This window comes from Empedobacter sp. GD03861 (assembly GCF_029840885.1).
Lineage (GTDB): Bacteria > Bacteroidota > Bacteroidia > Flavobacteriales > Weeksellaceae > Empedobacter > Empedobacter falsenii_B.
Window position 1 is genome coordinate 173,014 of record NZ_JAOCDJ010000001.1, and the last position, 57,671, is coordinate 230,684.

Below are 57,671 nucleotides of genomic sequence, written 5' to 3' on the forward strand. Positions count from 1 at the left end.
GTTAACATCTGCAATTTGAGGAACAACTACACGATCTCCAATCTCGAAAGCTGTCGACCATGGAATAACTGCACCTGTCATACAAGCTACAATCATTGCCAAAGATGGACCTAAGATGAATAAAAATTTATTCGAATCTTTTGGTGTAATTTCCTCTTTCGAGAATAATTTTAAACCATCGGCAAGCGGTTGTAATAAACCAAAAATACCTGCACGGTTTGGTCCGATACGATCTTGTAAGAATGCTGCAACTTTACGCTCAGCCCAAGTAGAGTACATGGCAACAACTAATGCAAAACCAATCATTACGCCTACTAAAGCTAACTTTTCTAATGCATCAGCAATAAATTCTTCTGTCATTTTGTTAATTTTATTTACGAATGATTAATCTTTAAAATCTTTACTTGTTGCTGGTCCATCAATTTTAGATAAATCACGATTTGGTTCATTTACTTCTGAAACCGAGTGAATATCTAATAAAATCTTTGGATCGCGTTTGATTACTTTCGGAAGTGTTTCTTTTGGCTCCACTTTATTCTCAAAGTAATGACCTTGACGAACAACAGAATCTTTAGAAATTTCTGATGGTTTTTCTAACGTCCAATCGTTGATATCTTTTTTATCGAAACGACATGTGTTACAAATCCAATCTTTTACTTCGTTAAATTCATCTTTGCGAGCTGTTACACGGAAAACTTCGTTTCCACGGAACCACACTTGTGCTTTACCAGAACAAGTCGGACAATCGCGATGTGCATCAACTGGTTTCAAGAACCAAACACGATTTTTGAAACGGAACGTTTTATCTGTTAGAGCTCCAACTGGACAAACATCAATAATATTTCCGATGAATTCGTTATCTAAACTTTTGTTGATATGAGTTGAAATTTCTGCGTGATCTCCACGATTCATTACACCATGCTCACGACAACCTGTGATTTGATCCGCAGTTTTTACACAACGATAACATAAAATGCATCGGTTCATGTTCAACTGAATATTTGGACCTAAATCTTCTTTTGGGAATGTACGACGATCAAATTCGTAACGTGTTGCTTCTGCTCCGTGCTCGTAACTTAAATCTTGTAATTTACATTCTCCTGCTTGATCACATACTGGACAATCTAAAGGATGGTTGATTAATAATAATTCAACAATACCTTTACGTGCCTCAACTGTACGCTCAGACGTTTTATTGCCTACAACCATTCCGTCCATAACTGTTGTACGACAAGACGGAACCAATTTTGGCATTGGACGAGGATCTGCTTCACTTCCTTTTGATACTTCTACCAAACATGTTCTACAGTTTCCTCCTGTATTTTCTAATTTACCGTAGTAACACATCGCTGGAGGTGCTACTTCTTTACCAACCATACGAGCGGCTTGAAGGATCGTTGTTCCCGCAGGTACTTCAATCGTTTCGTTATCGATGGTAACTTTAAATAATGGTGTTTCTTCTGCCATCTTCGTATTAATTTGCGGTTTCTTTAATTTCGATTGGATCAGCATAATGTGCTAAACCAAAATTACGCATCAAACATTCTTCCGGATTATTAATATGCCATTCAAACTCATCACGGAAGTGACGAATTGCCGCTGCTACTGGCCAAGCCGCTGCATCTCCTAATGGACAAATTGTATTTCCTTCGATTTTACGTTGAACATCCCATAACAATTCGATGTCAGACATTTTTCCTTTTCCTTCATCGATTCGTTTCAAGATTTTTTCCATCCAACCTGTTCCTTCACGACAAGGTGAACATTGTCCACACGATTCGTGACGATAGAAACGAGCTAATGTATACGTGTGGTAAACAACATCTTGATCTTCATCTAAAACAATAAATCCTCCGGAACCCATCATTGTTCCTGTTTGGAAACCTCCTTCTGATAAACTTTCGTAATTCATGTAACGAGGTTTACCTTCTGCAGTTTTTAACAATAAGTTTGCTGGAACAATTGGCACAGAACTTCCTCCAGGAATACATGCTTTAAGGCGTTTTCCATTTGGAATACCTCCACAATATTCGTCTGAATAAATAAATTCTTCAACCGTAATTGTCATATCAATTTCATAAACGCCTGGTTTATTAATATTACCACAAGCTGAAATTAATTTTGTTCCTGTTGAACGTCCAACTCCAATTTTAGAATATGCTTCTCCTCCAATCTCAATAATTGGAACAATAGCTGCAATTGTTTCTACATTGTTTACAACCGTTGGTCTTCCCCATAAACCTTTAACAGCTGGGAAAGGTGGTTTTAGACGTGGATTTCCACGTTTACCCTCTAACGATTCTAACAATGCCGTTTCCTCTCCACAGATATAAGCTCCACCTCCACGTTGAACATAAATTTCGCAATCGAAACCTGTTCCTTGAATGTTTTTACCTAACCAACCAGCAGCTTTTGCTTCGTCGATTGCTTCTTCTAAAATTTCTGCAACCCACGCATATTCTCCACGGATATAAATAAATGATGTATTAGAACCTAAACAGAATGATGAAATCAGAACTCCTTCAATTAATAAATGAGGAATATATTCCATCAAGAAACGGTCTTTGAACGTTCCTGGTTCAGATTCGTCTGCATTTACCACTAAGTGTCTTGGAACACCTTCTGGCTTTGCCAAAAAGCTCCATTTCATTCCAGTTGGGAAACCTGCACCACCACGACCTCTTAAACCAGAAGTTTTTACTTCTTCTAAGATTTCATCAGTTGTCATTTTAAATGCTTTTTCAGCATTTGCATAACCACCGTTTTCGCGGTAAGCTTGATACTGACGAATTCCTGGAACATCAATATTTTTTAACAGTAATTTTTGTCCCATTATGCTAATTTTTTCAATTCCTCGATTAATTCGTCTACTTTCTCGATCGTTAAATTCTCACGATACGTTTTTCCTAACTGTAGCATTGGCGCGTAACCACATGCTCCTAAACATTCGGCTGGTTTTAATGTAAATAAACCATCTGCCGAAGTTCCACCAGCTTCAATATTTAATTTTGTTTTGATGTGTTCAATAATTTTGTCTGAACCTCTTAACATACAAGGTCCTGTTTGACAAACTTCTAACACAAATTTCCCTACAGGATTTAAGTTAAACATCGAATAAAATGAAGCTACTTCGTAAACTTCTACTGGTAAAATTTCTAATACTTCTGCAACATAATCTAAATGAGGAGTGTCTAACCAACCACCAAACTCAGCTTGTGCGACATGAAGTAAAGGAATCAATGCACTTTGTTTTTTATCCGATGGATAACGTGCAATGATTTTATCTACTTTTTGTTGTGTTTCTTCTGAAAATTGAATTGCCATTTTTAATAATTTTTATTAAGCATCTAATTCTCCAGCAATCAAATTCAAACTACTCATTGTGATAATGGCATCTGAAATCATTGATCCTTCAATCAATTCTGGATAAGCTTGATAATAAATGAAACAAGGTCTACGGAAATGTAAACGGTATGGCGAACGTCCACCATCAGAAACGAAATAATAACCCAACTCACCATTTGCAGCTTCGATTGAATTATAAATTTCTCCTTTTGGCATATCTACCTCTCCCATAATAATTTTGAAGTGATAGATTAACGCTTCCATTTTTGTGTAAACATCTTTCTTTAGTGGTAAATAAAAGTCTGGAGCATCAGCATGATATTGCGTTGCTTCTTCTCCTTCTAATGCATCAATTTTTGCAATTGCTTGTTTAATGATGCTTAAACTTTGCCACATTTCTTGACCACGAACTAAGAATCTATCGTAACAATCTCCCGTTGTACCAACTGGAATATCGAATTCGAATTCTTCGTAACGAGAATATGGTTTCGCTACACGAACATCATAATCTACACCAGCTGCACGTAAATTTGGTCCTGTGAAACCATAATTTAATGCACGCTCAGCCGAAATTCCTCCAACTCCTTGTGTACGATCCATAAAAATACGGTTACGTAAAAATAAGTTTTCAAACTCTGTTAAGACATCTGGAAACTCTCTCACGAAACGATGGATTTTTGTCCAAGCAACTTCAGAAAAATCACGTTCGAAACCACCGATACGACCAATATTTGTTGTTAAACGAGAACCACAAATTTCTTCGTAAATCTCATAAATCAACTCGCGGTATTTCATCATATAAAGGAATCCTGTAAATGCTCCTGTATCAACACCCATAATCGAGTTACATACAATATGATCTGCCATACGAGCCAATTCCATAATGATAACACGCAAATAAGAAACACGTTTTGGAACTTCAATTCCAACGAATTTCTCAACTGTCATGTGCCAACCTAAGTTATTTAACGGCGCCGAACAATAGTTCAATCGGTCTGTTAAAGGTGTAATTTGGTACAAAGGTTTGCGTTCAGCAATTTTCTCAAAAGCACGGTGAATATACCCAACTGTAGGAACCGCAGATTTGATGATTTCACCATCAATCTCTAAAATATTTTGAAATACCCCATGTGTTGCAGGATGCGTAGGTCCTAAGTTTAAGGTAATTGTGCTTTTTTCTAACGAACCATCTGGAAGATCAAGATGCTTTAATTTTTTAGTTTTCTCTTTTCCCATGGTTAATTTGCTTTTACATTAAAACCTCCGTAATTAAAATCTCCACCACGACCAAACATATCGTCGTCTTTGTCTTTACGTGTTTGATCCTCTAATGGGAACTCTTTGCGTAACGGATGATAATCCATTTCTGGAACATTCATGACACGAATTAAATTTGGATGTCCTACAAAATCAACTCCATAGAAATCATACGCCTCGCGCTCTAACCAGTTAGCTGTTTCGAATAATTTAGTTGCGGTAAAAATCGAAGGTTTTTCGATTGGTAAAGCAAATTTTAATCGAACCTCAACTCCTTCATATAGATTATAAACTAAATAGGTTACAACCAATTCTTCTCCAACATTATTAGGATAATGAATAGCAGTTAAATCCTTCAAAAATTTGAAAGATAATTGCTCATCATCATATAAATATTGTAAAATCTTTAGATTGAAATCTTTGTTAGCGTATAAAGTCAATACACCGAAATGCTCTTCGTATCCGTATATATTTTCTTGAAACTTCTGAACCAAACGGTCTTTTATAAATGAATTGTCCATTATTTCAACTTATTTAATTCCATAACTTGCTAAAAGTTGTTGATATTCTTCGCTACTTCTGCGACGAACACTTTCGCTCTCTACCAACTCCTGAATACGCATTACACCATCGATAATTGCTTCTGGACGAGGCGGACAACCTGGCACATATACGTCTACTGGAATTACTTCATCAATTCCTTGTAAGACCGAATATGTATCAAAAATTCCTCCCGAACTTGCACAAGCACCAACAGCAATCACCCAACGAGGTTCTGCCATTTGGATGTAAACTTGCTTCAGAACTGGCGCCATTTTTTTAGAAATTGTACCCATTACCATCAACAAATCGCACTGACGAGGCGTAAAAGCCAAACGCTCAGATCCAAAACGTGCCAAATCGTATGTCGAACCCATAGTCGCCATAAACTCGATTCCGCAACAACTTGTCGCAAATGGTAAAGGCCAAATAGAGTTTTTACGCGCTAATCCAACTACTTTTGATAGTTGCATCGCCATAAAACCTTCACCTTCAAAACCTCCTGGAGACTCTACAATCTTCACATTGGTATTGTGTGTTACTGGTCTTTTATTATGAATCATTATACTATTATTTTAGAATTTTAATCGCTCTATTTTTCCCAATTAAGAGCTCCTTTTTTGCGTACATACAAGTACATCACAAAGAATAATCCAACGAATGTTACAACTGCTGCAAAACCTTCCCAACCTAACTCTTTAAAATTCGCTGCATATGGGTAAAAGAAGATTACCTCTACGTCGAATAACACGAATAAAATGGCTACTAAGAAGTATTTAATTGCAAATGGCTGTCTTGCATTTCCAACTTTCTCAATCCCAGACTCGAAATTCTCTAATTTTTCGTCTGTCTTTCTCGATGGCCCAAGAAAATGTGTCGCAACGATAGTACCCGCTACAAACGCAAAAGCAATCACAAAAAGAATGAGAATAGGAATATAACTTGATGCTGTTTCCATAACTACTTTACTATTTTTCCAACTAATATTTTATCGATAAAAATAATAATAAAATATCATATTATTTATGTAAATTAGTTTTCAGCTAGTTATAGTTCTTTATATGATAAATTATATATTATTTATCTATATCGGAAGTTTAATGATTGAATAAAAAAAGGAGAACTAACAACTTGGTCAATTCTCCCTATGTATTTTATTAGATTACTAATTAAAACTTAAAAAAGTTAATGAATTAATAAATTTTGTAGATTTTGCAGTGCTTCATGCACAGTTTTAATATGTTCAAATCGTACTAACAATGTTGGATACTCTTCTCCTTTTTTGGGTGATTTTTCCTTAAAATTGATGTTTTTAGGGTTATTTTGAACGTAATTTAAAATTAATCTAAATTCATCTGACTGATAAAATTCGCTTTGTGGTTTATTAATAAAATAAGCCAATAAAACACCATTTTTCATCACCAAACGTTCGAAACCTAATTTTTTACTGATCCATTTCAGTTGAATTGATTCCAATAAATTTTCGGCTTCAATTGGTAATTTTCCAAAGCGGTCAATCAAATTATTTTTAAACGTTTGTAAATCTGTTTCAGTTTCGACATCAGCTAATTCTTTGTACAGCAATAAACGCTCTTCCGAACTTTCAATGTATTCGTCTGGGAACATAATTTGTAAATCCGAATCAATTTGCACATCCGACACATACGATTTTACTTCTTCCGATTTTTGATCTTCGAACAAATCTTTGAAATCCGTTTCTTTCAATTCTTCTATCGCTTCATTCAAGATTTTTTGATACGTTTCGAATCCAATATCCATCATAAATCCTGTTTGTTCAGCACCTAAAAGATTTCCAGCTCCACGAATTTCTAAATCTTTCATCGCAATATTGAATCCTGATCCTAAATCAGAAAACTGCTCAATTGCTTGCAAACGTTTACGCGCTTCGTCCGTTAAAACCGAAAGTGGTGGCGCAACCAAATAACAAAACGCTTTGCGGTTACTACGACCAACACGTCCACGCATTTGATGCAAATCTGCCAAACCGAAATTCTGCGCATCATTAATTAAAATCGTATTCGCATTCGGAACATCTAAACCAGATTCGATAATAGTTGTTGACACAAAAACATCATATCGACCATCAATAAAATCGAGTAAAACGGCTTCTAATTCTTTCCCATCCATTTGTCCATGACCAATCGCCACACTCGCATCAGGAACTAATCGTTGTACCATTCCAGCAATATCTTTTAACGATTGCACACGATTGTGAATGATATAAACTTGTCCACCACGTTGCATTTCATACATAATCGCATCACGGAAAATCTCTTCATTAAAACCAACCAATTGCGTATCGACAGGTTGTCTATTTGGTGGAGGAGTTTTGATAACCGATAAATCACGCGCAGCCATCAACGAGAATTGAAGTGTACGCGGAATTGGCGTCGCAGTCAAGGTTAATGTATCAATATTTTCGCGAAGTGTTTTCAATTTATCTTTTACACCAACACCAAATTTGTGTTCCTCATCCACAATTAATAATCCCAAATCTTTGTATTCAATTTTTGGATTAACCAATTGATGCGTTCCTATCACAATATCAACTTGACCAGATTTTAAACCATCTAAAACAGCTTTTTTCTTTGCTCCTGTTACAAATCGATTGAGATAAGCAACTTTCACAGGCAAATCTCGTAAACGCTCTGAAAATGTCTTGAAATGTTGAAAAGCTAAAATCGTTGTTGGCACTAAAACAGCAACTTGTTTTCCATCAACAGCTGCTTTCATCGCCGCACGAATCGCAACCTCTGTTTTCCCGAAACCAACATCTCCACAAACCAAACGATCCATTGGGCGTTCAGATTCCATATCCGTTTTTACATCTTGCGTCGCTTTGTACTGATCGGGCGTATCTTCATAAATAAAAGATGCTTCCAACTCATTTTGCAAATACGTATCAGGCGAATACGCAAAACCTTTTCTGGCACGGCGTTTCGCATATAATTTAATCAAATCGAAAGCAATTTCTTTTACTTTAGCTTTGGTTTTATTCTTTAAATTTTTCCAAGCTGGAGATCCAAGTTTTGAAATTTTTGGCTCAGCGCCATCTTTTCCTCTAAACTTTGCAATTTTATGCAACGAATGAATATTAACATACAGAATATCATTATTTTGATAAATCAATTTGATTGATTCTTGCGTTACGCCATTATTATTCAATCGTACCAAACCTGCAAATTTTCCGATCCCATAATCTATATGCGTCACAAAATCTCCAACTTGCAACGAATTGATTTCCTTTAGCGTAATCGCTTCTTTTTTGGAAAATGAATTTCGAAGATTGAATTTATGATATCGACCAAAAATCTGGTGATCCGTATAACACGTTAATTTGATTTCTTCGTCAATAAAACCTTGATAAATAGATCCCAAAACGGGAATATATGAAACTTCTTTTCCGATATCATCAAAAATTTCTTCGAAACGTTTGATTTGATTTTCATTGGAACAAATCAGTGCATTTTTGAAACCTTCGGCTTTATGCTCATTCAAATCATCAATTAATAACTCGAATTGCTTATTAAAACTTGGTTGAGGTTTGAATGGTGATTCTATTTCTTCAACTGTTTCAAAATAAGATTTCATCGAACATTCAATAACTCCATAAGATGAAATTTGTTGAAGAAATGCATTCTCATTCAAAAATAATTGATTCGGTTCTGCTTGTTTAATTTCTCCTTTTAATTCAGCAAAAGCAGTTTCAGCTTGTTCAAAATTCTTGGTGATTTGTTTCGCTAAAACAGAAATATTTTTCGCGATAACTAAACTATCTTTCGAAATATATTCTAAGAAACTTTCTCGTTTTTCGTTAATCGATTTACTCTCAAGATTTGGAATAATCGTAATTTCTTTTGTCGTTGCAATGGACAATTGATTCTCGATATCAAACGTTCTGATGGTTTCCACCTCATCACCAAACAACGAAATTCGATAAGGATGCTCATTCGAAAACGAAAAAACATCTATAATTCCACCACGAATCGAGAATTCTCCCGGTTCAGAAACAAAATCAACACGATGAAAATTATAAGAAGATAAAACCTCCGTTAAGAAATCAATTCCTAAATCATTTCCAACCTTCACTTTAAGTGTATTCGTAGAAAGCGCTTTTTTTGTCACTACTTTTTCAGACAAGGCTTCCGCATATGTCACCACAATTTTTGGGCGTTTCGAATGCGATAATACATTTAAAACCTCTGTTCTAATAACAACATTTGCATTATTTACTTCCTCAATTTCGTAAGGACGCTTATAAGAAGACGGAAAAAATAGAATTTGTTCTTTATCAAACAAAGTTTCCAAATCATTTAACACATAAGCCGCTTCTTCTTTATCATCAAAAATTAGAATCGTAGGACGCGCAACACGATCATATAAATGACCAGTTATAATGCTCAATCCTGAACCTAAAAAACCTTTGATATTGACTTTATGCTGTGGATTATTTTTAAAATTGACAATAAGCTTCTGTACGAAATCTGAAGAATCGTATAAGCTAAAAACGTTGTGAATAGTTTTCTGTTCCAAAGTTTTGCAAATATAAAATTTTATAAACTTATTTTTAAACAATCTTTAAAAAAAGCAATGTTAAAATGCGAATTTTCAATTAATGAAAATTTTTCGGAAAATTTATAAAAAAAGTTGAGCTAAGTTAAAAAAATTAATCCTAGCTTTGGCTTATCAAAAAAAGAAAATGAAATTAGTTCACAACATTATCAACTTGATTATTTTAGTCATTCTTATCCCAGGGAGTGGTAATTAGTTGTGTACGTACAAAATAACAATTAAAGCCACTTCTTAACGAGGTGGCTTTTTTTATGGAGAAAAATTAATTAAACAATATTATGCAAAACAATTTCGTCATTATTATCATTATTATTTTAGTCTTGGTCTTACGATTAGGAAAGGTGGTTTTATGACAAATTTTTTGAACGATTTTTTATGAGCCACCTTTATTCAGGGTGGCTTTTTTTTATGTTTTTAATACAAACAATGTCAAATAAATAGTGATGAAAAACAACAACAAAGCACTAAACAAACATAGTCGAACCGTTACGCAAGATGACACTTTACCCGCGTCACAAGCGATGTTACATGGGATTGGCTTAACAAACGAAGACCTTAAAAAACCATTAATCGGAATTGCAAGCATGGGGTACGATGGAAATACTTGCAATATGCACCTAAATCAATTTGCACAGTTGGTACAAGATGGAATGAAAGCCGAAAACCTAATCGGATTGAAGTTCAACACTATCGGAATTAGCGATGGAATTACCAACGGAACTTCAGGAATGCGCTACTCTTTAGTAAGTAGAGAAATCATTGCAGATTCTATCGAAACTGTTTGTGCAGGACACTTTTACGATGGCGTAATTACTATTCCTGGTTGTGATAAAAACATGCCAGGATCGATTATGGCAATGGGACGTTTAAACCGTCCTTCGATCATGATTTATGGTGGAACAATTGCTCCGGGACATTACAAAGAAGAGGAATTAAACATTGTTTCTGCTTTCGAAGCATTAGGAAAAAAATTAAACGGAAATCTTGATGACAAAGATTTTTGTGGAATCATTCAGAATGCTTGTCCTGGTCCAGGTGCTTGTGGCGGAATGTATACAGCAAACACAATGGCAGCGGCGATTGAAGCAATGGGAATGAGTTTACCTTATTCTTCGTCTTACCCTGCTCTTAGTCAAGAAAAGAAAAACGAATGTACAACTGCGGCACATTATCTAAGAATTTTATTAGAAAAAGATATTAAACCAAGTGATATCATCACGAAGAATTCTTTAGAAAATGCAATCAAAACAATTGTTGTTTTAGGCGGAAGCACAAATGCTGTTTTGCACTTATTAGCAATTGCAGCGACTGTGAATATCAAATTATCATTAGACGATATACAAGCAATTAACGATAAAACATCAGTAATAGCAGACTTAAAACCTAGTGGAAAATACTTGATGGAACATTTGAGTAAAGTTGGTGGAGTTCCTGCTGTTTTAAAGTATATGTTACAAGAAGATTTAATCGATGGAAGTTGTTTAACGGTTACTGGAAAAACATTAGCCGAAAATTTAGCATCGGTTCCTGATTTAGATTTCTCTAAACAAAATATTATTCGTCCATTATCTAATCCCATAAAAGAAACTGGACACTTACAAATGCTTTACGGAAACCTTGCTCCTGGCGGATCGGTATCTAAAATATCTGGAAAAGAAGGTTTTTATTTTAAAGGAAAAGCACAAGTTTTTAATAGCGAAGTTGAAGTTTTAAAAGCAATCGAAGATTTACAAATCAAAGCTGGAAGCGTTATCGTCATCCGAAACGAAGGTCCGAAAGGTGGTCCTGGAATGCCAGAAATGTTGAAACCAACATCTGCCATTATTGGAGCTGGATTAGGAGATAAAGTCGCTTTGATTACAGACGGACGATTTAGTGGCGGAACGCACGGATTTGTCGTCGGTCACATAACACCAGAAGCTTTTGAAGGAGGTCCAATCGCATTAGTCGAGAATAATGATCTCATCGAAATTGACATCAACAAAAATGAATTAAACCTTTTGATTGATGAAAAAACATTAGAAAATCGAAAAAATAACTGGAAACAACCCGCATTAAAAGTAAAAAATGGAGTCTTATACAAATACGCAAAGCAAGTCGGAAACGCTTCAGAAGGATGTCTTACTGACCAATAAACCAACTCAAATTTCAGGTTCACAAGCGATTATTAACGCTTTATTGTCCGAAGGAGTTACAACAGTCTTTGGCTATCCTGGTGGCGCAATTATGCCTATATATGATGCTTTGTATGATTACAAAGATAAATTAGAACACATTTTAGTTCGTCATGAACAAGGAGGCATTCACGCTGCGCAAGGTTATGCAAGAACTTCAGGAAAAGTAGGTGTAGCTTTTGCCACGAGTGGTCCAGGCGCAACGAATTTAGTCACTGGAATTGCAGATGCCATGATTGATAGCAATCCTATTGTATGTATCACAGGGCAAGTTTTCGCTTCTCTTTTAGGAACGGATGCTTTTCAAGAAACTGACGTTATCAATATTACTAATCCTATCACGAAATGGAATTATCAAATTACTGATGCAGAAGAAATAAATGATGTTCTAGCAAAAGCATTTCATATTGCTCGCTCTGGAAGACCAGGACCTGTCTTAATTGACATTACAAAAAATGCTCAAATACAACTTATCGAAAAGAAAAAGTATGAGAAATGCACGCATGTTCGCAGTTATAGACCAGAACCAGAGATAAGAACTGAATATATAAAAGCTGCTGCTAAACTTATTAATCAAGCAAAAAAACCATTTGCGATTATTGGTCAAGGAATATTACTTGGAAAAGCTGAACAAGAATTAAACGATTTCTTAGAAAAATCTGGAATTCCTGTAGCAACAACTTTGATGGGATTAAGTTCTTTAGATACTGATCATCCACAATATGTAGGTTTATTAGGTATGCATGGTAATTATGCACCTAATGTTAAAACAAATGATTGCGATGTATTAATTGCCATAGGAATGAGGTTTGATGATCGCGTAACTGGACGCTTAGACAAATATGCAAAACAAGCCAAAGTGATTCATCTTGATATTGACCCAGCAGAGATTGGTAAAAATGTAAAAGTTGCTGTCCCTGTTTGGGGAGATTGTAAAAAAACACTTCCGTTATTAACTAATTTGATTAATCAAAATGAACATACCGATTGGTTAAAAGAATTTAGAGATCTCGAAAAAGAAGAACGTACAGAAGTTATTGATAAAGAATTCTATCCAACAACTGATGTAATGTCTATGGCTGAAGTTATCAACACATTAAATGAGTTAACAAACGGAGAAGCCGTAATTGTTACAGATGTTGGGCAACATCAAATGTCGGCTTGTCGTTATGCGAAATTCAAAGATTCTAAGCTTTTGGTTACATCAGGAGGATTAGGAACAATGGGATTTGGTTTACCTGCTGCAATTGGAGCGTGGTATGGAGCACCAGAAAAAGATATTGTTATGGTTTGTGGTGATGGTGGTTTCCAAATGACTTTACAAGAAATGGGAACTATTATGCAATTTGGAGCAAAAGTAAAGATGTTAATCCTAAACAATAGCTTCCTTGGAATGGTTCGTCAATGGCAAGAATTATTCAACGACAAACGCTATTCATTCGTAGATATTACAAGTCCAGATTTTGTTGCGCTTGCAAAAGCTTATCAAATAGAAGGTCAAAAAATAGAAGCAAGAAACGACTTGAAAAATGCATTAAAAGAAATGTTAGAACATGATGGTTCTTACCTTTTAGAAGTAGTTGTAGGAAAAGAAAACAATGTATTTCCTATGGTAGAGCAAGGTACAAGTGTTTCTGAAATTAGATTAAAATAAATGATTATGGACTCAAAACGAGAATATACAATTACGCTATATACAGAAAATTCCATAGGAATTTTGGGAAGAGTTGCAGGAATTTTTACTCGACGAAAAATTAATATTGAAAGTTTAAGCACTTCTCCATCAGAAATAGAAAATGTACACCGATTTACAATTGTTATTGAAGAATCTGAAGAAGTTGTTCGAAAACTTTGCATGCAAATTGAGAAACAAATAGACGTTCTTAAAGCTTATTTCAACAATAATGATGAATTAATTTGGCAAGAACAAGCTTTATACAAAGTTCCAACCAATATTATTGCAGAGAAGGCATATGTAGAACGTTTGCTACGTCAATATGGTGCAAACACAGTCGTAATCCGTAATGATTATACAGTTTTTGAAACAGCTGGTCATCGTGAGGAAATTGATAATCTAACACAAGAGCTGACTAAATATGGCTTAATAGAATTTGTTCGAGGAGCTAGAATAGCCATTATAAAAGCAAGTGCTGGTTTCCATGAAAAATTATTACAATTCGAAAAAGACGAGCCATCAAAAGAAGTAATCGAAAATGAATTCCTAAACGAAGGAACCTCAGTTTTCACAATGTAAAGACAAACAATTCAACAAATAATTTTATTAAAAAAACAAAAATGACTAATTACTTTAATTCACTATCATTAAGAGATCAATTATATCAACTAGGACAAGCAGAATTTCTAAATAACTCAGAATTCGCAAAAGGTACAGACGCATTAAAAGACAAAAAAATTGTGATTGTAGGCTGTGGTGCGCAAGGTTTAAACCAAGGATTAAATCTACGAGACAGCGGTTTAGATGTTTCATACGCGTTACGCAAAGAAGCGATTGAACAACAAAGAGATTCTTGGAAAAATGCAACAAGTCATAATTTTACAGTAGGAACTTTCGAGGAATTAATCCCAAATGCTGATGTAGTAGCGAATTTAACACCAGATAAACAACATACGCAAGTTATCAATACTGTTCAACCACTTATTAAACAAGGTGCTACACTTTTATATTCTCATGGATTCAATATCGTAGAAGAAGGTGTGCAAATTCGTAAAGATATTACAGTAATAATGGTTGCACCAAAATGTCCAGGTTCGGAAGTTCGTGCAGAATATTTAAGAGGATTCGGAGTTCCTACATTAATTGCCGTTCACCCAGAAAATGATCCCGAAGGAAAAGGTTTTGATCAAGCAAAAGCATATTGTGCAGGAACTGGTGGTCACAGAGCGGGAGTTTTAAGATCATCATTTGTTGCGGAAGTAAAATCAGATTTGATGGGAGAGCAAACCATTTTATGTGGTCTTTTACAAACAGGTTCTATTCTTTCTTTCGAAAAAATGATTGAAAACGGAATTGATGCTGGTTATGCTTCAAAATTAGTTCAATATGGTGTGGAAGTAATTACAGAAGCCTTAAAACATGGTGGAGTTAGCGGTATGATGGATAGATTAAGTAATCCTGCTAAAATTAAAGCTTTTGAACTATCAGAGGAATTAAAAGATATTATGCGTCCATTATTCCAAAAACATCAAGACGACATTATTTCTGGTGAGTTTAGTAAAACAATGATGGAAGATTGGGCGAATGATGATAAAAACTTATTAAAATGGAGAGCTGAAACTGAAGAAACTGCTTTTGAAAAAACACCCGCTGGAGATGCAAATATTACTGAACAAGAATATTTTGATCATTACACTTTAATGGTTGCTTTTGTTCGTGCTGGAGTTGAATTAGCTTTCGAAACTATGGTGGAAGCAGGTATTAAACCTGAATCTGCTTACTACGAATCATTACACGAAACACCATTGATTGCAAATACAATTGCTCGTAAAAAATTATTCGAAATGAATCGTGTAATTTCTGATACAGCAGAATATGGTTGTTATCTTTTCGATCAGGCTTGTAAACCTTTGTTAAAAGATTTTATGACAAAAGTAAACGTAGACGTTGTCGGAAAAAATTACAACGAAGGAAAAGACAATGCTGTTGACAATGCGACATTGGTACACATAAATGATGTTTTACGTAATCATCCTGTCGAAACTGTGGGAAAAAAACTTCGTAAAGCAATGACTGCTATGAAAACCATAAAAACGGCATAATCAAATATTAAAATAACTAAGAAAATAGTGAATTATGACAAAGGGACTTAGAAGTGAGAAAACTGAGACCTTAGGCGTTTCGCTTGACGAAGTAAACTTAGCACAAATGAATTTGAAAGGAGTTGCCAAAAACACTCCTTTCGATTTCAATGAAAATTTAAGTCGTCAATTTGATGCGAATGTCTATCTAAAACGAGAAGATTTACAAGTCGTCCGTTCATACAAATTACGTGGTGCTTATAATAAAATCGTTCAGTTATCAGAACAAGAAAAAAATAATGGTGTAATCTGCGCAAGTGCAGGAAATCACGCACAAGGTGTGGCGTATTCGTGTCAACAATTAAATATCAAAGGTAAAATTGTGATGCCAACGACGACACCTCAACAAAAAATAAAACAAGTAAAATGGTTTGGGAAAGATCAAATCGAAATCATTTTACATGGTGATACATTTGATGATGCATCGGCTTTTGCACATCAATTATCCCAAGAAGGAAATATTACATTTATTCATCCTTTTGATGACGAAAAAGTAATCGCAGGACAAGGAACTGTTGCTTTAGAAATTTTGAATCAATGCAATCAACCAATCGATTATATTTTCGTGCCAATTGGCGGTGGAGGTTTAGCATCTGGCGTTATTTCTGTGATGAAAACACTTAGTCCAAACACCAAAATTATTGGCGTAGAACCGAGTGGCGCAGCAAGTATGGCAGAAGCTATCAAACAAAAACAATCTGTTGCATTAGCGAAGATTGACCCTTTTGTAGATGGCGCAGCTGTAAAAAAAGCAGGTGAAAAAACCTACAAAATCTGTGCAGAAGGTTTAGAAACAACTTGTGCTGTTCCAGAAGGAAAAGTTTGTTCGAGCATTTTGCGTTTGTACAATGAAGACGCAATTGTTGTAGAACCAGCAGGCGCTTTGAGTGTTTCGGCTTTAGATTTTTTCAAGGAAGAAATCAAAGGAAAAAATGTGGTTTGCGTGCTTAGTGGAAGCAACAACGACATTACGCGAATGGAAGAAATAAAAGAAAGAAGTTTGCAATATGAAGGTTTGAAACATTATTTCATTATCAATTTTCCTCAACGTGCCGGTGCTTTAAAAGAATTAGTGAACGAAGTTTTGGGTGAAAATGATGACATTACCTATTTTCAATACACACAAAAAAATAACAAAGAAACAGGTCCAGCAGTAGTTGGCATTGAACTAGACAAAAAAGAGGATTTAGATGGTTTAATTTTTAGGTTAGAAAATCATCATTTCGAATATCAATATCTTAACACAGACAACACACTTTTTTCGTTAATGATTGGATAATTTTTCCATCATTAATATACTATTCAAAAAAAGCAAAGCTTCTATTTAGTTAGAAACTTTGCTTTTTAATTTATTAATTATTCAACAACCAATTTTTCAACTCATCAAAATTATTGCTCATTTCAACTTTATTCGATTGTTTCGATTTCAATTCTTCTACTTCTTTTGGATAGACAATTTTATCTTGTATTTCTTTCGGAAAAACTTCAGGAAATTTACACGGATGCGCTGTCGATAAAAACACCACTAACTCTTTTTCATCTTGCTTTTTCGCTTGGTATTCCTTCGCCGCCAACCAGGCAATTGACGTATGAGGACAAGCAATATAATTGTATTCTTGATTAATTTCTACGATTGCATTTATTGTTTCTACATCAGAATAAGCTTTTGAAACCATTTTTGATTTTAATTGCTCCACATCTTGCTCAAAAAATTCCATCACGCGAACCCAATTACTCGGATTTCCAACATCCATTGCATTCGATAACGTTTGCACAGAAGGTTTTGGTTGATAATTTTCGGTTTTTAAAAATGATGGAACTGTATCATTCGCATTTGTAGCTGCAACAAATTGTTCCACTTCCAATCCTAATTTTGAAGCCAAAATACCAGCCGTAATATTCCCGAAATTTCCACTCGGAACGACAAAAGAAACTTTCTCAAAACCTTTTCTTTTTGCTTGAGAAAATGCTTCAAAATAATAGAAAGATTGTGGAATTAAGCGAGCAATATTAATCGAATTTGCTGAGGTTAAGTTTAGATTTTTCATTAAATCTTTGTCTAAAAAAGCTTGCTTTACCAATGCTTGACAATCATCAAAAGTTCCGTCGATTTCTATGGCACGAATATTTTTTCCATTCGCCGTTAATTGCAATTCTTGTATCAGCGACACTTTTCCTTTTGGATACAAAATCGTTACTCTCGTTCCTTCTACTCCCAGAAAGCCAAGTGCTACAGCGCCTCCTGTATCGCCAGAAGTTGCGACCAAAACATCTAACAATTGATTATCTTTTTTTGAATAATGTGCCATCACGCGACTCATAAATCTTGCTCCAAAATCTTTAAAAGCAAAAGAAGGTCCGTGAAATAATTCCAAAATAGCTAAATCATCTTCTAAAAACACCAAAGGCGCAGGAAAATTAATTACATCATCAATTAAATTATTAATCGTTTCTTCAGAAAAATCATCTTTTAATAAGTGATTTGTCACCTTTTTCGCAATCTCTTGAAATGAATAATTTTCAATAGAATTCAACCAATTTTCATCTAATTTTTCCAACGACAAAGGCATATACAATCCTTTATCTTCTGGCAAAGATTGGAAAACCGCTTGTTTAAAATCGACTCTGTTATTATGATTATTTGTACTATATAATTTCATTTTTAGTGTTTTATGTAAGGTCCTTGTTGATTGATTTTAGAGACAAATGATAAATGTTCAATTTCTTTTATCGTCAAAAAATTATTTAATTTTTGTTCGATATTTTCTGCATCCAATTTACTTTTAGATAACGCCATAACTGTTGGTCCAGAACCAGAAATACCGAATGTTAATGCATTATTTTCGAGCGAAATACTTTTCATTTCATTAAAATACGGAATCAATAAAGAACGATTTGGTTCGATAATATCATCTTGCATCGAACGACCAATTTCTTCATAATCTTTCTCATAAAGCGCCGCAACCAAACTTGCAATATTCCCCCATTGTTTTATTGCTTTACTCAATTGCACTTTATCTTTAATTAATTTGCGCGCATCCTTTGTTGGCACTTCTACTTTTGAGTAAATCAGTGTGACATATAAATTTTCAGGAACAGGTAAAGAACGCACCAAAATCGACTCATAAGAAGGAATCAACGTAATTCCACCAAACAACGATGGCGCAACATTATCCGCATGAGCAGCACCACAAGCCAATCGTTCGCCTTCCATACAATAAGGTAAAAGCTCATTTTTAGAAAGTGGTTTTCCTAATAATTCATTCAATGCAAAAAGTCCAGCAACTGTACTCGCCGCGCTTGAACCTAAACCACTTCCAATTGGCATTTTTTTGTGTAATTCTATCGATAATCCAAAAGAATCTTGTAGACCTAAATCACAAAATAATTTCCATGCCGAATGAGAAACTGTATTTTTCATCGCATCCAAAGGCAATTTCCCCTCGTCACCTGTAATTGTCAGAATTTCGATTCCTAACTTTTCTGTCTTTTTCATGATTACCTCATCACCTGGATAATCCACCGCAAAGCCCAAAATATCATATCCACAGATCATATTGGCAACTGTTGCAGGAGCAAAAACATGTACTTTTTCTAAAAACTTCGCTTGATCAAGCTTATATTTATTTTCGATTATTTGATTCATCTTTTATCGTATTGAACTTATATTAACTAAATCTGCAAAAACGCCAGCTGCCGTAACTTCTGCACCAGCTCCAGGTCCTTTCACAACCAAAGGACGTTCCTTGTAACGCGCTGTTGTAAACGAAATAATATTATCGCTTCCAGACAAAGCATAAAACGGATGTTGATTATCAACCAATTCTAACGAAATTGATATTTTTCCATCTTCTAAAATCCCGATGTAACGAATCACTTTCTGCTCCTCATCTGCTTGATGTTTTATCTTTTCGAAATAATCATTTTCGTTGACTAATTCTTGATAAAAATCTTCTACAGTTGCAGCTTCTAAACAAGATTTAGGCAAAATAGAATCGATTTTTACATCTCCCGCTTCAATTTCGTAACCATTGTCACGAGCAAGAATCAACATTTTTCGCATAAAATCTATTCCACTCAAATCATCGCGAGGATCTGGTTCTGTATAACCTAATTCTTGCGCTTTCTTTACAATTTCGGCAAATGTATTTTCACCTTTAAAATGATTAAATATATACGAAATTGTTCCTGATAAAATTGCTTCAATTTTTAAGATTTGATCTCCACTCATTCTTAAATCTTTCAACACGCTAATAATTGGTAAACCTGCTCCAACATTCGTTTCATAAAGGAAATCAATGCCATATTTTCGAGCAGTTTCTTTCAATTTTTTATACTCTTGATAAGAAGATGAATTCGCAATTTTATTACATGTTACAACCGATATGCTGCTTTCGAAAATTTGTTTGTAATAATTTGGCAAATCAGAACTCGCAGTATTATCAACAAAAACACAATTTGGTAAATTATACTGTTTCATTTTTTGGATAAATTCATTCAAATCAGCTGGAGAAGAAGAATTTTCTAATTCATTTTTCCAATTCGATAAATTGATTCCGTTTTCATCAAACAGCATTTTTTTAGAATTTGATAATCCGACTAATTTTATCTCGATATCATTATTTTTTGCTAAAAAATCTTTCTGTTTTTCTAATTGATTTAAAAATGTCGAACCAATATTTCCTACTCCAACATTGAAAACATGAATTGTTTTTTTCAAATGATTAAAAAACGCATCATGTACCGCATTTAAAGCTTTTGACAAATCATTTTCGTTAATCACAACCGAAATATTATACTCCGAAGAACCTTGCGCAATCGCTCTGACATTGATTCCATTTCGTCCTAATGCATAAAATAACTTGCCCGAAACACCAACCATTTTCTTCATGTTTTCTCCAACAATTGCAATAATTCCGAGATTTTCTTCAATTTCAATTGGTTCCAACCATTTTGCTGCAATTTCCAAACAAAACTCTTCTTCAATTAATTGCTTTGCTTTTTCGACTTCATTATGATGAATGGCAAGCGTGATACTATGCTCTGACGAAGATTGCGTAATCAACACAATGTTGATATGATGTTGCGCTAAAAGTGAAAAAAGTTTTCCACTAAAGCCCAATTTGCCAACCAAGCCGCTTCCTTTTATATTGACTAATGCAATATCTTTGATCGACGAAATTCCTTTAATTGGATAATCTGTTGGTTGCGAATCGAACTGAATTTTTGTTCCCTCAAAATCCGGTTGAAATGTGTTTTTAATTAAAATCGGAATTCGAAGTTTAAAAGCTGGAGCCATTGTTGGCGGATAAATCACTTTCGCACCGAAATACGACAATTCCATCGCTTCTGTATACGATAAATTTTCTAACGAAAAAGCTTTGTTCACAAAACGAGGATCCGCCGTCATCATTCCATTTACATCTGTCCAAATTTCAATTTGTTCTGCATGTAAAGCCGCACCAATCAAAGCCGCAGTGTAATCAGAACCTCCTCTTCCCAAAGTTGTCACTCGTCCTTCTTCATTAGCAGCAATAAACCCTGTTACAACTAATAATTTATCCGAATAATCTTTTGCTAATTGTTGAATATTCTGAAACGATTTTTCCTCGATAACATTCGCTTGACCAAAATTATGATCAGTCAAAATATAATCTGATGCATTAATCGCCAATGAATTTCCAACATGCTCTTGCATTACTTTTGCTATTAATAAAGCACTACATCTTTCGCCGAAACTCAAAATCAAATCTTTTGTTTGAGGGCTTAATTCTTTCAGAATTTCCACCCCTTCTAATAATGCTTCCAACTCATTCATCAACAATTTCAATTTTGTTAAAATCGGATTTTGATTTGGCACATCGATTAAAGCTTTTACAATTTCGAAATGTTTTTCTTGAAAAAGTTTTAAATCATTTTCATCAAAACTTCCTGATGAAGCTTCTTCGGACATTTTGGTTAATAAATTGGTCAAACCAGAAATAGCAGACACAACCAAAATAATCGAGTTATTTTGTTGCTTTTCCTGTTTAACAATTTCTACGACCGCGCGGATACTTTCTACCGATCCGACTGATGTTCCTCCGAATTTTAAAACTTTCATAATTTAAATTTTGATCATAAAAAAAGCATCTTCCTTTTGAGAAGATGCTTTTGCATTATTTTTTTAGAATTAAATACATAACAAAACTCCTCTAAGTGTGAACACTAGAAGTCGTCGTAATTGAAATGATTGTATTTAATCCGTTTTGTTTCATTATTGATAACGAATATACAAACTTTTTCAATAAATCATTACGTATTTATTATTTTTTTATATTTATTTCACCGAATCCTTTTTTACAGCCAATGAATCATTTGGTTCAGCAACAGGTTTTACATCACTTGCATAGCCAACAACAATTCCGTCTAGTTTATCAATTTTTCGTACTTTAAAAGTTTCTGTACCTTCTGCTCCTTTAAAAGATACTTTATAAACTGCTTCGTAAACTGTTTTGTCACCATCTTCAAGAGGCGTCATTTTCTCAAAGTTGTAGACATCAACTGGCCCATATTGTTTAACCACCGCATTCAAATCATCCACATTTACGCCTTCTACTTTCGAAAAAAGTGAATCTGGCTTATCTGCTCTGTATTTGTAAACATCTAAAACTGCTTCTTTCACCTTATAATCTGGCAAATCTGATTTTTTATTACATGCTGTTAAAGCCAAAATACCGCCAACCATAAGTAATGCACTTGCTTTCATAATTCCTATTTTTTGTGTTAATTGATTATAACTAATGTAAAAATAAATAAGATAAAAAACAAGTATTTTTATTGAAATCAAATAGATAGAAACAAAAAAAGTCGATTCTGTAACAGAATCGACTTTTGAATATCTTTTATTGTAAAATGATTTTTTACACTTCAAAATTCACATAAAAACCTTCGTGACCTCGAACATTGAAAACGGTATTATCTTCAAAAATCAAGTATTGACCTTTTATTCCTTTCAAAACACCTTCTATTTCTGGCGTTTTTTTCAGGTTTAATGATTTTACTTTTTCTGGATAAGATAAAACTGGATAGTCTAACTTCCAAACTTCTGGCTCATCAACCAAAAATTGTTGAAAATCTGGATTCACTTCATTTCTGATTTCGTGATACTTTTCGAATAGATTAATTTCTGGTACATCATTTTTTAACATTCTTTGCCAATTCGTTTTATCAGCAATAACATTTTTCAACGAAACCTCTATCATTCCAGCTTCGTAACGATTATCCGTTCGCGCAATAATAATAGCTTCTGAAGCTCCTTGATCGATCCAACGTGTTGGCACTTGCGTTAAACGTGTTACACCTACTTTTATTCCCGATGAATTTGCCAAATACACAATATGCGGTTGCAATTCGAATTTCGTTTCAAACTCTAAATCACGTTGCGCAATTCCCAAATGTGCTGTAGAAAGTTCTGGATTGATAATACTTGGATTAGCTTCTGGAACTGTAAAAAAACAATTTTTACAATATCCCATCTGATAAATCTCTTTGTCCTCGTGACAGTTTAAACATTCGTAATGATCAAAGTTAATCTTGATTTTTTTTCCTAACAATTGATTCATAACAATAAAATCATTCTTGAAATTCCAATAATAATTGATTGGCGTTCCATTTTCAGTTGTCATTTTACGAATTTGTCCTTCAAACTGCATCTTGCTAAAAAAGTTTAATTAATTTTGTGTAAATCTACAAAACTTTTAGCGGATGGGAATAGTCAATAAGATTATGGAAATTATGATGCGTAGCCGAATGAATATCATCGAGGAAAGTATCAAAAATCCAGTTGGTACGCAAGAACGTGTGTTATTTGAGAATATCAAAAAAGCCAAATCGACTATTTACGGAAAAGAATTTCATTTTGACGAAATCAAAACGACACAGAAATTTCAAGAGCAAGTTCCTGCGGTGCATTACGAGGATTTTCAACCTTATATTGAATTAGCGAGAAAAGGTGAAAAAGATGTCACTTGGCACGGCAAAATAAAGTGGTTTGCGAAATCTTCTGGAACAACAAACGCGAAAAGTAAATTTATTCCGATTAGTAATGAATCCTTAGAAGATTGCCATTACGCAGCAGGAAAAACAATGTTTGCGTTGTACTTAAATGCTTATCCCGAAACGGATATTTTCATGCACAAAAACCTAAGAATTGGCGGAAGTAGTGAACTTTATCAAAAATATGATACGCGTTTTGGTGATTTATCAGCTATTTTGATTGATAATTTGCCTTTTTATGCAGAAATGAAAAATATTCCGAATCGTGAGATTTCTTTAATGTCTGATTGGAATGTAAAGATGAACGCGATTATTAATGCCACAAAAAATGAAGATGTTGGTTCATTAACTGGTGTTCCTTCATGGATGCTAGTTGTATTGAACAAATTATTAGCCGAAACTGGAAAGAATTATTTGGACGAATTATGGCCAAATCTCGAAGTGTTTTTTCATGGCGGAATCAGCTTCAAACCTTATGCAGAAAACTATAATTTAATCACTCAAAAAAAATTAAATTATTTCGAATTATATAACGCTTCTGAAGGTTTTTTTGGTATTCAGGATCAATTGCACAGCAAAGATTTATTGTTATTATTAGACAACGGAATCTTTTACGAATTTATTCCAATGGAAGAATTTGGCTCAGAAACTCAACGATTTTTAACAATTGGAGAAGTTGAAGTTGGTAAAAATTACGCCATGGTTATCACGACAAATGGAGGTTTATGGCGCTATATTATTGGTGATACGGTTCGTTTTACGTCTACAAATCCACACAGAATTGTTGTTTCTGGACGAACAAAACATTATATCAATGCATTTGGCGAAGAATTGATGATAGAAAACGCTGAAGAAGCTTTGAAACGTGCTTGTATGCAAACAAATTCAATTGTTTCTGAATATAGTGCTGGTCCAATTTTTATGCAAGGAAAAGAAAAAGGCGCGCATGAATGGGTAATCGAATTTGATAAAGAACCTGAAAACTTTGAGCAATTTATTGATTGTTTAGATAAAGGTTTGCAAGAAGTTAATTCAGATTACGAAGCAAAACGTTACAATAATATGACACTTAATCGACCGATTGTACACAAAGCACGCACAAAATTATTCATCGAATGGATGGCTTCAAGAGGTAAATTAGGTGGACAAAATAAAGTTCCTCGTTTATCAAATACAAGAGAGTTTATTGAACCATTAATTGAATTAAATAATCGATCATAATAAAAAAGAGAATCAATACGATTCTCTTTTTTTGGTTTAAAATAAATAGGATAATTACCTCGAAACAAGTAAATTTACTATTAAGAGAAAAAATACCTATTAATGCGAAGTACGAATTTATCTGAACTTAAATTCCACCAAATTGTGGAAAATAAGTTTCAAATTTACAACAGTCTCTTTATGAGTCTGCCCTACGAAAAAATGCAAAACATTGGATCGTTGATTCCGTTTTTGTACGATGAAAGTCAAAAAGGTTTACCAGAAGGTAAATCGCCAAATGAAATCATCAACAATTTTTTTGAGAAATACACCGATTTAAAGACCGAACAAGAACAAATCGATTTGATGTTTCGAATGATACAATACATCGAGCGACAAGTTGTTTTGTTTGATAGTATCGAAGATGCTGCATTTCCGTCATTACATTCCGAAAATGAAAAAGGAAGTTTGGAAAGCATTTACCATATTGCACAAGCGCAAGGTAAAATGGAGCAAGTAAAAACCAGAATCGAAGATTTTGTGACGAGAGTTGTTTTTACAGCACATCCAACGCAATTTTATCCGACAAATGTTCAACAAATTATTCAGGATTTACGCGATGCAATTCAACAAGATTCGGTAAGTAAAATTGATTTATTGTTGCAACAATTAGGAAAAACACCTTTTATCAACGAAGAAAAACCAACTCCTTACGATGAAGCTGTTTCTATTATTTATTATTTGAGAAATGTATATTATCAAACAATTGGACGATTGTATAACGAAATCAACCAATTGTTTTTTACAGAAAGTCAGCCGCTCAAATCTCCTGTTATTCAATTAGGTTTTTGGCCTGGAGGTGATCGCGATGGAAATCCTTTCGTTACAGCAGAAATTACGTGGAAAGTAGCAAGTTTGTTACGAACAAGTATCTTAAAAAATTATTACAATCATCTAAAAATTGTTCAAAGACGATTAACCTTCAAACATGTTACAGAGCCTTTAAAAGCGTTGAGTAATTTGATTTACGAAAATATGTTCAATGAAAATGGAACGATTACAATTGATGAAATCAAAACGCGCTTACAAACGATTCGTACAATTTTAATTGAACAACACAATGGTGTTTTCTTAGATATTTTAGATGATTTTATCACACGTGTTGATATTTTCGGATTGCATTTTGCTTCTTTGGATATTCGTCAAGATTCGCGTGTTCATCAAAAAGTAATTAACCAAATTGTTGAAAAATATACTGGAATTAATCTGAAAGATTTAAGCGAAGCAGAACAAATCGAATTGTTAACAAATCCTTCTTTTACAGCTAAACCAGATGATTTTGAAGATGATATTGTGATTGATACGATCAGAAATGTTTATCAATTAAAAACGATTCAACAACGAAATGGTGAATTAGGTGTTAACCGATACATTATTTCAAATTCTGAAACCATTTTCGATGTCTTAAATGTTTATGCTTTGTTCAAATTTTGCGGCTATAAAGACGATGAAATTAAGTTTGATATTATGCCACTTTTCGAGACGATTAGAGGTTTAGATGGTGCTGAAAATACGATGAATAAATTGTATAATTTACCTATTTATGCGCAACATTTAGAACGTAGAAAACAACGTCAATCGATTATGTTAGGTTTTTCGGACGGAACAAAAGATGGCGGTTACATCAAAGCGAATTGGGAAATATATCGCACCAAAGAAATCCTTTCGAATGTTTCGGATAAAAATCAAATCGAAGTTATTTTCTTTGATGGTCGTGGTGGACCTCCTGCACGTGGTGGTGGAAAAACGCACGAATTTTACGCTTCTCAAGGGAAAACAATTGCGAATCACGAAATTCAAATTACGATTCAAGGGCAAACAATTACGTCGAATTACGGAACAATGCCACAGGCAAAATATAATTTTGAACAATTGTACACAGCTGGTATTATTTCGGATGTTTTCTCGACAAGCACAAGTCAGATTTCGCCTGATGAACGCACATTGATTAATAAATTAGCCACAATTAGTTATCAGAAATACGAAGATTTGAAAGCGCATCCTTCATTTTTACCTTATTTAGAAAATATGAGTACGCTTAACTATTATGGAAAAACGAATATCGGAAGCCGTCCGAGTAAACGAGGTGGTGATAAAAAATTAGAGTTCGATGATTTGCGTGCTATTCCATTTGTGGGTTCTTGGAGTCAATTAAAACAAAATGTTCCGGGATATTTTGGTGTTGGAACAGCTATAAATGAATTGAAAAAACAAGGTCATTTAGAGGATGTAAAAGATTTATTCAAGAATTCGAGCTTCTTCAAAACATTGATCCAGAATAGTATGATGTCGATGGAAAAAACTTATTTTCCATTAACATCTTATATGAAAAATGATCCTGAATATGGTGAATTTTGGAATATTTTGCACGATGAATTTGAATTATCAAAAGCATTATGTTTAGAAATTTCGGGTTACACAGAATTGATGCAAGACGAACCATTGAACAAATCTTCGGTACAAATGCGCGAAAAAATTGTGTTACCATTATTAACGATTCAACAATTTGCGTTGAACAAAATTCATCATGAAAGTGAGTTCAAATCAATCTATGAGCAAATTGTGATGCGTTCGTTATTCGGAAATATTAATGCGAGTCGAAATTCGGCTTAATTTTCAGAATATCTTAATACCTTCGCAACGATGGAAAAGATTATTTTAGGGATTGATCCTGGAACAATGGTCATGGGTTTTGGTTTGATTGAAGTCAAAAACAACAAAATAAAGTTGATTACTTTAGACGAATTGTTGTTGCATAAACTTCCGAATCAGCAAACGAAATTGAAAAAGATTTTCGAAAAAACTTTAGCCATTATCGATCAATATCATCCTGATGAATTAGCCATTGAAGCGCAGTTTTTTGGCGTTAATGTTCAGTCTATGTTAAAACTTGGACGTGCACAAGGCGTTTGTATTGCCGCTTGCCTGCATCGCGATATGCCTGTGGTAGAATATGCGCCAAAAAAAATTAAGATGGCGATTACTGGAAACGGAAATGCATCAAAAGAACAAGTTGCGGGCATGTTACAACATTTACTTGGTTTGAAAGAAATTCCGAAACGTTTGGATGCCACAGATGGTCTTGCCGTTGCGGTTTGTCATTATCTAAATTCGGGTAAAACAACTGGGACGTCAAATTCTTATTCGAGTTGGGATGCCTTTGTAAAAAATAATCCGAATCGAACAAAATAAAATATATTTGTAGTAGAATTAGCAACCTAATTCGTAAAACATAAAACACATCAAATGAAAAAATATTTAATCGCAGCATCAGTTTGTGCAACAGTTTTCTCTTCAGTGTTATTTTCTTGTAAAGATTCGACTGGAAAAAACAATACTGCAATCACTGAAATTGTTTCGAAAATTGAACAAAACAAATACAAAATTGGCGACAAAATCAATATTCCTTTAACTAATTTAGATGGAATTACGAAAGTTGTAGTTTCAGTGGATGGACAAGAAGTTCCTGCTGATTTTACGATTGACGGGAAAACAATTGGATTAGGAAATCATACGGTTAATTTGAAATTCTTCAAAGGAGAAGAAGAAACAAATTCGCGCGATTTTACGTTTGTGGTTTATGCAAATGAGCCGGCTGCACAATGGAATTATGAAATTGTAGGAACTTATCCACATAATCCAGATTATTTTACGCAAGGTTTTTATTTCAAAAACGGAAATATTTTCGAAGGAACTGGACTTCGCGGAGGAAAAACACGTTTGATTGAATATAAATTGGGGGCAACTGAACCTACAAAATTATATCAAATTAAAGACGATGTTTTTGGAGAAGGAATTACAGAACTGAATGGTTTTATTTATCAATTAACATGGCAAGATCGTGTCATTTATAAATATGATTTGAACTTTAATCAAGTTGAAAAATTTGATATGCCAGCTCAAATTATCGAAGGCTGGGGAATTACTACAATTGGTAAAGAATTGGCTATTACAGAAGGTTCTCAACGTATTCATTTTTTCGACGAGAATTTTAATTATTTAAGAACTGTTCAAGCTTTTGACAGTCAACAACCATATAGTTATTTGAATGAAATTGAATACCACGATGGTTTAATTTATGCAAATGTTTACCTAAAATCTGGACACGCAGATAACAGTAATATCGTGGTAATAGATCCGCAAACTGGCGCTGTAAAAGCGGAGTTTAATTTCGCTGAATTGAAAGGAAAACAAGGAAATCCACAAGCACAAGAATTGAACGGAATCGCTTTCAAAGACAACGGAAATATGTTATTAACAGGTAAAAACTGGGACAAAATCTTTGAAATTAAGATTAAGAAGTAACTATCTTAATCTATAAAAAACAAAAAGCTCGACCTGCAAAATCGAGCTTTTCTTTTCAAAAATCATCTAAAAAATTATAAGTAAAAATTTTCAGCTATAAAAATCTATAACCAAAATTGATCTTTCCAATCTGTGTTAGTTAAAAGTGAATTAAATTGTTCTTTAATTACTTTTAACTTTTTTTGTGTTGCATTTTTCTCAAATTCAGAAAACATCTGTTTCTCCTCAAATCTGATGTGCAAATCCAATTCTTCTTCGATATAAATCAAACTTTTCATCGGATTCTTAACATCTATTTTAAACAAACGACGCAAACGTCTATGCTCTTTTAATGCTCTTTTTACCAAGTAATGATCTTCATCTAAAAGCGAAAACAAGTAATTTTCTTCTATCTCAAATTTTTTGAATAATACTTTTTCCCCATACCAATTTACATAATCAACAATTCGTTGAATATCGACTCCTTTATCTATTCCAGCACGAATATTCCAACAAAAAAATAATGTTTTATGATGCCTTTCGCACGCTTCATTTAGATTTACTGTTACAGTATAACTCATCTGAGAAGCAGTTGTTTGAGGAAGTTCTATTAATAGGTTCATTGTTGTAATTTTTTAATTCGGATAATCGGATATTTTTATCTTATTTTTAATCAAATTTTTTTAATGCTTAAGAAAAGCAATTCCTTTCTCTAGATCATCAATCAAATTAAACATCGATGTCTTTTCTAGCATTCCTCGCAAATCATTACGAATTGCAAAAACACGGCTATGTAAAGCACAAGGTTTATTAGCATCGCATTCTACTAAACCTAAAATGCAACTATGATAAAGACCATCTCCATCAATCGCTTTGATGATATTCACTAATTTGATATCTTCTAAATGCGCTGCATCCATTTGGAAACCTCCCATTTTTCCTTTGACAGATGAAATCACATTTGCTTTAACTAATTGTTGAAGAATTTTGGCTGTGTAAGCTTCTGGAGAATTAATAGAATTTGCAATTTGTTTTAAATTGACTCTCTTTCCTTCTACAGATTCTTGTGCAATAAACACACAAGCCTTAATTCCATATTCGCACGCTTTAGAAAACATTAATTTCTTTTATTCATTATAAATTATGAAGCAAATATACAACTAATTTTAAATCGGACAAATTTATCTTATTAAATTTTTAAAAATAAAAAAACCACTCAAAAATGAGTGGTTTAATATTATCTGAAAAGAAAATTTCTTAATCTTCGTCTTCGTCTTGATCAGCATCCTTAACTGCGTTACGAGAAGTACGAATAGCTACTACTACTGCGTTATCTGGATGAGCGAATGTGTAGTTATCATTTTTCAATGTTTCTACATACATTTTGTGACCAATTCTCATTGGAGTGATATCGATTTCGATTTCGTCTGGTAAGTTTGCTGGAATAGCACGAACTTTTAATTTACGCATGTTGAAACGTAAAACCCCACCAGCTACTAAACCACGAGCACGTCCTACTAAACGAACTGGAACTTCCATAGTTACCGGTTTGTCCTCGTTTAATTGGTAAAAATCTACGTGTAAGATTTTATCCGTTACTGGGTGAAATTGGATGTCTTGTAAAATTGCTTGAATTTTAGCTCCATCAGCTAACTCGATAGTTGCTGTATGAGCATCTGGAGTGTAAACTAATGATTTGAATGCTTTTTCATCAGCTGAAAAGTGGATAGGCTCTCCAGAACCGTAAACCACACAAGGTACTTGTTCAGCATTACGTAGGTTACGTGTAGCCACTTTACCTAAGTCTTCTCTTTTTACACCTTGAATTGTAATTGACTTCATAATAATATGTATATAATAAAAATAATTTAATTTTAAGCTAAATCATTAGATAACAAAACGTTGGCTAATAGATTTATTGCTATGTACTAAATGCATAACATCAGCAAAAAGCGGAGCGCAAGATAATACTTTTATTTTAGATACGGAAGTATTTTTTAATGGAATACTATCAGTTATAGCAATTTCCGTTAACAAAGAGTTATCAAGACGCTCATAAGCTGGTCCAGATAAAACTCCGTGCGTTGCAATTGCACGAACAGATTTTGCTCCTTTTTCCATAATCAATTCAGCAGCTTTAGCAAGTGTACCCGCTGTATCAATCATATCATCTACTAAAATAACATTTTTACCTTCTACCTCACCGATTAACATCATGCTATCAACTTGGTTTGCAACTTTACGTTCTTTGTGACAAATTACGATATCTGCATTAAGGTATTTAGCATATGTATTTGCACGTTTAGCACCACCCATGTCTGGAGAAGCGATACAAATATTATCTAAACCTAAACCTTTGATATACTCAACAAAAATTGTTGAAGCGAATAAATGATCAACAGGAACTTCAAAAAATCCTTGAATTTGATCAGCGTGTAAATCCATAGTCATTACACGAGTTGCTCCAGCTGTCATTAACATTTTTGCAACTAATTTTGCTCCAATTGGCACACGTGGTGCATCCTTACGATCTTGACGAGCAAAACCAAAATAAGGAATAACAACTGTAATACTTTTAGCAGATGCGCGTTTTGCAGCATCACACATTAAAAGTAATTCCATTAAATTGTCTGTTGGTTGCATTGTTGAACCAATTAAGAAAACGCGAGCACCGCGAATTGGTTGTTCAAAAGCTGGCACAAATTCGCCATCGCTAAACTCTACAATTTTAGATTTACCAAGTTCTTGACCATATTGATCGGCAATTTTTTGTGCTAATTCTAATGATCCTCTGGTTGAAAAAAGAAATGCTGATTGTTCCATTGTTTGTTTTGGGAAATATTTGTGCAAAAATAATTTAAATGATTTGAAAATGATATAAGAAAACTAAAAATTAATTTCGGCACAATTATTGAAGTTCTTTTTAACTCATTAAACTAATCAACAAGAGAATTATATGATTTTCGTTAGTAATAGGCGTTTTTAACAGTTTTTTATTGATTCGTTTTTAAGTATTTATATAATTTTGTAATTAAATATATCCTCATGAAAAAGATTTCATACCTATTAAGTGTAATTGGATTAGGAATTTTTGCTCAAGCGCAAGAAACTACTGAGACAGTTAACAACGATTACAACAAATGGTCTATCGAGGCCAATGGAGGTGCTGTAAAAGCACGTAAAGCTTTCACTCCTGGTTACTATTCTGAAACGCCAAGTTTCTATCATGCTGATTTTGGAGTTCGTTACATGTTCAACAATAAGTTTGGTTTAAAATTAGACGGTGGATATGATCGTATCAAAGAAGGTGAAGATGTAGCTCGTTTCCGTTCTAATTATTACCGTGTAGATTTACAAGGGGTTGCGAACTTAGGACGAATCATGAATTTTGAAACATGGACAAATAGAATTGGTTTATTAGCGCATGGTGGTGCAGGTTATTCTTGGATGAATAATGACGCAACAAAAGGTGCTGATGGTAAAGTTTTCGATGACAATGATAACATGGTAAATGTTATGGTTGGTTTAACTCCTCAGTTAAGATTAACAGATCGTGTTGTATTAACAGGAGACGTTTCTTATGTAAGAAATATTCGTCAAAACGTAGCTTTTGATGGAAATTCTGAAATTTCAGGTTCTGGTTTTGGTGGTGAATTATGGAATGCTACTTTAGGTTTAACTTTCTACTTAGGTAAAAACCAAAAACACGCTGATTGGGTTTACGAACCAACTCGTTCTGACTTAGAAGATCGTATTGCTAACATCGAGCAAATGTTAAAAGATACTGATGGTGATGGTGTTGCTGATTACTTAGATCAAGAACCAGATTCAGCTCCAGGCGCTGTTGTTGACACTCACGGTGTTACAATTGACCACAATGGAAACGGAATTCCAGATAATATTGAAGAATACATTAAACAAAATGCAGGAGGAAATACAACTATCGTTAATGATGCTGATTTCTTAGAGCAAATGATTAACTCTGGTATTATCAACGTTTACTTTGATTACAATTCTGATAAACCATACCAACAATCAGTTGGAGGTATCAAATTTGTATCTGAGTACTTAAAAGCTAAGCCAAATGCTCAAATTGACATTTTAGGTTACGCTGACCCAGTTGGAAGTGATTCTTACAACAAAAATTTATCTCGTAGAAGAGCAGAAAATGTAAAAGCTATTTTAGTTAGTCAAGGAGCAAATGCTTCTCAATTAACTACAGTTGGTGAAGGTGAAGATAAAGAATTCAAAAATTCTCAAGTTTCTTCTCATCAATTAGCAAGAAGAGTTGTTTTCAGAGTAAAATAATTCTCTCTTAATTTAAGATATTAATCAGGGATAGATTTTTCCATTTTTTGGAGTCTCTATTCCTGATTTTTTTATTATCTTTACCACCACTTAAATTACTAAAATATTGAATCCTTTTAACCAACACTTTAATGCTCCTAGATGGGTAGTATTAGTGCTAGACATACTTATAGTTTTCTTTAGCTATGTAATAACCAATTTTATACTTAATAGTTTTCTAAATTCTTTTAGTTTAGAAAAATTATTATTTAAATTACCATTTGTTGTAGCAGCATATACTCTATGTTTCCTATACTTCAAAACATATAAGGGAATTGTAAAAAAAACGGGGTTAAAAGATGCTGAAAATGTTTTTGTTTCAAATACAACAGCTTTTCTGATTCTTTTCTTCATCTCTTTTATCTATAGACAATTCATTGAATCTAATCTTTCGGAGAACACTCCTGTTTCATATGTTTTCAGAATGTCTTACTCTGTTATCTTTGTCCATTTATTTATTTCAACAGTAATAATGGTTATTGCCAGATTATATTATAAATGGATTTACGATTATTTTTTTTCTAAAAATAAAGCTCAACAAAAAACATTGATTTACGGAGCTGGAGATTCAGGATTAATCACTCGAGATATTTTACAAAACGATACTCAATTTAACTATAAAGTAGTAGGTTTTATTGATGACAAACCTTCTAAAATTGGAACGTTTATCGATGGCGCTAAAATTTATTCTATAAATGATGTTGATGATAAATTCATTGAACGAAATGATATTTCAGAAATCATTATTTCTATTCAAAATATTAAAACTAATGAGTTATTAAACCTTTCTAAATCTTTAGAAGATTTAAATGTTAATATTAAAATAATTCCTCCTATTTCTAATTGGATTGATGGTACATACAAGCCTGCTCAAATCAAACAATTAAAAATTGAAGATTTATTAGGGCGTGAATCAATTAAGTTGAAAAACCCTATTATTAATGAAAATGTACAAGGTAAGGTAATACTTGTTACTGGTGCTGCAGGTTCTATAGGAAGTGAAATTTCAAGGCAACTTGCTATGATGGATTTTGCTCAACTAATTTTGATTGATCAGGCAGAATCGGCTCTATATGATGTTCAACAGTCTTTAAAAAATGAAATTTCTGAAGAAAAACAAAATAGAATAGATTATATCGTTTCGAGTGTAAGAGATCGAAAACGAATGTTAAGCCTTTTTGATAAATATCATCCGCAAATTATTTTTCATGCAGCTGCATATAAGCATGTTCCGTTGATGGAAAAATTTCCTTATGAGGCAATCAACACAAATATTTATGGAACAAAAATAATTGCTGATTTAGCAAATGAATTTGGTGCTGAAAAGTTTGTAATGGTTTCTACTGATAAAGCTGTAAATCCTACAAACGTGATGGGCGCAACTAAACGAGTTGCCGAAATTTATGTAAATTGTACAAATGAAATTTCTAAAACTAATTATATTGTCACACGATTTGGTAATGTGTTAGGATCTAATGGATCTGTAATACCTTTATTCAAGCGTCAATTGGAAAACGGAGGTCCATTAACTGTAACTCATCCTGATATTACACGTTTTTTTATGACAATACCAGAAGCGTGTCAGTTAGTACTTGAAGCAGCAATAATGGGAAAAGGTGGCGAGATTTTTGTATTTGATATGGGCGAGTCTATGAAGATTATTGATCTTGCTAAAAGGATGATTAGACTTAGTGGTTTTAAATATCCTGAAGAAATTGATATAAAAATTGTAGGTTTACGTCCAGGTGAAAAAATTTATGAAGAATTATTAGCCAATGATGAAAATACAGTTAAAACACATCATGAAAAAATAATGATTGCTAAAGTAAATACTTCAAAATGTCAAGATAATAAAAAGTTGATTGAAGAGTTATGCTCAATGTCTTCAACTATAGAAAAACATGAACAAGTCATGCATTTAGTAGCTAAAATAAAAGAGATAGTACCAGAATTTAAATCACAAAACTCAGAATTTGAAAAACTTGATAATCTAATTTATGAAAAATAAAATTCTCCAATTTTTATGTTTCTTTTCTTTCGTCATCATCACATCATGTGGTTCAAGAAAAGAAATCGTCTATTTTCAAAACCAAGAGCAACTAACAACCAGCTTTGAACAGTATATTCCGAAAATACAACCAACCGATCAATTAGCAATTGTTATTTCAGCAGCTGATGTTGCTGCAGTGGCTCCTTTTAATCAAATGAGTACTATTCAGACTACAGCGAATAGTAATACAATATCTCCATACAGTCCAACTTATACTGTTGATGAGAATGGAAATATTAGTTTACCAATGGTGGGTAATGTCAAATTGGCAGGCTTAACAAGAAGTCAAGCGATTGAAACAATTAAAAACAAAGTCAGTAAATATGTGGTTAATCCAGGTGTTAATGTAAATTTTGTAAACTTCAGAATTAGTGTATTAGGAGAAGTAACTCGTCCAGGAAGCTTTATAGTTCCTACAGAAAGAATTACATTATTAGATGCCTTAGGAATGGCTGGAGATTTAACTATAAAAGGAAAACGAGAAAATGTAACAGTAATTAGAGAAAGTAATGGTGTAAAAGAACGTTTCAATGTTGATTTAACATCTGAATCTGCTCTCAATTCTCCTGTTTATTATTTAGCACAAAACGATGTGGTTTATGTAGAGCCAAACTCTGCACAAGTTTCTGCATCAAAATTTACACCTAACTATTCGTTATGGATTTCTATGGCAGGTGTTATTATTTCTGTAATTTCTGTTTTAACAAGGTAAGATGAATCAAATTAATAATTCGACAAATAACTTTTTTTTTGAAGAAGAAGAAGAGAATATTAATCTTAGACAAGTTTTAGAACAATATTTATATTATTGGAAATGGTTTGTTTTGGGATTAATCGTAGCCATTATAGGGGCGTTATTTTATTTAAAATATACACAAAAACAATATCAAGTTTCTGCAAAAATCTTATTAAATGAGAAAGAATCAGCGGCGGGTGAATTAGCCGGTTTGGCAGATGCAGCAACTATGTTTGGTACGAGTTCTAATGCAGAAGTTGGTGACCAGATCGAAATTCTGAAATCAAGACGTTTAATTTCTAAAGTGGTTGAACAAAATAATTTTAATATTCGCTATTTTAGTGTTGGTAGAATTGCTGAAATTGAAACTACTGCTGCTGAATCGCCTATCAAAATTTTGTTTTTGAATGAAGCAGATAAACTGAATGAAGAATTATTTGAAGAATTAGAAGTTAAGATAGAATCAACGACTAAATTTAAGCTTTCAAATAGAAATACAAAAGAAGCCAACACCTATTCGTTTGGACAAAAGATTAGCACCGATTTTGGTGATATTATCATCAGCCCAAATAAGAATATTGCAAAAAGTATTGATGCCGAATATTTAATCAAGTTATATTCATTGGATTATACAATAAGTTATTATCAGTCAAAAATCCAGATTGAACCTAACAGCGATAAAAATTCTAAAGTTGTTAACTTTAGCTTAGTAGGAACAGTACCGAATATTTCCAAAAAATTCATCAATGATTTGATTAATCAATACAATTTAGATCTTGTTACAGATAATAATAAATTGACTGAAGCTACTTCTAAATTTATCGATTCGAGGTTAGATATTGTTACAGGCGATCTACAAGGTGTTGACAGAGATTTAGAACGTTATAAATTAAGCAATAACATTACTGATGTTACTTCTGAAGCGAATATTTTCTTACAAAATGCATCAGATAATGAAAAGAAATTATTAGAATCATCTACTCAGCTACAATTAGTTGATTACATGAATTCAGCTTTAAATTCTAACAAAACGGATCTTTTGCCAACTAATATTGGTTTACAAGATCAAACAATTGCGTCACAAATTGCTTCGTATAATGAATTGGTTTTAACGAAAGAAGATATGTTAAAATCAGTTACAAACGAACATCCAAATGTGGTTAAATTACAGGAGCAAATTGGTGATGTTAAACGAAACTTGAAGAATAGTTTGCGTTTGTACCGAAATAATACTCAAACAACTCTAAGCACAATTCAGAACAAACAAAATCAAATAACAAGCAGAATACAAAAAGTACCAAGCCAAGAACGAGGTTTTAGAGATATTTCTCGTCAACAGCAAATTGTTGAAGCTTTATATTTATTCTTATTACAAAAACGTGAAGAGAACGAAATAAAAGCAGCTGCTACACCAGAGAATATAAAAGTTATTGACTATGCTTATAGTTCTAAGGTTCCTGTCTCACCTAAGAAAAGTATTATACTATTAGGGGCGCTAATTCTAGGATTAGTTATTCCTTTTATATGTATTTATATATATAAATTATTAAATAACAATGTAAACTCTAAGGAGGATGTTGAAGATGCTGTGGGAGCTCCAATTGCTGGGCAAGTACCTAAAAGTGATATTTCTATTATCGAGCAAAATGATAATTCTAGTGTTGCTGAAGCTTTTAGAATTCTTAGAACAAACATGAATTTTTTACTTAAAAATTCAACAGATCCTCAGTCTATCTATATAACTTCTACTACAAGCGGAGAAGGTAAAACATTTATTTCAACTAATTTAGCTCAAATATTAACAATGTCAGGTAAATCTGTTTTATTAATTGGAGCAGATATTAGAAGTCCAAAAGTTTTAGATTATTTAGGAATTACTGATCAGTATAGACACAAATATGGAGTTACAGAATACTTAATTTCGAATGATATTAATATTAGTGATATCATTATCAAAAATCCTGCTGATTACAAATTTGATGTTATTTATTCTGGACAAGTAGCTCCGAATCCATCAGAGCTATTGATGAACGGACGTTTTGATGATATTGTCAAATATGGAAAAGCAAACTATGATTATGTATTAATAGATACTGCGCCTGTTAGTTTAGTTACTGATACTTTATTAATTTCTGACAGTGCAGATATTACAATGTACGTTGTTCGTGCTAATTATTTAGACAAACGAATGTTGGCTATTCCTAAAGAATTATATCAAGATAACCGTCTTAAAAACATGGCAATGGTTGTTAACGATGTTGACTTTACAAAAGGATACGGATATGGGTACGGATATGGGTACGGATATGGTGAAAATCATAATAAAGGTGGATTTTTTAAAAACCTTTTTAAACGTAAATAAAATAAAAACCTGAAGTTAATCTTCAGGTTTTTTTGTACTATAAAAATATATACACTATTGACCTTCCTTCTCCAATCTCTCTAATGCTTTTTCGTGAGCAGATTTTACATCATTTTTGATTTTTTTATCTTGAGTAGATTTTCGAATCTTTTCTGCATGATAAGCCAAATCATCCAATGTCATTTTATAACTCACATAAAACCCGCGATTATATCTTGAATACGAAGCTAATCCCCAACCAGCAATTAATTGATTCTTAATTTTTTTAGTTTGATATTCGTTCAAATAACGTTGAAGTTTTGGAGAAATTTCTTCTTTCGCAATTGATTTTACAGAACCATTCATTCGGCTAAACCAATATTTATTATCCAATTTTATATACGATTTTGCACCTAAAATGCTTTTAAAAGCAAGATCCCCAAGCAGTAAAACCTTCTCAAATTCCGATTTTTCATTGGTCATATAATCCCAATACATTTCAGAAGTCATTCCAACCATCGGACTTTTATCTATTGTTGCTTCATACAAATCTTTACCATTTTGATAAGCTGCAGCAACATTTTTAAATTCAATTCCAAAATCATCACAAGCCTTCTGATAACCTGTAAAAGAACCCGAATATTTCTCGAAATTATCTATAAAAACTCTATAAATACAATAATGTGAAATATCAATCAAAACTTTTTTAGAATCATCTAAAAAACCGTTTATCAACTGTATCGGAAAGTTATAATATTCGTAGGAACTCATAATTGTTTGATTTTCTTAAATGTGGTGTTAATTCATCGACTAAGATAAGATAGTTTTTATTATTCTTAAAATGATAAGTATCAAAAAACTTCAAAATTTAATAGGTTAGATTTTTAAAGCGGTAAAACTTCAATTCCTAATTTCTTCCTAAATCTTCTTTGTCCTTTGCTTCAAAATAATAAACAAATGAAGTTTTTCTTAACAATATTGACAACAATTTTCATTACAATTTTCATTACAATTTCAACTAACGCCCAGACAAAAAATGATTCAATCATCACGATTCAATCACAACAAAAAACATTAAAACCTAAAGTTGATCATGCAGAACCATTGTATACAGATTTGATGCGCGATCTGGGAGCAAGAAAAGGAGAAGCTGAGATAAATGTAGGGGTTGGAGTGACCTCAAAAAAAGGATATAATGAATATAATGGTTTTATTGAGTATGAATGGGCTGTTGCAGATCGTTTGGGATTAGAGGTTGAAGTACCTTTTTCTTTTAATCACAAAAGCGCTGATAGCGATGGTTCTATTTATGTTCCAAACAATAAAATTGAAGGTTTAAAATTAGCTACTCAATATACTTTTTTGGTGAATGAAAAACGAAAAATATCTTTGGCAGTAGCTTATGTTCATGAATTTGAATTCAATAATTTCAAAAAAATAGGACATCAAGGCTCTGTATTTACGGGTATGAAAATGAATCCTGTTTTTATTGGAGCTAAAAACTTTAATAGTTTTAATACATTAATCTATACAGGACCTATTTTCGAACATCATTATAAAGAGCAAAAATTAGATGTTGGAGCAACTATAAACGCAAGTATGATGTATGTTTTACCAAATTCGAAAAACTTTATTGGACTTGAAAATAATATGGATATTGACCGCGATGGATTTCATTATACTTTAAGACCTCAAATTAGATTGGCTATTCAACACAATTTAATGATTGGTTTGGTTACTGGAGTTTCTATCACCAAACATACAGGAACCAACCTTGATGTGATGACACGTATTATTTGGGAACCTTAGTTTTCTTAATAAAAAAACCTCCTTTAAAACTTTTTAAAGGAGATTTGTGGAGCTGGCGGGATTCGAACCCGCGTCCAAACAAGCAACAAATAAGCTTTCTACATGCTTAGTTTATTATTAATTTTCGACGAAATCCTGAGAATAAACACTCTGTCATCCGCTTATCATCTAAAATCTCGAAACCTATCCGATGCACTAAGGTTTCTATTCTTACTTTCCCGTGTCCCTGTATCAAACGCCGTAAGTCAAGGCTTTTGAGGGACATTCAGCTTCTATACCTAGTATAGACGTGGCGTATTCTTACTAAAATTCAGAATTATGCAGCTAAAGCGTACTCTTCGTTGCCAGTTAAAAAGTTGAAGTGCCTGATTAAAGTGAGTACACAACCTATCACTGCATGCTTACTTACCCATTGGCCTTGCTGTCAAAACCAGTCAGCCCCATAAATAAATTGTCAATAAATAATTGACGGATGCCAAATGTACAAATTTTATACCAAATAGAATTAACTTTTTCTAAACATAATTATTGAACAAATTTGAATAAATTAGAAAAAATTTAATTCACAAAAAATTTTAATAAAATGGGAAACTTAGTTAATGTACCTACATTCAAAGATCATTATGACAATTACATCAATGGTCAATTTACGCCACCTACAAATGGAAAATACTTTGATGTTGTAACGCCACTTACTGGAAAAGTTTTTACAAAAGCTGCGCATTCTTCAGAAGAAGACTTAGTAAAGGCGGTAGATGCTGCTCACGAAGCTTTCAAAAGTTGGAGTCAAACTTCGCCAACGCAACGAAGCATTATTTTGAATAAAATTGCAGATCGAATCGAAGAAAATCTACAAAATGTTGCGGCTGTAGAAACTTACGATAATGGAAAACCAGTTCGTGAAACGTTGAATGCTGATATTCCTTTGGCAATCGATCATTTCAGATATTTTGCTTCGGTAATTCGTGCTGAGGAAGGTTCTATCAACGAATTAGATAAAGATACAGTTTCAATTATTATCCACGAGCCAATTGGTGTTGTTGCGCAAATTATTCCTTGGAACTTCCCAATTTTGATGGCGGTTTGGAAATTAGCTCCTGCGTTAGCTGCTGGAAACTGTGTGGTTTTAAAACCTGCTGAATCTACTCCTATCTCGATTTTATATCTATTCGAATTAATTGGAGATTTATTACCTCCAGGAGTTGTTAACATTGTAAATGGTTTTGGTGGAGAATTAGGTCGCGCATTGGTGACAAATCCTAAAGTATCGAAAGCTGCATTTACAGGATCTACAGCTACAGGACGTTTCGTGATGCAATATGCAACAGAAAATATTATTCCGGTTACCTTAGAATTAGGTGGAAAATCACCAAATGTATTCTTCGAATCTGTGATGGATCATGATGATGATTTCTTAGACAAAGCAATTGAAGGTGCAGTATTATTTGCACTTAATCAAGGTGAAATTTGTACGTGTCCTTCGCGATTATTGATTCAAGAATCTATTTATGATAAGTTTATTGCACGAGTTGTAGAACGTGTAAATATGATTAAAGCAGGAAATCCTCTTGATCCAGAAACAATGATTGGTGCGCAAGCTTCTCAAATTCAATATGACAAAATTTTAAGTTATATTAAATTAGGAAAAGAAGAAGGTGCAGAAGTTTTAACTGGTGGAGATGCTAATCATTTACAAGGAGATATCGAAAATGGTTATTACATCAAACCAACATTATTTAAAGGAAATAACAAGATGCGTATTTTCCAAGAAGAGATTTTTGGACCTGTGTTAGCTGTGACAACTTTTAAAGATGAAGCAGAAGCGATTGCAATTGCTAATGATACAATATACGGTTTAGGTGCTGGTGTTTGGACGCGTGATGCTCATCAATTATACCAAGTTCCTCGTGCTATTCAAGCCGGACGTGTTTGGGTTAATCAATATCATAGTTATCCTGCTGGAGCGCCTTTCGGAGGTTATAAACAATCTGGAATCGGACGTGAGAACCACAAAATGATGTTAGATCATTATCGTCAAACTAAAAATATGTTAGTTTCTTACAGCAAAAAGAAACTTGGATTCTTCTAGTCAAAACATTTAAAAATGCTACCATTGATATCTATTTTAATAATAATTTAAAACCATAATATTATGATTCCAAAAACAATGAAAGCGGCGGTTGCACAAGGATATGGACAACCTTTAAAAATTCAAGAAGTTCCAGTAAAAACTCCTGGGCGATATGAAGTTCTCGTAAAAGTAATCGCATGTGGTGTTTGTCATACAGATTTGCATGCAATTGATGGAGATTGGCCTGTAAAAGCTAAAATGCCTTTAATTCCTGGACACGAAGGGGTTGGTATTGTCGTAGCATGTGGACCAGAAGCTCAAGTGAAAGAAGGTGACGCTGTTGGTGTTCCTTGGTTATATAGCGCTTGTGGATGTTGTGATCATTGTATTACTGGATGGGAAACACTTTGCGAAGCTCAACAAAATGGTGGATATAGTGTAGATGGTGGATTTGCTGAATATGTAATTGCAGACTCTAGGTATGTAGGGCATTTAAAATCGAATACAAACTTTCTAGAAATAGCTCCAATTTTATGTGCTGGTGTAACAGTGTATAAAGGATTAAAAGAAACGGATACTAAACCTGGAGAGTGGGTTGCTATTTCTGGAATTGGAGGCTTAGGACATGTTGCTGTACAATACGCAAAAGCAATGGGATTGAAAGTAGCTGCTATAGATGTTGCTGATGACAAACTAGATCTAGCAACAAAACTTGGAGCTGATATAACTGTAAATGCTAAAAATACAGATCCTGGAAAATTTTTGCATAAAGAAGTTGGCGGAATGCATGGAGCTCTAATTACTGCAGTATCTCCAATTGCTTTTAAACAAGGAATTGATGTATTAAGACGTAAAGGAACAATTGCTTTAAACGGATTACCTCCAGGATCATTCGAACTACCTATTTTTGAAACTGTTCTAAAACGAATCACCGTAAGAGGTTCTATTGTTGGAACAAGAAAAGACTTACAAGAAGCATTAGATTTTGCTAACGAAGGTTTGGTAAAAGCTACTGTAACACCAGCTAAATTAGAAGACATTAATGATGTTTTTGACAAAATGAAAAAAGGTCAAATTGATGGTCGAATAGTATTAGATATAGCTAGTACAACTTAAAAAAAAATTTTTCTGTATGAAATCAATTAATCGTATATCTGCATCTGATAAAGCAAAAAAACTTCTAGTTGAATTAAAAGCAAAACATGGCGATTTAATGCTTTATCAAGCGGGAGGTTGCTGTGAAGGAACGCAACCGCAATGTTTCAGAAAAGGAGAATTTTATCTTCGATACAAAGATGTTTGCATAGGAGAAATTGATGGAGTTGAGTTTTGGATTGACAAAGATTTGTTTGAATATTGGAAACATGCACATTTTGAATTAGATGTGATCGATGCTATCGGCGCTGGAGGTTTTTCGTTAGAAGTTCCGCTTGGCAAAACATTTAAAGTCAATTATCGAATATTCTCTCAAGAAGAACTTAATCAATTAGACGAAGTCAAAATCAATTTATAAAAGAAAAGCCATTTGCAATGCAAATGGCTTTCTTATTTATGATAGAAATAATTTTATCCTAAAACTTCAATCGCTTTGTTGATACGTGCAATCGTTTCCTCTTTTCCTAAAGTTGCCATAATTACAGGAACATCTGGTCCTTGTAAAGCACCAACTAAACTAAGACGCAAAGGCATTCCGATTTTTCCGAATCCAATTTCTTGATTTGTAACAAATTCTGCCATTGCATCGTGTAAAATTTCTGAAGTAAATTCTGATGAATTTAAAACTTCAACAAATTTTCCTAAAATCTCTTTCGAATCATCTTTCCAAGCTTTTTTAGTAGCTTTTTCATCGTAAGTAGAAGGAGCTATATAAAAGAATTGACCTTGTTCGAAAATATCTTTTACAAAGTTTGCTCTTTCTTTTAACAATTCAACCACTTTTGCATCTAAAGCTGGATTAGCTTCGATTCCGTTTTCTTTTAAAACTTCTTCGAAAGATGGCAATAATTCTTCAACAGATTTTTGTTGTAAATATTGATGATTAAACCAAGTTGCTTTTTCTGGTGAAAAACGTGCACCCGATTTTGAAACTTTTTCTAATGAAAATAATTGAATCAATTCTTCCATTGTAAAAATCTCTTGATCAGTTCCAGAATTCCATCCTAATAATGCTAACATATTCAATACTGCATCTGGGAAATAACCTTCTTGTTTGTATCCTTTTGCAATTCCTTCTTCTGTTTTCCATTCCATTGGGAAAACTGGAAATCCGTGTTTGTCTCCATCACGTTTGCTTAATTTTCCTTTTCCTTCTGGTTTTAAGATTAATGGTAAATGTGCGAAACAAGGTGCTTCCCAACCAAATGCATCATACAATAATTCATGTAAAGCCATTGATGGTAACCATTCTTCTCCACGAATTACGTGAGAAATTCCCATCAAATGATCGTCCACAATATTAGCTAAGTGATACGTTGGCATTCCATCAGATTTAAACAAAACTTTATCATCTAAAGTTGATGCATCAATCGTGATTTTTCCACGAATCATATCATTCAATAAAACTGTACGAGAATCATCAATTTTGAAACGAATCACATAAGGCGTTCCATTCTCAATTAAAGCTTTTGTTTCAGCTTCTGTCATTGACAATGAGTTTTTCAACTTTCCTCTTGTCGACCAATTATAAATAAATGTTTCTTTATTTTCGTCTGCTTTTGCACGTGCAGCGTCTAATTCTTCTGCCGTATCAAACGCATAATATGCATTTCCAGAAGCTAATAATTCGTCTACATATTGTTTGTAGATTTCTTTACGCTCTGATTGACGGTAAGAACCTAAATCTCCACCAAAACCAACACCTTCATCAGGAGTTAAGCCTAACCATTTCAACGAATCGATAATATATTGTTCAGCACCTTCCACATAACGTGTTTGGTCTGTATCCTCTATTCTTAATAAGAATTTTCCGTTATTATGTTTTGCGAAAAGATAATTGTATAACGCAGTACGGACTCCTCCGATGTGTAACGCACCTGTTGGACTTGGCGCAAATCTTACACGAACTTCTTTTGCCATTGTATCAAAATTTTTGCAAATTTAAGTCGTTCAATTCTATAATAGATATTTATTTTAAATAATATTCTATTTTTTATCTTCGTAAAACGAAAATTCAACAAAATAAAACCACATAAAAATGAAATTATATACAATAGAAACAGGAAATTTTAAATTAGATGGCGGCGCAATGTTCGGAATTGTACCAAAATCGATTTGGAATAAAACCAATCCTGCTGATGATAGAAATTTAATCGACCTTGCGATGAGATGTCTATTAATCGAAGATGGTAAACGATTAATATTGATTGATACAGGAATCGGAACTAAACAAGATGCAAAATTCTTTGGTTTTTATTATTTATGGGGCGATGCTACTTTGGATAACTCTTTAGCCAAACATGGTTTTCATCGCGATGATATTACAGATATTTTCTTGACGCATTTGCATTTTGATCATTGTGGTGGCGCAATTCAATACAACAAAGAGAAAGATTATTTAGAAGCTTCATTCAAAAACGCAAAATTTTGGTCGAATGCGAATCATTGGGATTGGGCAGTAAATCCAAATCCACGTGAAAAAGCGTCTTTCCTGAAAGAAAATATTTTACCTCTACAAGAAAGTGGACAACTTAATTTGATTGATTTGCCTCAAAATGGATCTATTTTAGAAAATTCTCCACTTGGTTTTGATATTTTATTTGTGGATGGACATACCGAAAAGCAAATGTTACCAATCATTACATATAAAAGCAAAAAAATAGTTTATATCGCAGATTTAATCCCAACTGTAGGGCATATTCCATTAATTTATGTAATTGGGTTTGATACACGACCTTTAATAACAGTTGAAGAAAAAGGAACGTTTTTACAAAAAGCAGTCGAAAATGAATATATTTTGTTTTTTGAACATGACCATGTCAACGAATTAGCTACGTTAAAATTAACAGAAAAAGGGGTTAGATTAGATAAAACCTATTCATTTTCAGAAGTTTTTGATTCAATTTAAAATCAATTTCATAACCGAAATGATTTCACAAATTCAGAAAAATATTTTCATACCTTTGTGTTGTCATTTAAAAAAATTATAGAAGCATGGGATGTGGATCTTGTGGAACTTCTAATGGCCTTCCGAAAGGATGTAACAATAATGGTGCTTGTGGCACTGATGGTTGTGGAAAATTATCAGTTTTTGATTGGTTATCGAATATGCAACTTCCAAATGGACAAGAAAAGTTCAATTTTGTGGAAGTTCGTTTCAAAAACGATCGAAAGTTTTATTATAAAAACGAAAACAACATATCTCTAAATATTGGCGATGTAATCGCTGTTGAAGGAACGCCCGGTCATGATATTGGGGTTGTTACACTTACGGGTGAGCTTGTTAGAATCCAGATGAAAAAAAAGAATCTTTCGTGGACTGCGGAAGATGTCAAGAAGGTTTATCGCAAAGCGAACCAAAAAGATATAGAAACTTGGGTAGAGTTTCGTGATAGAGAAAAACAAACAATGGTTGATTCTCGAATTATGGCGAAAAACCTTAATTTGGAAATGAAAATTTGTGATGTTGAGTACCAAGGAGATGGGGCGAAAGTTACATTTTATTATACAGCAGAAGGACGTGTAGATTTCAGACAACTAATCAAAGAATACGCTGGGAAATTTGGCGTAAGAATTGAAATGAAACAAATCGGATATCGTCAAGAAGCAGCAAAAGTTGGTGGAATTGGATCTTGTGGACGCGAATTATGTTGTTCTACTTGGTTAACAGATTTCCGCTCTGTGAGCACTGCTGCAGCACGTTATCAACAATTGTCAATTAACTCGCAAAAGTTAGCTGGACAATGTGGTAAATTAAAATGTTGTTTAAATTTTGAATTAGATTCATATTTAGATGCATTAAATAGTTTTCCATCAATGGAAAGCCGTTTCGAAACTGAAAAAGGTTGGGCACATTGTGTTAAAATAGATGTTTTCAAGAAAGAAATGTGGTTCGCTTATGATAAAGGAGGAATTGTTTGGTACAAATTTTCGGTAGACGATATTCAAGAGTTTTTAGCAATTACTGCAAAAGGTCTAAAAACTGAACCTTTAGAAGATTTAGCTAAAAATGTAGAGGAATCGAAACCAGATTTTACAGATGTAATTGGTGAAGATTCTTTAGAACGTTTTGAACGTAAAGAAAAACAGAACAAAAAACGTAAAAGAATTAAGAATAATCAAAATTCTGGAAACGAAAAAGTTGCGGCGAATACTAATAATCTAAAACCTCAGATGGCAAAACAAAAACAGCCTAATGAAGCCAAAGATAAAGCAAATCGTCCTGAAAATAAACAAGGAAAGAATCCAAATCAGTCTAAAAAGAATAATCAAAATAGACCGATCAAAAATTCGAATCCTAATCAGAATCAGCAACAACAAAATCAGCCAAAAGAGAAGCAACAGCCAACTCAGGCAAAAGAGCAACAAGCTCAACCAAATACTGATCAGCAAAAGCCGCAAGGAAATAATCGCAATCGCAATCAACAAAAGCGAAAACCGAATAAACCGAGCAATAATAGCCAACAAAATAATCAAACAAATCAGGCTAATCAGTCAACTCAACAACCAAAAAAACAACCTCAGCAAAATAATCAAAATGCTGAGCAAAAACCGAAAACTAAGGACGAGAATCATACAAATAATTCTCAACCGAATCCAAATAAATCGAAGAATCGAAGTAAAAAAAGATTTAATCGTGGGCCAAAACCAAATGATACGCAACAGTAGTTTGCTTTTTATTTTAGTCTTTTTATTGTTTAGTTGTGAGGCTAAACATTATTATCAAGACACAAAAGATGTGAAAGACGAATGGAAGAGTAATCAACCTCAAACCTTTACGTTTGATGTAAAAGATCCAAAACCTTCGGCTGTTAACATTGGATTTGTGTTAAGAAATAATACGTCGTATGAATATAGTAACTTATATTTGTTCACGAAATTCATCGATCCTAAAGGAAACGAAATGATTGATACCTTACAGTATTACATTGCAAATCCCGATGGAAGCTGGATTGGTAAAGGAATGACAACAAAAGAAATGATGTTGGTTTATCGTGAAAATTTACCAATAAAAGACTCTGGTCGCTATCAACTAAAAGTTTGGCAAGGTATGCGAACAAAGAATTTGAAAGGAATCGAAGACATTAGTTTGATTGTTGATAAAGCTGAATAATACAGAATGGAAAACAATAAAAATCCTAAAACAAGCGCAACTTCTAAAGCAAAAAAGAAGTTCAATAGCTTTTCATTAGCCAAAAAAATAATCGTTACCATTTGGGTACTGTTTTTTTGTGCCGTATTAGGAATTTTCGGAATCTTTTGGGCGACATCTAACGGATGGTTAGGTGAAATTCCCAATGTACGTGATTTAGAAAATCCTGATATTTATGTTTCATCAGAAATTATTTCTTCTGATGGTGTTTTGTTAGATCGTTTCGAAGCAGAACGCAGAACACCAGTTGATTACAAAGATTTACCTCCACATTTGGTTGACGCATTGTTAGCAAAAGAGGATGTTCGTTTCTTTGATCATTCAGGTGTAGATATTAAAGCTGCTTTCCGTGCTATATCTTCAGGTGGTGATTCAGGAGGTGGATCTACAATTACACAGCAGTTAGCAAAACAGTTGTACACAAAAGACCCTTCTTCTAATAAGGTGAAACGTGGTTTACAAAAACTAAAAGAATGGGTAACTTCTGTTCAATTAGAAAAATTGTATACAAAAGAAGAAATCATTGCGATGTACTTCAATAAGTTTGACTTTATCTATGGTGCAAAAGGAATTGAATCTGCTTCTAAAGTTTATTTCAATAAAACAACAAAAGAATTGAACTTGGACGAAGCTGCAACATTAGTTTCTATGTTTCAAAATCCTGTGAAATTCAACCCTATAAAAAATCCTGCATTATCTACAGAAAAAAGAAATCTTGTATTAGAACAAATGATGAAATACAACAAGATTTCTAGAGCAGAGGGTGAGGCTGCTAAAGTCGCTCCTTTAGTTACAGATAAGCAAGATATTATGAAACATGATGAATCACATTCAGCATATTTCAAATCTGCTTTGAGAAAGGAAATTCAGCAATGGATGGTTGATTATGAGAAAGAAACAGGAAAGTCTTATAACCTTGAAAAAGATGGTCTAAAAATTTATGTAACGTTAGACTCAAGAATGCAAAATTTAGCTGAAGAAGCGGTTAAAAAACAATTAAAAGTTTTACAAGATCAATTCTTTGGAGAGCAACGTGGACGTAGTTTAGCACCATTTTATAATATTTCTGCTGCAAAAAGAACACAAATCTTTAAGCAAGCAATGGCTCGTACAGATTTGTATAAAAAGATGAAAGCCGAAGGAAAATCTGAAGCTGAAATCGAAACTGTTTTCAATACACCTCGCGACTCTGTTCAGTTCTTTACATGGAACGGAATTCAGTACAAAAAAGGAAAAACATTGATGGATTCAATCGAATATCACAAACATATTTTACAAGCTGGTTTAATGTCAATGGATCCAAAAGATGGAACAATCAAAGCTTGGGTTGGAGGAATCGATTGGAATTATTTCAAATTTGACCACGTAAAACAAGCACGTCGTCAGGTAGGTTCTACGTTCAAACCGTTTGTTTATGCAACAGCGATTAATCAATTAGGATTAACACCTTGTCATACTGTTTCTAATGAGAGAATTCCAGGAAATTGGTCTCCTCGAAATGCTAATGGTAAATATGGTGGATCTCAAGATTTAAGAACTGCATTAGCTTATTCAACAAATATTGTCGCTGCTCGTTTGATTATGCAAACAGGTACAGAACCTGTAATTCAAATGGCTCGTGACCTTGGAGTTGAATCTCCTATCGTAAAAGACCCTACAATTGCATTAGGTTCTGCCGATTTATCATTGTATGAAATGGTTGGTGCGATGAGTGCTTTTGCAAATGGTGGTATTTACATTAAACCGCAATTAATCTTAAGAATAGAAGATAAACAAGGAAAAGTTATCAAAGATTATACACCTCAAACACGAGAAGTTGTTAATGAAAACGTAGCGTACACTATGATTGATTTGATGAAAGGTGTTATAGATAGAGGTTCTGGTGCGAGATTAAGAAATCGCTACGGAATGACTGCCGAAATTGCTGGTAAAACAGGTACAACAAACGAAAACTCTGATGGTTGGTTTATGGGATTAACACCAAATTTAGTTACTGGAGTTTGGGTTGGTGCAGAAGACCGATTTGCTCACTTTGCGAGTACAGCCACAGGGCAAGGAGCCAATACAGCTATGCCAATTTGGGCTTACTATATGCAAGGCGTTTACAAAGAAGGCGGAAAATTTGGCGTAACAGCTGGAGATAAATTTGATAAACCTAAGGACATTGAAAAACATTGGGATTGTTCGAATACATACGGATTCCATCAATATGATGAAATGTATGATCCAGGTCCAATTATCGAAGGAAGTGGTAGTGAAAGCGTAGGCGAAAACTATGAAATTCCTGAAGAAGAAGGTCAATAATTAAATTGATATAAACACAAAATAGCCACTCAAAATTGGGTGGCTATTTTTATGATTTATAAGTCTTCTTTTTCCTCTTCGTTATCAAACTGATTGTTGTACGATTCACGTTCTTGTGCCAATTTCTTTTCGCGTTGTTTTTTCTTAAAATCACGAATCGTCATATACGTTAACAACACAACAAGCGCTGCAACCAAAAAATAATTAGCATACGTAAATAAATTCGTAATTGTATCCGTTACCACCTCATCTGGTGTTACAACAGCTTTTTCTTCCATAGGAAATATTTTAATTATTGATAGAATTCTTTCGGATATTCTACCATTCCATTTACATTTTTCAGCGCATCTTCCTCCAACTCAATTGCCATACAATTTTAATCTGGAACATCAAAAGGTAACTGAATATCAAAGTCAGATGCTTTTCGGTAACCAAATTTAGGATAATAAGTTGGATGACCTAATAAAATGACAGATTCAAAACCTAATTCTCTCGCTTTCTTATGCGCAAATTCTATTAAATGACCACCAATTCCATTTCCCTGATAATTAGGTAAAACCGCTACAGGAGCAAGCGCTAAAGAATCATACGAAGAATTAGAATGATTAATTTTAATCTTTGTCAATAAAACATAACCAACAATAAGTCCATTCATTTCAAAAACAATAGACAAATCAGGAACAAAACCATCAGAATTTCGTAATCGTTCAACTAAAAATTGTTCACGACGATCGCTATATTCTTCATTTTCAAATGCCTTTTCAATCAATTTAAAAACTTGTTCATAATCACTTTTCTCCTCTTTCCTAATATTCATTCCTTCATCAATTGATTAACCTTATAAAATTAGAAAAAGGTTTTAACAAAACAAACAACAAATCGTATCTTTGTCGCTTATAGATTTTAAGCAAATGAGTCAACCAAAAAGATATACAATTACAGCGGCTTTACCTTATGCTAACGGACCATTGCACATTGGTCACATGGCAGGTGTTTACGTTCCTTCTGATATTTATGCACGTTTTTTACGAAGAAAAGGAAAAGATGTAGCATTTATTGGAGGTTCTGACGAACATGGTATTCCAATTACAATTCGTGCCAAAAAAGAAGGCGTTACGCCTCAAGACATTGTTGATCGTTACCACGAAAATATCAAAAATACATTGGCTAATTTTGGTGTAACGTTCGATATTTATTCTCGTACAACATCAGATAAACACAGAGAAGTTGCTCAAGATTTCTTCAAAACGTTATATGATAACAACAAGTTTACAGAAGATGTTACGGAACAATTTTACGATGAAGATGCGCACGAATTTTTAGCGGATCGATACATTCGTGGTGAATGTCCGAAATGTGGAAACCCTGATGCTTATGGAGATCAATGTGAAAAATGTGGCTCAACATTAAGCCCAGAAGAATTGATTAATCCTCGTTCTGCTTTATCTGGAAATACGCCAATCAGAAAAGAAACTAAAAACTGGTATTTGCCATTGGATCAATACCAAGATTTCTTATCAAAATGGATTTTAGAAGGTCACAAAAATGATTGGAAATCGAGTGTTTATGGTCAAGTAAAATCTTGGTTAGACGATGGTTTGAAACCTCGTGCAATGACACGCGATTTGAACTGGGGAATTCCTGTTCCTGTTGATGGTGCCGAAGGAAAAGTAATGTATGTTTGGTTTGATGCACCGATCGGTTACATTTCTTTCACGCAAGAATGGGCAGAAAAAAACGGTAAAAACTGGAAAGATTATTGGCAAAACGAAGAAACGAAATTGGTTCATTTCATCGGAAAAGATAATATCGTTTTCCACTGTATCATTTTCCCTACAATGATGAAAGCGCATGGTGATTACATTATGCCTGATAATGTTCCTGCAAATGAATTCTTGAATTTAGAAGATGATAAAATTTCAACTTCGCGTAATTGGGCAGTTTGGGCACACGAATATTTAGAAGATTTCCCGAATCAACAAGATACATTACGTTATGTGTTAACGGCGAATATGCCTGAAAATAAAGACAATAACTTTACGTGGAAAGATTTCCAAACTAAAAATAATTCTGAATTAGTTGGAATTTTAGGAAACTTTATCAACCGCGTAATGGTTCTTTCTCACAAATATTACGAAGGAATTGTTCCTGCAAAAACAATTGAATTTGAAGAATTAACTGAAATCAAATATTTTGCAAAGCGCATTGGTGATCATTTAGAGAAATATGAATTCCGTGCTGCGTTGACAGAATATATGAATTTGGCTCGTCTTGGAAATCAATTTTTACAAGCGCAAGAACCTTGGAAAAAAGGTGATGATCCAGAAGCTGTAAAAGGAATTATGTATGCCGCTACGCAAATTGCTGCGGCATTAGGACAATTAGGAGAACCATTTATTCCATTCGCTTCTGAGAAAATGTTGACTATGATGAATGTAGAAAAAATGAGTTGGGATGATTTAGAATCAACAGACGAATTTGTAAAAGCTGGACATCAATTAGGACAATCTGAATTAATTTTTGCAAAAATTGAAGACGAAGCAATCGAAGCACAAATCAATAAATTAAACGAAAGTAAAGTCAAAAATAATATGACAAATCCAAACGCAGAACCTCAAAAAGAATTGATTTCTTTTGATGATTTCCAAAAAATGGATATCCGTATCGGAACTATCTTAGAAGCGAAGAAAGTTGAAAAAGCAGACAAATTATTCGAACTAAAAGTAGATACAGGAATGGACGTTCGTACAATTGTTTCTGGTATTGCAGAACATTTTACGTTAGAAGAAATCGTTGGGAAACAAGCGATGGTTTTAGCAAATTTAGCGCCTCGTAAAATTCGTGGAATCGAATCGAACGGAATGTTATTATTCGCTGATAAAGTAGACGGAAAATTAACGTTTGTAAATCCAGAAGAAGAAACGCCAAACGGTGTTCAAGTTGGATAATTTTTATTGTAAAAAGTAAAATGTATTAAGTATAAATGTAAAAGCCACTTCGATGAAGTGGCTTTTACATTATCTCTTTAAAACTTCTATAAATTTTCCTTGTTGATTCTTTTCTAAATTAATTTTTAAAATGTAATTCTTCTTTTTAATTAAAAAATAGTCTTTTCCTTTCATTTTAAAAACCGTATCTCCTTTTTCGATTGAATCACTCACGTTAGAAAACCATCTACCATCTTTAAAAGAATCAATTTTATTCGTTTCGGGATTATTTCCAATAATTGTAAAAGATGCTGATTTTACTTTATCTTCTTTATAATTATTATTAAAAATAATATTTACAGAATAATCTAATTCAGTTTGATTTTGTCCATTTGTAAAATCACTTTTAAAAAAGTACAAATAGAAAACTATTAATAAGAAAACAAATATTATTACTTTACTATTAAGAATTTTACTCATTACATTTTTCTAAGGATGTTCTGGAAAAGTAAACGAATCTCCTGTATTTGGTTTATTCTTGTGCTGAGTTGGTTCATCTTTCTTTATCTGATACTCGTTCAATTCATGTGCCGCCGTGAAAGAAGTAACCATTGTATTTAACATTTCCGAAGCGGCAGTTGGTGAATTTGGCAACAAAACTAATTTACTTCCAGATTTTTCTCCAATCGCTTGCAATGTATCATAATGTTGCGTCACCACAATTAGCGCAGAAGCTTCTTGTGACGTAATTCCTGCTCCATTCAAAACATCTACAGATTCCAATAAACCTTTTGCAATTTCACGACGTTGATCCGCAATACCTTGTCCTTGCAAACGCTTCGATTCTGCTTCGGCTCTTGCTTTTTCTACAATCAAAATACGTGCAGCATCACCTTCATATTGCGCTGCTAATTTTTCACGTTCGGCAGCATTAATACGATTCATCGCATGTTTTACTTGCTCATCTGGATCAATATCGGTTACCAAAGTTTTGACAATTTCGTAACCATATGAATTCATTGCTTCTTGCAATTCACTTTTTACAGCAACCGCAATATCATCTTTCTTCTCAAAAACATCATCTAAACGAAGTTTTGGAACCTCAGCTCGGACAACGTCAAAAACGAAAGAAGTTATTTGCGTATAAGGATTATCTAATTTGTAAAATGCATCATAAACTTGAGTTTTGATGACTTGATATTGAACAGAGACTTTCAATCGAACAAATACATCATCTTTTGTCTTCGTTTCGACAACAACGTCTAATTGTTGAATTTTAAGAGACATTTTTCCAGCAATTCTGTCTACAATCGGAATTTTGAATTGTAATCCTGGATTACGAATACTATTAAATTTCCCGAAACGCTCAATAACAACCGCCGTTTGTTGTTTTACTGTAAAGACGAATAAAAAAAGGAAAATAATTCCAAGAAAAACGATCACGCCTAAATATCCCATAAGTTTTAGTGTTTTGAATTTGTTGGATTAAGATACAAAAAAAATTAGGAATGTTAAGTTATAACATTCCTAATTCGAATTTTGCTTCTTCGCTCATCATATCTCTATCCCAAGGTGGATCGAACGTAATTTCTACGTAACATTTCGTTACATATTCTATCTCTTCTACGCGCTGTTCTACCTCTACAGGTAAACTTTCAGCCACAGGACAGTTTGGAGATGTAAGGGTCATGGTAACTTTTACTTCACCATCTGCATTCACCTGTGCATCGTAAACCAATCCCAATTCATATATATCAACTGGAATCTCAGGATCGTAAACTGTTTTGAATTTTTCAACCAATTTTTCTCCAATCGAATCTAATTGTTGTTCTGTTAATGCCATTGTTATCAACTGTTATTGTTCTGCAAATGTACGAATAGTTTAGCTTACGTGGAATTTTTCTAAATAACTATTTTTAATGACTTAAAATAAAATAGTTATAATAGAAGAAAATCGCTTCTTTGGAGAACCCAAAAAAGCGATTTACAAACACGAAGAACTTTTTTATAAGAAAAGTTTTTTCTTTATATGGATTTAATTATAGACCTACTGTCCATCCTTTTGCCCAAGTTGGTGTGTCTACACCATTTCCAGCTCCAGTATTGTTAGCTTTTGAATAGAATTTGGTTACATCCACAGCAGCACCTGCAGAAGTTTTTCCACTTGATTCTGTATTAACATTAATAAATTGAACATTTTTAACTAATAAATCTTTTGAAGTCCAACCTAAAGTAACATCATGCTCAATATCGATACCTTTTGCCCAGTTTGCTAAAACAAAATTTTCTAATTGTCCTTTTGTTCCTTGACGTAATTTAATCGCTTGATTTTCACCTTCTCCTACATAATCTTTACCTAAACCAATTAAAGTTACATTCTTAATAATTGGATTTGAGAATGGTGTTAAATTATTGTTACTATCATTATTATCAGCCTCTATACCTCTATTTCCTTTGTTACGACCTTCTTTTCCGTACCAATATTCGTTTGTACCAACCCAACCTTCTGTCCAGTCAAATTGATCATCTTCGTTTTCATTTGATACGATATATTTTGTGTTAACAGTTCCTCCAAAGAACTCAATTCCGTCATCAGAACCAGCATATAATTGAACATATTCTATTTTAGTTCCGTTACCAACACCAAATAAAGAAAGTCCATTAAATTCTTTTTTGTTATTAAAAATTGCACCTGCATACTCGATACGTGTATATGTGATTGTACCAGAATTATCTGTTGCTACATCACCACCATATGTTAACTCAGAAACTTCTGCTGTTGCTGTTTTTGCTTTGTTAATTGGTGCTTTACCACATAAAACAATCCCTCCCCAAGATCCTGGAGTTCCTTTTTCTGATGTAAATACAACAGGTTTAGAGGAAGTTCCGTTAGAGAATATTTGTCCTCCTTGTGCTACAGCTATGTATGATGAAGTACCTCCATTGGCAATAATTTTAGTTCCAGCAGGAATTGTAAGTGTTGCTCCTTCATTTACTTGTAAAGCTCCTGTTAGATAATATGTTTTAGATGCATCTAATGTAATTTTATCTCCACTTTTCAACTGACCTTTAAAATCAGCAGGATTCGCAACAAAGCCAGAAGGATTTGTTTCTTCTACTCCATTATCGTCGTTATTACTACAGCTTGTTAATGCTAATGTAGAAAATGCACCTACTAAAAATAGTTTTAAAATTGATTTTTTCATAATTAAATGTTTTATTGTGTTTGTTTTATTTTGTTTTTAAAATTGATAGTTAACAGATAAACCGAAGTTCATTCCTTTTTTATAACTTAATGTTTTTACATCTCCATTCAAATTCTCTTGTACACGGTCTATTGTAGGATTTAATAAGTTTTTAGCAGAAAAATTGATTCCGATATTTTTATTCAATTTTGAACGTAAAATGAAATCTAATGTGCTAAATCCTTTATCGACTTGATTTCCTCTTGTTTCAGTTCCAAGCGCATAAAT

Annotated in this window: 49 protein-coding genes and 1 other RNA gene (2 of these 50 only partly in view); 22 read left to right on the forward strand and 28 right to left on the reverse strand. The window is 33.4% G+C overall.

What is annotated here, in order from left to right:
• The 9 genes from nuoH to mfd form a co-directional block, all read right to left on the reverse strand.
• A protein-coding gene (gene nuoH, locus N5D03_RS00845) for an NADH-quinone oxidoreductase subunit NuoH (RefSeq protein WP_038333358.1) crosses the window boundary here: on the reverse strand, positions 1–360 show its 5' end (the start). It extends 690 nt beyond the left edge of the window; 360 of the gene's 1,050 nt are visible here — the first part of the coding sequence; its start codon is at positions 358–360; the stop codon falls past the left edge of the window.
• A 24-nt stretch (positions 361–384) separates the two neighbouring features.
• Positions 385–1,467, reverse strand: a complete 1,083-nt coding sequence (locus N5D03_RS00850; protein WP_115002357.1) for a 2Fe-2S iron-sulfur cluster-binding protein — start codon at positions 1,465–1,467, stop codon at positions 385–387.
• A 7-nt stretch (positions 1,468–1,474) separates the two neighbouring features.
• Positions 1,475–2,833, reverse strand: coding sequence for an NADH-quinone oxidoreductase subunit NuoF (nuoF, locus tag N5D03_RS00855; protein WP_115002289.1), 1,359 nt, complete (start codon positions 2,831–2,833; stop codon positions 1,475–1,477).
• Positions 2,833–3,324: an NAD(P)H-dependent oxidoreductase subunit E gene (locus tag N5D03_RS00860; protein WP_115002287.1), complete on the reverse strand. Its 492-nt coding sequence runs from the start codon at positions 3,322–3,324 to the stop codon at positions 2,833–2,835. The genes nuoF and N5D03_RS00860 overlap by 1 nt, the downstream gene beginning before the upstream one ends.
• Before the next feature lie 15 nt (positions 3,325–3,339).
• The gene (locus tag N5D03_RS00865; RefSeq protein ID WP_038333370.1) at positions 3,340–4,581 is read right to left on the reverse strand and encodes an NADH-quinone oxidoreductase subunit D; all 1,242 of its coding nucleotides are present in this window, start codon (positions 4,579–4,581) and stop codon (positions 3,340–3,342) included.
• A gap of 2 nt (positions 4,582–4,583) precedes the next feature.
• The gene (locus N5D03_RS00870) at positions 4,584–5,123 is read right to left on the reverse strand and encodes an NADH-quinone oxidoreductase subunit C (RefSeq protein WP_038333373.1); all 540 of its coding nucleotides are present in this window, start codon (positions 5,121–5,123) and stop codon (positions 4,584–4,586) included.
• 9 nt (positions 5,124–5,132) lie between these two features.
• A complete protein-coding gene (locus N5D03_RS00875) occupies positions 5,133–5,705 on the reverse strand; it encodes an NADH-quinone oxidoreductase subunit B (protein WP_038333376.1) in 573 nt (190 codons plus the stop codon).
• Between the two features lie 29 nt (positions 5,706–5,734).
• On the reverse strand, positions 5,735–6,100 hold the full coding sequence (locus N5D03_RS00880) for an NADH-quinone oxidoreductase subunit A (RefSeq protein ID WP_115002285.1): 366 nt from the start codon (positions 6,098–6,100) through the stop codon (positions 5,735–5,737).
• 227 nt (positions 6,101–6,327) lie between these two features.
• The gene (gene mfd / locus N5D03_RS00885; protein WP_280050683.1) at positions 6,328–9,696 is read right to left on the reverse strand and encodes a transcription-repair coupling factor; all 3,369 of its coding nucleotides are present in this window, start codon (positions 9,694–9,696) and stop codon (positions 6,328–6,330) included.
• Positions 9,697–10,178: 482 nt separating this feature from the next.
• On the opposite strand from mfd, the gene ilvD reads away from it, so the two are divergent.
• The 5 genes from ilvD to ilvA are packed head-to-tail and all read left to right on the forward strand — an operon-like array spanning position 10,179 to position 17,004.
• Positions 10,179–11,870, forward strand: coding sequence for a dihydroxy-acid dehydratase (ilvD, locus tag N5D03_RS00890; RefSeq protein WP_280050684.1), 1,692 nt, complete (start codon positions 10,179–10,181; stop codon positions 11,868–11,870).
• Entirely contained in the window at positions 11,803–13,563 is a 1,761-nt protein-coding gene (gene ilvB, locus N5D03_RS00895) for a biosynthetic-type acetolactate synthase large subunit (protein ID WP_280050685.1), read from the forward strand. Before ilvD ends, ilvB begins: the two co-directional genes overlap by 68 nt.
• A gap of 6 nt (positions 13,564–13,569) precedes the next feature.
• Positions 13,570–14,163, forward strand: coding sequence for an acetolactate synthase small subunit (ilvN, locus tag N5D03_RS00900; RefSeq protein WP_125348895.1), 594 nt, complete (start codon positions 13,570–13,572; stop codon positions 14,161–14,163).
• A 41-nt stretch (positions 14,164–14,204) separates the two neighbouring features.
• Entirely contained in the window at positions 14,205–15,686 is a 1,482-nt protein-coding gene (gene ilvC / locus N5D03_RS00905; RefSeq protein WP_221854716.1) for a ketol-acid reductoisomerase, read from the forward strand.
• 34 nt (positions 15,687–15,720) lie between these two features.
• Complete coding sequence (gene ilvA, locus N5D03_RS00910; RefSeq protein ID WP_125348893.1) at positions 15,721–17,004, forward strand: threonine ammonia-lyase IlvA; 1,284 nt, start codon at positions 15,721–15,723, stop codon at positions 17,002–17,004.
• A 73-nt stretch (positions 17,005–17,077) separates the two neighbouring features.
• On the opposite strand, the gene thrC is transcribed toward ilvA, so the two are convergent.
• The 5 genes from thrC to N5D03_RS00935 all read right to left on the reverse strand — a co-directional run bounded on the left by thrC (position 17,078) and on the right by N5D03_RS00935 (position 23,419).
• Entirely contained in the window at positions 17,078–18,385 is a 1,308-nt protein-coding gene (gene thrC / locus N5D03_RS00915; RefSeq protein ID WP_280050686.1) for a threonine synthase, read from the reverse strand.
• A 2-nt stretch (positions 18,386–18,387) separates the two neighbouring features.
• On the reverse strand, positions 18,388–19,371 hold the full coding sequence (locus N5D03_RS00920; RefSeq protein WP_280050687.1) for a homoserine kinase: 984 nt from the start codon (positions 19,369–19,371) through the stop codon (positions 18,388–18,390).
• 3 nt (positions 19,372–19,374) lie between these two features.
• Positions 19,375–21,828: a bifunctional aspartate kinase/homoserine dehydrogenase I gene (thrA, locus tag N5D03_RS00925; protein ID WP_280050688.1), complete on the reverse strand. Its 2,454-nt coding sequence runs from the start codon at positions 21,826–21,828 to the stop codon at positions 19,375–19,377.
• 216 nt (positions 21,829–22,044) lie between these two features.
• Complete coding sequence (locus N5D03_RS00930; RefSeq protein ID WP_147280028.1) at positions 22,045–22,473, reverse strand: hypothetical protein; 429 nt, start codon at positions 22,471–22,473, stop codon at positions 22,045–22,047.
• A gap of 154 nt (positions 22,474–22,627) precedes the next feature.
• Positions 22,628–23,419, reverse strand: a complete 792-nt coding sequence (locus tag N5D03_RS00935; protein WP_115002265.1) for a DUF2797 domain-containing protein — start codon at positions 23,417–23,419, stop codon at positions 22,628–22,630.
• Between the two features lie 52 nt (positions 23,420–23,471).
• On the opposite strand from N5D03_RS00935, the gene N5D03_RS00940 reads away from it, so the two are divergent.
• The 4 genes from N5D03_RS00940 to N5D03_RS00955 all read left to right on the forward strand — a co-directional run bounded on the left by N5D03_RS00940 (position 23,472) and on the right by N5D03_RS00955 (position 29,327).
• A complete protein-coding gene (locus N5D03_RS00940) occupies positions 23,472–24,983 on the forward strand; it encodes a GH3 auxin-responsive promoter family protein (RefSeq protein ID WP_280050689.1) in 1,512 nt (503 codons plus the stop codon).
• Between the two features lie 180 nt (positions 24,984–25,163).
• Positions 25,164–27,635: a phosphoenolpyruvate carboxylase gene (locus N5D03_RS00945; RefSeq protein ID WP_280050690.1), complete on the forward strand. Its 2,472-nt coding sequence runs from the start codon at positions 25,164–25,166 to the stop codon at positions 27,633–27,635.
• Positions 27,636–27,665: 30 nt separating this feature from the next.
• Positions 27,666–28,214, forward strand: a complete 549-nt coding sequence (gene ruvC, locus N5D03_RS00950; protein ID WP_125348885.1) for a crossover junction endodeoxyribonuclease RuvC — start codon at positions 27,666–27,668, stop codon at positions 28,212–28,214.
• Positions 28,215–28,268: 54 nt separating this feature from the next.
• Positions 28,269–29,327 (forward strand): glutaminyl-peptide cyclotransferase, encoded by a 1,059-nt coding sequence (locus N5D03_RS00955; RefSeq protein ID WP_280050691.1) that lies wholly within the window; start codon positions 28,269–28,271, stop codon positions 29,325–29,327.
• A 104-nt stretch (positions 29,328–29,431) separates the two neighbouring features.
• Here N5D03_RS00955 and N5D03_RS00960 read toward each other — a convergent pair whose 3' ends face one another.
• From N5D03_RS00960 to N5D03_RS00975, 4 genes are all read right to left on the reverse strand, one after another.
• Positions 29,432–29,929, reverse strand: a complete 498-nt coding sequence (locus N5D03_RS00960) for a hemerythrin domain-containing protein (protein ID WP_280050692.1) — start codon at positions 29,927–29,929, stop codon at positions 29,432–29,434.
• Between the two features lie 60 nt (positions 29,930–29,989).
• The gene (locus N5D03_RS00965) at positions 29,990–30,424 is read right to left on the reverse strand and encodes an Rrf2 family transcriptional regulator (protein WP_038336279.1); all 435 of its coding nucleotides are present in this window, start codon (positions 30,422–30,424) and stop codon (positions 29,990–29,992) included.
• 139 nt (positions 30,425–30,563) lie between these two features.
• Complete coding sequence (locus N5D03_RS00970; protein ID WP_038336278.1) at positions 30,564–31,148, reverse strand: 50S ribosomal protein L25/general stress protein Ctc; 585 nt, start codon at positions 31,146–31,148, stop codon at positions 30,564–30,566.
• Between the two features lie 45 nt (positions 31,149–31,193).
• On the reverse strand, positions 31,194–32,129 hold the full coding sequence (locus N5D03_RS00975) for a ribose-phosphate pyrophosphokinase (protein WP_038336277.1): 936 nt from the start codon (positions 32,127–32,129) through the stop codon (positions 31,194–31,196).
• A 222-nt stretch (positions 32,130–32,351) separates the two neighbouring features.
• On the opposite strand from N5D03_RS00975, the gene N5D03_RS00980 reads away from it, so the two are divergent.
• From N5D03_RS00980 to N5D03_RS00995, 4 genes are all read left to right on the forward strand, one after another.
• Entirely contained in the window at positions 32,352–33,614 is a 1,263-nt protein-coding gene (locus tag N5D03_RS00980; protein ID WP_219034505.1) for an OmpA family protein, read from the forward strand.
• A gap of 106 nt (positions 33,615–33,720) precedes the next feature.
• On the forward strand, positions 33,721–35,661 hold the full coding sequence (locus tag N5D03_RS00985; protein ID WP_280050693.1) for a nucleoside-diphosphate sugar epimerase/dehydratase: 1,941 nt from the start codon (positions 33,721–33,723) through the stop codon (positions 35,659–35,661).
• Positions 35,651–36,415 carry a polysaccharide biosynthesis/export family protein gene (locus tag N5D03_RS00990; RefSeq protein ID WP_280050694.1) on the forward strand — a complete coding sequence of 255 codons (765 nt, stop codon included), beginning with the start codon at positions 35,651–35,653 and terminating at the stop codon, positions 36,413–36,415. The genes N5D03_RS00985 and N5D03_RS00990 overlap by 11 nt, the downstream gene beginning before the upstream one ends.
• A 1-nt stretch (position 36,416) precedes the next feature.
• A complete protein-coding gene (locus N5D03_RS00995; RefSeq protein ID WP_280050696.1) occupies positions 36,417–38,801 on the forward strand; it encodes a polysaccharide biosynthesis tyrosine autokinase in 2,385 nt (794 codons plus the stop codon).
• 54 nt (positions 38,802–38,855) lie between these two features.
• Here the strand turns inward: N5D03_RS00995 and N5D03_RS01000 are convergent, their stop codons facing one another.
• Complete coding sequence (locus N5D03_RS01000; protein ID WP_219034502.1) at positions 38,856–39,551, reverse strand: hypothetical protein; 696 nt, start codon at positions 39,549–39,551, stop codon at positions 38,856–38,858.
• A gap of 186 nt (positions 39,552–39,737) precedes the next feature.
• Between N5D03_RS01000 and N5D03_RS01005 the strand changes: the two genes are divergently transcribed.
• A complete protein-coding gene (locus N5D03_RS01005) occupies positions 39,738–40,589 on the forward strand; it encodes an HAEPLYID family protein (RefSeq protein ID WP_280050697.1) in 852 nt (283 codons plus the stop codon).
• 44 nt (positions 40,590–40,633) lie between these two features.
• On the opposite strand, the gene ssrA is transcribed toward N5D03_RS01005, so the two are convergent.
• Positions 40,634–41,031: a transfer-messenger RNA gene (gene ssrA, locus N5D03_RS01010) on the reverse strand.
• Positions 41,032–41,172: 141 nt separating this feature from the next.
• Between ssrA and N5D03_RS01015 the strand changes: the two genes are divergently transcribed.
• The 3 genes from N5D03_RS01015 to N5D03_RS01025 all read left to right on the forward strand — a co-directional run bounded on the left by N5D03_RS01015 (position 41,173) and on the right by N5D03_RS01025 (position 44,173).
• Positions 41,173–42,678 carry an aldehyde dehydrogenase gene (locus N5D03_RS01015; RefSeq protein WP_280050698.1) on the forward strand — a complete coding sequence of 502 codons (1,506 nt, stop codon included), beginning with the start codon at positions 41,173–41,175 and terminating at the stop codon, positions 42,676–42,678.
• A gap of 63 nt (positions 42,679–42,741) precedes the next feature.
• Positions 42,742–43,776 (forward strand): alcohol dehydrogenase AdhP, encoded by a 1,035-nt coding sequence (gene adhP / locus N5D03_RS01020; RefSeq protein ID WP_038336794.1) that lies wholly within the window; start codon positions 42,742–42,744, stop codon positions 43,774–43,776.
• Between the two features lie 16 nt (positions 43,777–43,792).
• On the forward strand, positions 43,793–44,173 hold the full coding sequence (locus N5D03_RS01025; protein WP_038336795.1) for a DUF779 domain-containing protein: 381 nt from the start codon (positions 43,793–43,795) through the stop codon (positions 44,171–44,173).
• Between the two features lie 53 nt (positions 44,174–44,226).
• Here the strand turns inward: N5D03_RS01025 and gltX are convergent, their stop codons facing one another.
• Positions 44,227–45,735 (reverse strand): glutamate--tRNA ligase, encoded by a 1,509-nt coding sequence (gltX, locus tag N5D03_RS01030; protein WP_280050699.1) that lies wholly within the window; start codon positions 45,733–45,735, stop codon positions 44,227–44,229.
• Between the two features lie 118 nt (positions 45,736–45,853).
• Here gltX and N5D03_RS01035 point away from each other — a divergent pair, with 118 nt between their 5' ends.
• The 4 genes from N5D03_RS01035 to N5D03_RS01050 all read left to right on the forward strand — a co-directional run bounded on the left by N5D03_RS01035 (position 45,854) and on the right by N5D03_RS01050 (position 51,271).
• On the forward strand, positions 45,854–46,723 hold the full coding sequence (locus tag N5D03_RS01035) for an MBL fold metallo-hydrolase (RefSeq protein ID WP_115002237.1): 870 nt from the start codon (positions 45,854–45,856) through the stop codon (positions 46,721–46,723).
• Positions 46,724–46,809: 86 nt separating this feature from the next.
• A complete protein-coding gene (ricT, locus tag N5D03_RS01040) occupies positions 46,810–48,483 on the forward strand; it encodes a regulatory iron-sulfur-containing complex subunit RicT (RefSeq protein WP_280050700.1) in 1,674 nt (557 codons plus the stop codon).
• Entirely contained in the window at positions 48,467–48,928 is a 462-nt protein-coding gene (locus N5D03_RS01045; RefSeq protein ID WP_084106949.1) for a gliding motility lipoprotein GldH, read from the forward strand. Before ricT ends, N5D03_RS01045 begins: the two co-directional genes overlap by 17 nt.
• Before the next feature lie 6 nt (positions 48,929–48,934).
• Positions 48,935–51,271: a transglycosylase domain-containing protein gene (locus tag N5D03_RS01050; protein WP_280050702.1), complete on the forward strand. Its 2,337-nt coding sequence runs from the start codon at positions 48,935–48,937 to the stop codon at positions 51,269–51,271.
• Positions 51,272–51,327: 56 nt separating this feature from the next.
• On the opposite strand, the gene N5D03_RS01055 is transcribed toward N5D03_RS01050, so the two are convergent.
• Both N5D03_RS01055 and N5D03_RS01060 read right to left on the reverse strand, forming a co-directional pair.
• The gene (locus N5D03_RS01055) at positions 51,328–51,549 is read right to left on the reverse strand and encodes a hypothetical protein (RefSeq protein WP_280050703.1); all 222 of its coding nucleotides are present in this window, start codon (positions 51,547–51,549) and stop codon (positions 51,328–51,330) included.
• Between the two features lie 98 nt (positions 51,550–51,647).
• Positions 51,648–52,088 carry an N-acetyltransferase gene (locus N5D03_RS01060; RefSeq protein ID WP_347880908.1) on the reverse strand — a complete coding sequence of 147 codons (441 nt, stop codon included), beginning with the start codon at positions 52,086–52,088 and terminating at the stop codon, positions 51,648–51,650.
• 94 nt (positions 52,089–52,182) lie between these two features.
• On the opposite strand from N5D03_RS01060, the gene metG reads away from it, so the two are divergent.
• Positions 52,183–54,219, forward strand: coding sequence for a methionine--tRNA ligase (gene metG, locus N5D03_RS01065; RefSeq protein WP_280050704.1), 2,037 nt, complete (start codon positions 52,183–52,185; stop codon positions 54,217–54,219).
• A gap of 69 nt (positions 54,220–54,288) precedes the next feature.
• Here metG and N5D03_RS01070 read toward each other — a convergent pair whose 3' ends face one another.
• The 5 genes from N5D03_RS01070 to N5D03_RS01090 all read right to left on the reverse strand — a co-directional run.
• Positions 54,289–54,678: a hypothetical protein gene (locus N5D03_RS01070; protein WP_125348870.1), complete on the reverse strand. Its 390-nt coding sequence runs from the start codon at positions 54,676–54,678 to the stop codon at positions 54,289–54,291.
• Positions 54,679–54,687: 9 nt separating this feature from the next.
• A complete protein-coding gene (locus tag N5D03_RS01075; RefSeq protein WP_280046203.1) occupies positions 54,688–55,656 on the reverse strand; it encodes an SPFH domain-containing protein in 969 nt (322 codons plus the stop codon).
• Positions 55,657–55,714: 58 nt separating this feature from the next.
• The gene (locus N5D03_RS01080; RefSeq protein WP_280038109.1) at positions 55,715–56,041 is read right to left on the reverse strand and encodes an iron-sulfur cluster assembly protein; all 327 of its coding nucleotides are present in this window, start codon (positions 56,039–56,041) and stop codon (positions 55,715–55,717) included.
• 196 nt (positions 56,042–56,237) lie between these two features.
• Positions 56,238–57,404, reverse strand: coding sequence for a hypothetical protein (locus N5D03_RS01085; RefSeq protein WP_280046204.1), 1,167 nt, complete (start codon positions 57,402–57,404; stop codon positions 56,238–56,240).
• 36 nt (positions 57,405–57,440) lie between these two features.
• On the reverse strand, positions 57,441–57,671 hold the final stretch of the coding sequence (locus N5D03_RS01090; protein ID WP_280050705.1) for a TonB-dependent receptor. Its footprint extends 2,589 nt past the window's final position; only the last 231 of its 2,820 coding nucleotides appear in the window; its start codon lies off the right edge, out of view — the gene reads right to left on this strand; its stop codon occupies positions 57,441–57,443.

What these genes read in the sequence shown, in the direction of transcription:
- N5D03_RS00850 (WP_115002357.1), bottom strand. Translation starts at nt 1,467, where the DNA reads ATGGCAGAAGAAACACCATTATTTAAAGTTACCATCGATAACGAAACG.
- nuoF (WP_115002289.1), bottom strand. Translation starts at nt 2,833, where the DNA reads ATGGGACAAAAATTACTGTTAAAAAATATTGATGTTCCAGGAATTCGT.
- N5D03_RS00860 (WP_115002287.1), bottom strand. Translation starts at nt 3,324, where the DNA reads ATGGCAATTCAATTTTCAGAAGAAACACAACAAAAAGTAGATAAAATC.
- N5D03_RS00865 (WP_038333370.1), bottom strand. Translation starts at nt 4,581, where the DNA reads ATGGGAAAAGAGAAAACTAAAAAATTAAAGCATCTTGATCTTCCAGAT.
- N5D03_RS00870 (WP_038333373.1), bottom strand. Translation starts at nt 5,123, where the DNA reads ATGGACAATTCATTTATAAAAGACCGTTTGGTTCAGAAGTTTCAAGAA.
- N5D03_RS00875 (WP_038333376.1), bottom strand. Translation starts at nt 5,705, where the DNA reads ATGATTCATAATAAAAGACCAGTAACACACAATACCAATGTGAAGATT.
- N5D03_RS00880 (WP_115002285.1), bottom strand. Translation starts at nt 6,100, where the DNA reads ATGGAAACAGCATCAAGTTATATTCCTATTCTCATTCTTTTTGTGATT.
- ilvD (WP_280050684.1), top strand. Translation starts at nt 10,179, where the DNA reads ATGAAAAACAACAACAAAGCACTAAACAAACATAGTCGAACCGTTACG.
- ilvB (WP_280050685.1), top strand. Translation starts at nt 11,803, where the DNA reads ATGGAGTCTTATACAAATACGCAAAGCAAGTCGGAAACGCTTCAGAAG.
- ilvN (WP_125348895.1), top strand. Translation starts at nt 13,570, where the DNA reads ATGGACTCAAAACGAGAATATACAATTACGCTATATACAGAAAATTCC.
- ilvC (WP_221854716.1), top strand. Translation starts at nt 14,205, where the DNA reads ATGACTAATTACTTTAATTCACTATCATTAAGAGATCAATTATATCAA.
- ilvA (WP_125348893.1), top strand. Translation starts at nt 15,721, where the DNA reads ATGACAAAGGGACTTAGAAGTGAGAAAACTGAGACCTTAGGCGTTTCG.
- thrC (WP_280050686.1), bottom strand. Translation starts at nt 18,385, where the DNA reads ATGAAATTATATAGTACAAATAATCATAATAACAGAGTCGATTTTAAA.
- N5D03_RS00920 (WP_280050687.1), bottom strand. Translation starts at nt 19,371, where the DNA reads ATGAATCAAATAATCGAAAATAAATATAAGCTTGATCAAGCGAAGTTT.
- thrA (WP_280050688.1), bottom strand. Translation starts at nt 21,828, where the DNA reads ATGAAAGTTTTAAAATTCGGAGGAACATCAGTCGGATCGGTAGAAAGT.
- N5D03_RS00930 (WP_147280028.1), bottom strand. Translation starts at nt 22,473, where the DNA reads ATGAAAGCAAGTGCATTACTTATGGTTGGCGGTATTTTGGCTTTAACA.
- N5D03_RS00935 (WP_115002265.1), bottom strand. Translation starts at nt 23,419, where the DNA reads ATGCAGTTTGAAGGACAAATTCGTAAAATGACAACTGAAAATGGAACG.
- N5D03_RS00940 (WP_280050689.1), top strand. Translation starts at nt 23,472, where the DNA reads ATGGGAATAGTCAATAAGATTATGGAAATTATGATGCGTAGCCGAATG.
- N5D03_RS00945 (WP_280050690.1), top strand. Translation starts at nt 25,164, where the DNA reads ATGAGTCTGCCCTACGAAAAAATGCAAAACATTGGATCGTTGATTCCG.
- ruvC (WP_125348885.1), top strand. Translation starts at nt 27,666, where the DNA reads ATGGAAAAGATTATTTTAGGGATTGATCCTGGAACAATGGTCATGGGT.
- N5D03_RS00955 (WP_280050691.1), top strand. Translation starts at nt 28,269, where the DNA reads ATGAAAAAATATTTAATCGCAGCATCAGTTTGTGCAACAGTTTTCTCT.
- N5D03_RS00960 (WP_280050692.1), bottom strand. Translation starts at nt 29,929, where the DNA reads ATGAACCTATTAATAGAACTTCCTCAAACAACTGCTTCTCAGATGAGT.
- N5D03_RS00965 (WP_038336279.1), bottom strand. Translation starts at nt 30,424, where the DNA reads ATGTTTTCTAAAGCGTGCGAATATGGAATTAAGGCTTGTGTGTTTATT.
- N5D03_RS00970 (WP_038336278.1), bottom strand. Translation starts at nt 31,148, where the DNA reads ATGAAGTCAATTACAATTCAAGGTGTAAAAAGAGAAGACTTAGGTAAA.
- N5D03_RS00975 (WP_038336277.1), bottom strand. Translation starts at nt 32,129, where the DNA reads ATGGAACAATCAGCATTTCTTTTTTCAACCAGAGGATCATTAGAATTA.
- N5D03_RS00980 (WP_219034505.1), top strand. Translation starts at nt 32,352, where the DNA reads ATGAAAAAGATTTCATACCTATTAAGTGTAATTGGATTAGGAATTTTT.
- N5D03_RS00990 (WP_280050694.1), top strand. Translation starts at nt 35,651, where the DNA reads ATGAAAAATAAAATTCTCCAATTTTTATGTTTCTTTTCTTTCGTCATC.
- N5D03_RS00995 (WP_280050696.1), top strand. Translation starts at nt 36,417, where the DNA reads ATGAATCAAATTAATAATTCGACAAATAACTTTTTTTTTGAAGAAGAA.
- N5D03_RS01000 (WP_219034502.1), bottom strand. Translation starts at nt 39,551, where the DNA reads ATGAGTTCCTACGAATATTATAACTTTCCGATACAGTTGATAAACGGT.
- N5D03_RS01005 (WP_280050697.1), top strand. Translation starts at nt 39,738, where the DNA reads ATGAAGTTTTTCTTAACAATATTGACAACAATTTTCATTACAATTTTC.
- N5D03_RS01015 (WP_280050698.1), top strand. Translation starts at nt 41,173, where the DNA reads ATGGGAAACTTAGTTAATGTACCTACATTCAAAGATCATTATGACAAT.
- adhP (WP_038336794.1), top strand. Translation starts at nt 42,742, where the DNA reads ATGATTCCAAAAACAATGAAAGCGGCGGTTGCACAAGGATATGGACAA.
- N5D03_RS01025 (WP_038336795.1), top strand. Translation starts at nt 43,793, where the DNA reads ATGAAATCAATTAATCGTATATCTGCATCTGATAAAGCAAAAAAACTT.
- gltX (WP_280050699.1), bottom strand. Translation starts at nt 45,735, where the DNA reads ATGGCAAAAGAAGTTCGTGTAAGATTTGCGCCAAGTCCAACAGGTGCG.
- N5D03_RS01035 (WP_115002237.1), top strand. Translation starts at nt 45,854, where the DNA reads ATGAAATTATATACAATAGAAACAGGAAATTTTAAATTAGATGGCGGC.
- ricT (WP_280050700.1), top strand. Translation starts at nt 46,810, where the DNA reads ATGGGATGTGGATCTTGTGGAACTTCTAATGGCCTTCCGAAAGGATGT.
- N5D03_RS01045 (WP_084106949.1), top strand. Translation starts at nt 48,467, where the DNA reads ATGATACGCAACAGTAGTTTGCTTTTTATTTTAGTCTTTTTATTGTTT.
- N5D03_RS01050 (WP_280050702.1), top strand. Translation starts at nt 48,935, where the DNA reads ATGGAAAACAATAAAAATCCTAAAACAAGCGCAACTTCTAAAGCAAAA.
- N5D03_RS01055 (WP_280050703.1), bottom strand. Translation starts at nt 51,549, where the DNA reads ATGGAAGAAAAAGCTGTTGTAACACCAGATGAGGTGGTAACGGATACA.
- N5D03_RS01060 (WP_347880908.1), bottom strand. Translation starts at nt 52,088, where the DNA reads ATGAATATTAGGAAAGAGGAGAAAAGTGATTATGAACAAGTTTTTAAA.
- metG (WP_280050704.1), top strand. Translation starts at nt 52,183, where the DNA reads ATGAGTCAACCAAAAAGATATACAATTACAGCGGCTTTACCTTATGCT.
- N5D03_RS01070 (WP_125348870.1), bottom strand. Translation starts at nt 54,678, where the DNA reads ATGAGTAAAATTCTTAATAGTAAAGTAATAATATTTGTTTTCTTATTA.
- N5D03_RS01075 (WP_280046203.1), bottom strand. Translation starts at nt 55,656, where the DNA reads ATGGGATATTTAGGCGTGATCGTTTTTCTTGGAATTATTTTCCTTTTT.
- N5D03_RS01080 (WP_280038109.1), bottom strand. Translation starts at nt 56,041, where the DNA reads ATGGCATTAACAGAACAACAATTAGATTCGATTGGAGAAAAATTGGTT.
- N5D03_RS01085 (WP_280046204.1), bottom strand. Translation starts at nt 57,404, where the DNA reads ATGAAAAAATCAATTTTAAAACTATTTTTAGTAGGTGCATTTTCTACA.